41 protein-coding genes and 1 riboswitch are annotated in these 48,487 nt (G+C 69.6%); of the genes, 25 read left to right on the forward strand and 16 right to left on the reverse strand.

All coding sequences use genetic code 11. The features are described from left to right. Positions 1 to 602 precede the first annotated feature (602 nt). Positions 603 to 1,529 (forward strand): aminoglycoside phosphotransferase family protein, encoded by a 927-nt coding sequence (locus tag D0D37_RS26290; protein ID WP_116203275.1) that lies wholly within the window; start codon positions 603 to 605, stop codon positions 1,527 to 1,529. Positions 1,530 to 1,659: 130 nt separating this feature from the next. Continuing rightward, positions 1,660 to 1,914, forward strand: a complete 255-nt coding sequence (locus D0D37_RS26295) for a hypothetical protein (RefSeq protein ID WP_116203276.1) — start codon at positions 1,660 to 1,662, stop codon at positions 1,912 to 1,914. 26 nt (positions 1,915 to 1,940) lie between these two features. Here the strand turns inward: D0D37_RS26295 and D0D37_RS26300 are convergent, their stop codons facing one another. After that, positions 1,941 to 2,567 (reverse strand): YigZ family protein, encoded by a 627-nt coding sequence (locus D0D37_RS26300; protein WP_116203277.1) that lies wholly within the window; start codon positions 2,565 to 2,567, stop codon positions 1,941 to 1,943. 555 nt (positions 2,568 to 3,122) lie between these two features. Between D0D37_RS26300 and gltB the strand changes: the two genes are divergently transcribed. After that, complete coding sequence (gene gltB, locus D0D37_RS26305; RefSeq protein WP_116203278.1) at positions 3,123 to 7,655, forward strand: glutamate synthase large subunit; 4,533 nt, start codon at positions 3,123 to 3,125, stop codon at positions 7,653 to 7,655. 92 nt (positions 7,656 to 7,747) lie between these two features. Then, a complete protein-coding gene (locus D0D37_RS26310; RefSeq protein WP_116203279.1) occupies positions 7,748 to 9,199 on the forward strand; it encodes a glutamate synthase subunit beta in 1,452 nt (483 codons plus the stop codon). 237 nt (positions 9,200 to 9,436) lie between these two features. On the opposite strand, the gene D0D37_RS26315 is transcribed toward D0D37_RS26310, so the two are convergent. Both D0D37_RS26315 and D0D37_RS26320 read right to left on the reverse strand, forming a co-directional pair. Next, entirely contained in the window at positions 9,437 to 11,092 is a 1,656-nt protein-coding gene (locus D0D37_RS26315) for an amidohydrolase (protein WP_244223681.1), read from the reverse strand. Next, positions 11,089 to 12,399, reverse strand: a complete 1,311-nt coding sequence (locus tag D0D37_RS26320; RefSeq protein ID WP_116203280.1) for an MFS transporter — start codon at positions 12,397 to 12,399, stop codon at positions 11,089 to 11,091. Before D0D37_RS26320 ends, D0D37_RS26315 begins: the two co-directional genes overlap by 4 nt. A gap of 99 nt (positions 12,400 to 12,498) precedes the next feature. Here D0D37_RS26320 and D0D37_RS26325 point away from each other — a divergent pair, with 99 nt between their 5' ends. From D0D37_RS26325 to D0D37_RS26335, 3 genes are read left to right on the forward strand one after another with little or no spacing between them, the layout of a single operon-like run. Further along, positions 12,499 to 13,374, forward strand: a complete 876-nt coding sequence (locus tag D0D37_RS26325; RefSeq protein ID WP_116203281.1) for a LysR family transcriptional regulator — start codon at positions 12,499 to 12,501, stop codon at positions 13,372 to 13,374. Between the two features lie 42 nt (positions 13,375 to 13,416). Continuing rightward, a complete protein-coding gene (locus tag D0D37_RS26330) occupies positions 13,417 to 13,623 on the forward strand; it encodes a hypothetical protein (protein ID WP_116203282.1) in 207 nt (68 codons plus the stop codon). A 55-nt stretch (positions 13,624 to 13,678) separates the two neighbouring features. Beyond that, a complete protein-coding gene (locus D0D37_RS26335) occupies positions 13,679 to 14,917 on the forward strand; it encodes a hypothetical protein (RefSeq protein WP_116203283.1) in 1,239 nt (412 codons plus the stop codon). On the opposite strand, the gene D0D37_RS26340 is transcribed toward D0D37_RS26335, so the two are convergent. Beyond that, the gene (locus tag D0D37_RS26340; RefSeq protein ID WP_116203284.1) at positions 14,901 to 15,365 is read right to left on the reverse strand and encodes a phage tail protein; all 465 of its coding nucleotides are present in this window, start codon (positions 15,363 to 15,365) and stop codon (positions 14,901 to 14,903) included. The two genes, D0D37_RS26335 and D0D37_RS26340, sit on opposite strands and share 17 nt — an antisense overlap. Before the next feature lie 182 nt (positions 15,366 to 15,547). On the opposite strand from D0D37_RS26340, the gene D0D37_RS26345 reads away from it, so the two are divergent. The 3 genes from D0D37_RS26345 to D0D37_RS26355 all read left to right on the forward strand — a co-directional run bounded on the left by D0D37_RS26345 (position 15,548) and on the right by D0D37_RS26355 (position 17,917). Beyond that, positions 15,548 to 16,642, forward strand: coding sequence for a sensor histidine kinase (locus D0D37_RS26345; protein WP_162834480.1), 1,095 nt, complete (start codon positions 15,548 to 15,550; stop codon positions 16,640 to 16,642). Between the two features lie 2 nt (positions 16,643 to 16,644). Next, positions 16,645 to 17,277 carry a response regulator gene (locus D0D37_RS26350; RefSeq protein ID WP_425266970.1) on the forward strand — a complete coding sequence of 211 codons (633 nt, stop codon included), beginning with the start codon at positions 16,645 to 16,647 and terminating at the stop codon, positions 17,275 to 17,277. Positions 17,278 to 17,350: 73 nt separating this feature from the next. Further along, positions 17,351 to 17,917 (forward strand): DUF4190 domain-containing protein, encoded by a 567-nt coding sequence (locus D0D37_RS26355; RefSeq protein WP_116203287.1) that lies wholly within the window; start codon positions 17,351 to 17,353, stop codon positions 17,915 to 17,917. A gap of 4 nt (positions 17,918 to 17,921) precedes the next feature. Here D0D37_RS26355 and D0D37_RS26360 read toward each other — a convergent pair whose 3' ends face one another. Next, a complete protein-coding gene (locus D0D37_RS26360) occupies positions 17,922 to 19,400 on the reverse strand; it encodes a cobyric acid synthase (protein ID WP_116203288.1) in 1,479 nt (492 codons plus the stop codon). Then, positions 19,397 to 20,365: a cobalamin biosynthesis protein gene (locus D0D37_RS26365; protein WP_116203289.1), complete on the reverse strand. Its 969-nt coding sequence runs from the start codon at positions 20,363 to 20,365 to the stop codon at positions 19,397 to 19,399. The genes D0D37_RS26360 and D0D37_RS26365 overlap by 4 nt, the downstream gene beginning before the upstream one ends. A 36-nt stretch (positions 20,366 to 20,401) precedes the next feature. Here D0D37_RS26365 and D0D37_RS26370 point away from each other — a divergent pair, with 36 nt between their 5' ends. The 3 genes from D0D37_RS26370 (at position 20,402) to D0D37_RS26380 (ending at position 23,067) form a co-directional block, all read left to right on the forward strand. Beyond that, positions 20,402 to 21,007, forward strand: coding sequence for a bifunctional adenosylcobinamide kinase/adenosylcobinamide-phosphate guanylyltransferase (locus D0D37_RS26370; RefSeq protein ID WP_116203290.1), 606 nt, complete (start codon positions 20,402 to 20,404; stop codon positions 21,005 to 21,007). A 10-nt stretch (positions 21,008 to 21,017) separates the two neighbouring features. Continuing rightward, positions 21,018 to 22,031 (forward strand): nicotinate-nucleotide--dimethylbenzimidazole phosphoribosyltransferase, encoded by a 1,014-nt coding sequence (gene cobT / locus D0D37_RS26375; protein ID WP_162834481.1) that lies wholly within the window; start codon positions 21,018 to 21,020, stop codon positions 22,029 to 22,031. A gap of 280 nt (positions 22,032 to 22,311) precedes the next feature. Beyond that, entirely contained in the window at positions 22,312 to 23,067 is a 756-nt protein-coding gene (locus tag D0D37_RS26380; protein ID WP_208720154.1) for an adenosylcobinamide-GDP ribazoletransferase, read from the forward strand. Between the two features lie 89 nt (positions 23,068 to 23,156). Here the strand turns inward: D0D37_RS26380 and D0D37_RS26385 are convergent, their stop codons facing one another. Both D0D37_RS26385 and D0D37_RS26390 read right to left on the reverse strand, forming a co-directional pair. Beyond that, a complete protein-coding gene (locus tag D0D37_RS26385; protein WP_162834482.1) occupies positions 23,157 to 23,357 on the reverse strand; it encodes a hypothetical protein in 201 nt (66 codons plus the stop codon). Positions 23,358 to 23,381: 24 nt separating this feature from the next. After that, positions 23,382 to 23,792, reverse strand: coding sequence for a DUF7878 domain-containing protein (locus tag D0D37_RS26390; protein WP_116203292.1), 411 nt, complete (start codon positions 23,790 to 23,792; stop codon positions 23,382 to 23,384). 160 nt (positions 23,793 to 23,952) lie between these two features. Between D0D37_RS26390 and D0D37_RS26395 the strand changes: the two genes are divergently transcribed. Then, positions 23,953 to 25,146 (forward strand): hypothetical protein, encoded by a 1,194-nt coding sequence (locus D0D37_RS26395; protein WP_244223682.1) that lies wholly within the window; start codon positions 23,953 to 23,955, stop codon positions 25,144 to 25,146. On the opposite strand, the gene cobC is transcribed toward D0D37_RS26395, so the two are convergent. From cobC to D0D37_RS26415, 4 genes are read right to left on the reverse strand one after another with little or no spacing between them, the layout of a single operon-like run. After that, the gene (gene cobC / locus D0D37_RS26400; RefSeq protein ID WP_116203293.1) at positions 25,124 to 26,149 is read right to left on the reverse strand and encodes an Rv2231c family histidinol phosphate aminotransferase CobC; all 1,026 of its coding nucleotides are present in this window, start codon (positions 26,147 to 26,149) and stop codon (positions 25,124 to 25,126) included. The two genes, D0D37_RS26395 and cobC, sit on opposite strands and share 23 nt — an antisense overlap. Beyond that, positions 26,142 to 27,494, reverse strand: a complete 1,353-nt coding sequence (locus D0D37_RS26405; RefSeq protein ID WP_116203294.1) for a cobyrinic acid a,c-diamide synthase CobB — start codon at positions 27,492 to 27,494, stop codon at positions 26,142 to 26,144. The genes cobC and D0D37_RS26405 overlap by 8 nt, the downstream gene beginning before the upstream one ends. Then, positions 27,488 to 28,102 carry a cob(I)yrinic acid a,c-diamide adenosyltransferase gene (cobO, locus tag D0D37_RS26410; RefSeq protein WP_116203295.1) on the reverse strand — a complete coding sequence of 205 codons (615 nt, stop codon included), beginning with the start codon at positions 28,100 to 28,102 and terminating at the stop codon, positions 27,488 to 27,490. The genes D0D37_RS26405 and cobO overlap by 7 nt, the downstream gene beginning before the upstream one ends. Then, on the reverse strand, positions 28,102 to 30,081 hold the full coding sequence (locus D0D37_RS26415; RefSeq protein WP_116203315.1) for a putative cobaltochelatase: 1,980 nt from the start codon (positions 30,079 to 30,081) through the stop codon (positions 28,102 to 28,104). The genes cobO and D0D37_RS26415 overlap by 1 nt, the downstream gene beginning before the upstream one ends. Positions 30,082 to 30,151: 70 nt before the next feature. Between D0D37_RS26415 and cbiE the strand changes: the two genes are divergently transcribed. The 6 genes from cbiE to D0D37_RS26445 are packed head-to-tail and all read left to right on the forward strand — an operon-like array spanning position 30,152 to position 37,554. Then, a complete protein-coding gene (gene cbiE / locus D0D37_RS26420) occupies positions 30,152 to 31,300 on the forward strand; it encodes a precorrin-6y C5,15-methyltransferase (decarboxylating) subunit CbiE (protein ID WP_116203296.1) in 1,149 nt (382 codons plus the stop codon). Next, a complete protein-coding gene (cobM, locus tag D0D37_RS26425) occupies positions 31,297 to 32,058 on the forward strand; it encodes a precorrin-4 C(11)-methyltransferase (protein WP_116203297.1) in 762 nt (253 codons plus the stop codon). The genes cbiE and cobM overlap by 4 nt, the downstream gene beginning before the upstream one ends. Continuing rightward, the gene (locus D0D37_RS26430) at positions 32,055 to 33,065 is read left to right on the forward strand and encodes a Gfo/Idh/MocA family protein (protein WP_116203298.1); all 1,011 of its coding nucleotides are present in this window, start codon (positions 32,055 to 32,057) and stop codon (positions 33,063 to 33,065) included. Before cobM ends, D0D37_RS26430 begins: the two co-directional genes overlap by 4 nt. After that, positions 33,062 to 33,790 carry a cobalt-precorrin-6A reductase gene (locus tag D0D37_RS26435; protein WP_116203299.1) on the forward strand — a complete coding sequence of 243 codons (729 nt, stop codon included), beginning with the start codon at positions 33,062 to 33,064 and terminating at the stop codon, positions 33,788 to 33,790. The genes D0D37_RS26430 and D0D37_RS26435 overlap by 4 nt, the downstream gene beginning before the upstream one ends. Further along, a complete protein-coding gene (gene bluB / locus D0D37_RS26440; RefSeq protein ID WP_116203300.1) occupies positions 33,787 to 34,446 on the forward strand; it encodes a 5,6-dimethylbenzimidazole synthase in 660 nt (219 codons plus the stop codon). The genes D0D37_RS26435 and bluB overlap by 4 nt, the downstream gene beginning before the upstream one ends. An 18-nt stretch (positions 34,447 to 34,464) precedes the next feature. Then, a complete protein-coding gene (locus D0D37_RS26445; RefSeq protein ID WP_116203301.1) occupies positions 34,465 to 37,554 on the forward strand; it encodes an arabinosyltransferase domain-containing protein in 3,090 nt (1,029 codons plus the stop codon). An 85-nt stretch (positions 37,555 to 37,639) separates the two neighbouring features. Here the strand turns inward: D0D37_RS26445 and D0D37_RS46855 are convergent, their stop codons facing one another. Then, positions 37,640 to 38,131 carry a hypothetical protein gene (locus tag D0D37_RS46855; protein WP_162834483.1) on the reverse strand — a complete coding sequence of 164 codons (492 nt, stop codon included), beginning with the start codon at positions 38,129 to 38,131 and terminating at the stop codon, positions 37,640 to 37,642. Between the two features lie 59 nt (positions 38,132 to 38,190). Between D0D37_RS46855 and D0D37_RS26460 the strand changes: the two genes are divergently transcribed. Then, positions 38,191 to 38,619: a MarR family transcriptional regulator gene (locus D0D37_RS26460; RefSeq protein WP_116203303.1), complete on the forward strand. Its 429-nt coding sequence runs from the start codon at positions 38,191 to 38,193 to the stop codon at positions 38,617 to 38,619. On the opposite strand, the gene D0D37_RS26465 is transcribed toward D0D37_RS26460, so the two are convergent. From D0D37_RS26465 to D0D37_RS26475, 3 genes are read right to left on the reverse strand one after another with little or no spacing between them, the layout of a single operon-like run. After that, positions 38,610 to 40,124 (reverse strand): precorrin-2 C(20)-methyltransferase, encoded by a 1,515-nt coding sequence (locus tag D0D37_RS26465; protein WP_116203304.1) that lies wholly within the window; start codon positions 40,122 to 40,124, stop codon positions 38,610 to 38,612. The two genes, D0D37_RS26460 and D0D37_RS26465, sit on opposite strands and share 10 nt — an antisense overlap. Next, positions 40,121 to 40,744, reverse strand: a complete 624-nt coding sequence (locus D0D37_RS26470; protein ID WP_116203305.1) for a precorrin-8X methylmutase — start codon at positions 40,742 to 40,744, stop codon at positions 40,121 to 40,123. The genes D0D37_RS26465 and D0D37_RS26470 overlap by 4 nt, the downstream gene beginning before the upstream one ends. Next, positions 40,741 to 41,865 (reverse strand): nitrite/sulfite reductase, encoded by a 1,125-nt coding sequence (locus D0D37_RS26475; protein ID WP_116203306.1) that lies wholly within the window; start codon positions 41,863 to 41,865, stop codon positions 40,741 to 40,743. Before D0D37_RS26475 ends, D0D37_RS26470 begins: the two co-directional genes overlap by 4 nt. Before the next feature lie 96 nt (positions 41,866 to 41,961). Here D0D37_RS26475 and D0D37_RS26480 point away from each other — a divergent pair, with 96 nt between their 5' ends. The 4 genes from D0D37_RS26480 to cobN all read left to right on the forward strand — a co-directional run bounded on the left by D0D37_RS26480 (position 41,962) and on the right by cobN (position 47,809). Continuing rightward, positions 41,962 to 42,867: an ABC transporter ATP-binding protein gene (locus D0D37_RS26480; RefSeq protein WP_116203307.1), complete on the forward strand. Its 906-nt coding sequence runs from the start codon at positions 41,962 to 41,964 to the stop codon at positions 42,865 to 42,867. After that, complete coding sequence (locus D0D37_RS26485) at positions 42,864 to 43,718, forward strand: ABC transporter permease (RefSeq protein WP_116203308.1); 855 nt, start codon at positions 42,864 to 42,866, stop codon at positions 43,716 to 43,718. The genes D0D37_RS26480 and D0D37_RS26485 overlap by 4 nt, the downstream gene beginning before the upstream one ends. 6 nt (positions 43,719 to 43,724) lie before the next feature. Beyond that, on the forward strand, positions 43,725 to 43,970 hold the full coding sequence (locus D0D37_RS26490) for a helix-turn-helix transcriptional regulator (protein WP_116203309.1): 246 nt from the start codon (positions 43,725 to 43,727) through the stop codon (positions 43,968 to 43,970). A gap of 105 nt (positions 43,971 to 44,075) precedes the next feature. Further along, positions 44,076 to 44,151, forward strand: a riboswitch (cobalamin riboswitch). Positions 44,152 to 44,203: 52 nt separating this feature from the next. Further along, positions 44,204 to 47,809, forward strand: a complete 3,606-nt coding sequence (cobN, locus tag D0D37_RS26495) for a cobaltochelatase subunit CobN (RefSeq protein WP_116203310.1) — start codon at positions 44,204 to 44,206, stop codon at positions 47,807 to 47,809. The last annotated feature ends 678 nt before the right edge of the window (positions 47,810 to 48,487 follow it).

Genomic DNA, 48,487 nt, shown 5'->3' on the forward strand with positions numbered 1-48,487 from the left:
GTCGCCGCACAACTCAACCGCCGCCCACGCAAAACCCTCGACTGGGACACCCCAGCCGAACGCCTCGCTAAACTCCTGACCGAAACCAAATAACCACCCGCGTTGCAACCACCCCTCGAATCCACCCTGATTCCCTCGGGGTTCCCCTCACGGAGGTGAAGATACGGTCGGCGGGTTGAGCTGACGCAGCTTAAGTTCCTGGCATTGGCGCGGAAGTCCGTGAGGGCCGCCCTGAGGGACTCTGGTTCCAATGCCAGGGACTTAAGCGGCGTGGCCTCACGCCTACCGACCGTCCACAAAGGACGTCACTTCCGCCGAAATGCCCGAACTATGCCCACTTAGCCGCTTCCGCGCGTCCGTGAGGGGAACCCTGAGGGACTCTGAGTCCCTCAGGGTTCCCCTCACGGACAGCAAACCCTGTGCCGGCCTCGCCAACCCCCACCCCCACGACCAGGACAGGCACGCTTCGAACCGCACCCACAGCGCCGCCTTAAGTCCCTGGCATTGGACCCTGAGTCCCTCAGGGTTCCCCTCACGGACCTGCGACAGCGTTGCCACGCAACCCACACCGTCGGTGTCACGGCGCGCGCTACCGTCGCCGCATGTTTCCGCCCGCCGCCACCGCGGCCGAGTCCGGCCAGCTGACCCGCGAGGGCCTCCTGCCCGCGGTACGAGACCTCCTCCGGACGCTCGGCGAACCCGGCGAACTCGTGCCCTTCGACGACGGTTCGCTGCCGGTGTACGCCGTCGGCGACCAGCTCGTCCTGAAGCTCTACCCGCCGGTGTACCTCGACGAGCTGACCACCGAGCGCACCATGCTGGAAGTCGTGCACGGCAAGCTCCCGATCCCGACTCCGGGCGTCGTGCACGCCGGAACGCGCGACGGCTGGGGTTACGTCGTGATGGAACGGCTGCCCGGACGCACGCTCAAGCAGGTCTGGCCGGAACTGTCCACAGCGGACAAACTCGCGCTCGCCCCGAAGATCGGCGAGACGCTGTCCACTTTGCACTCTTTACGCGACCCGGCGTTGTCCGTCCTCGGTCCGCGGGATTGGACCGCGTTCCTTGCCAGGCAGCGCGAAAAGCTGGTCGAACACCATCGCAAGACCACATTGGACGAACACTGGCTCGCCCAGCTGCCGGAGTTCGTCGACGCGGTCGACCTCGGAACGCCGGAAACCGTGCCGTTGCATACCGAGGTCATGCGCGACCATCTGATGGTCACCCGCGAAGGGGACAACTGGCGACTGTCCGGCCTGTTCGATTTCGAACCGGCGATGCGCGGCGCGGCGGAATACGAGTTCGGCGCGGTCGGCTTGTTCGTTTCGAGCGGCGACTCGGCATTTCTGCGGAGTCTTCTGCTCGCTTACGGTTACCGTCCGGCCGACCTCGGCCCGGACTTCTCCCGGCGCTGCCTGGCGTACACGCTTCTGCACGTCTACAGCGACTTCCGCTGGTACCTCGACGTGCTCCCGGCGCCGGCGGAACCTACTTTCGTATCCCTTTCCGAAGCTTGGTGGGGCGTATGAGGGGTACCCGGGGCCACCCCGCGACATACCCCCGTAAAAAGGAGTGAAATACGCGACAATCCGGCAGCCGCGACGGACACTGGAACTGTTCCCGGGGTACACAGGGGCCGGGACAGAAGGAGGGACCGCCGTGACCGCCGAGCTGAACTATCGGGAGCGGGCAACCCTGCGTGCTGTGGCCGAAGGGCACGCGGAAATCAGCTGCAGCTGCGAACCGGACTTGTTCGTCGACGGGCTGAGCTGCTGCGACCAGGGCACCGCCCGCGACCTCGTCCGCAAGGGCCTGATCGAGCCCGCCGAAGACGGAGCGTGCGGCGCGCGGGTACGCGCAGTGCTCACCGAAGCCGGGGCGCGCGCGTTGGACGGAAAGCCCGTCGCGGCTTGATCTTCCGAGCTTGAGTCAGTGCGCGGCTACCCGCGCACCCACTCCTCCCCCAGCTCGACCGCGACCGCCTCGCCGCCGGTGAGGTCGGCCAGCCAGCTGCTGAATCGTTCTTCCTCGCCGGGAGCCAGCCCGACTTCGAAGTGCGCCGCCGCGTCGAAACGCGTCCCGTGCAGCACGTACGGCGAACCGCGAAGATCGTTTTCGAACCTGCCCGCCCGGGTGTAGTCCAGCGTTACGTCGAACAGCCGCAATCGCCGGTACTCCACCAGGCCTACCGCGTCGAGCGCGTCCGACACCGCTTGCCCGTACGCGCGGATCAGCCCGCCCGCACCGAGCAGCACCCCGCCGAAATGCCGCGACACCACGGCGACCGTGTCGGTGACTTCGCGGCGGCGCAACACCTCCAGCATCGGCACGCCAGCAGTCCCGGCGGGCTCGCCGTCGTCGCTCGAGCGCTGAGTCCGGCCGTCGGGGCCGAGGACGAACGCGTGACAGTGGTGCCGGGCCGCCGGTTCGGCCCGTCGGCGCGCCGCGATGGCTTCCCGCGCGGCCGCTTCGTCGGCCGCCGGAGCGAGCGCGCACAGGAACCGTGAACGCCGTATTTCGATCTCGTGCAGCCCGGCCACTGCCACAGACAGGTAACGATCAGCCATCGGCGCTCCCCCTCACGAGCCCCAGTCAACCAGCAGCGAACACCGGGTTGACACCGGGCAGGCAGGCAGGTTTACGCAGGTCAGCGCACTGGCTGACCGCGTGGCGGGAGAGACGGCCCGACATATGGGAGTACCCCGGAGGCCGTCAACGTATGCGTGGCCTTTCCCACGAGAGCGCGATGACGTATGTCGATCACAGCGAATTCACACTATCGTCATAAGACCCGGCGAACCCGGGAGTCACCATCACGCGCCCCGGCCGGCCCCCACCACACAGGCTGACCGACCCCCGGCGCGTGCGCCTGTACAGCGACGTGCAGAACTTTTCCGCCGCCCATCGCCGTGCGGTGACAAACCATCCGGCACCCGGCCCGGTCCTCGACCGGCCGCGGCGAGCCACGCATCGCGACGCAGTGCCGCGCCGCGCGTAGGCGCCGGAAGGTTTCCCTTCTCGACTGACCATCGCGGTTTCGGACCACTTCGTTAACCGGTTCAGTGATGAACCCCCCTTCGGAGTGAAAGAAACCGCGCCAACGCCTTGGGAGGCGGCCAGCCGTGACCCACCGTTCGAGCACCCCGGCCACTGACGGCCTCTACGACCCCGCTTACGAGCACGATGCCTGCGGGGTGGCGTTCGTCGCGGACCTGACCGGTCGCCGAGACCATCAGATCGTGGCGAAAGCCCTTGTCGCGCTGAAGAATCTGGAACATCGCGGCGCACGCGGGGCGGAACCGGACACCGGGGACGGCGCGGGCCTGCTGATCCAGGTGCCCGACGCGTTCTACCGCGAGGTCGCCGGGTTCGAGCTGCCCCCGGAGGGCAGCTACGCCGTCGGCACCGCGTTCCTTCCGCAGGACGAAAAGCGCCGCGGCCGCGCCATGACCACCATCGAGCGGATCGCCGCCGAGGAGGACATGCGCGTGGTGGGCTGGCGCGAGCTGCCGGTCGACACCGCCCACTGCGGTCCGACCGCGGCGCAGACCATGCCGCACTTCACCCAGCTGTTCCTGGCCGGGCGCAAGAACAATCTCGACGGCCTCGCTCTCGAGCGCGCCGCCTTCTGCGTGCGCAAGCGCGCTGAGCACGAGCTGGTCGAGGACGACGTGTACTTCCCGTCGCTCTCTTCGCGCACCATCGTCTACAAGGGAATGCTCACCGAACCGCAGGTCGAGAAGTTCTTTCTTGACCTCAACGACGAGCGCGTGACGAGTGCCATCGGGCTAGTGCACTCCCGCTTCTCCACCAACACTTTCCCGTCGTGGCCGCTCGCGCACCCGTACCGCTACGTGGCGCACAACGGCGAGATCAACACGCTCAAGGGCAACCGCAACTGGATGGACGCCCGCGAGGCGCTGCTGGAGACCGACCTGATCCCGGGCGACCTCAAGCGGATCTACCCGGTCATCACGCGCGGCGCGAGCGACTCGGCGTCCTTCGACGAGGTGCTGGAGCTGCTCCACCTGGGCGGCCGCTCGCTGCCGCATTCGGTGCTGATGATGATCCCGGAGGCCTGGGAGAACCATCAGGAAATGGACCCCGCGCGCCGCGCCTTCTACGAATTCCACTCCACGCTCATGGAGCCGTGGGACGGGCCGGCGCTGGTGGCGTTCACCGACGGCGCGCAGATCGGCGCGGTGCTGGACCGCAACGGCCTGCGCCCCGGCCGCTACTGGGTGACCGACGACGGGCTCGTCGTGCTCGCCAGCGAGGTCGGCGTGCTCGAACTCGACCAGGCGAAGATCGTCCGGAAAGGACGGCTGGAACCGGGCCGGATGTTCCTGGTCGACACCGTCGCCGGGCGGATCGTCGAGGACGAGGAGGTCAAGGGCCAGCTCGCTTCCGAGCACCCGTACGACGAATGGGTCGACGCCGGGCTGCTCCGCCTGGAGGAACTGCCCGAGCGCGACCGCGAGGTCCCGCTGCACGCCGCGCTCGTGCGCCGCCAGCAGGCGTTCGGCTACACCGAGGAAGAGCTGGAAACCATCCTCGAGCCGATGGCCCGCACCGGAGCGGAGCCGATCGGGTCGATGGGCAACGATTCGCCCCTCGCGTCCCTTTCGTCGGGTTCGCGCCCGTTGTTCGACTACTTCATCCAGCTGTTCGCCCAGGTGACCAACCCGCCGCTGGACGCGATCCGCGAGGAGCTGGTGACCGCGCTCGGCACGCAGATCGGCGCGGAGCCGAACCTGCTGGCCGCGGACTCGTCCTCGTGCCGCCGGATCGTGCTGCCGTTCCCGGTGCTGGACAACGACCAGCTCGCGAAACTGGTGCACGTCAACGACGACGGCGACCTGCCGGAGTTCCAGGCGGTCACGGTCATGGGCCGGTACAAGGTGAACGGCGGCGGGGACGCGCTGGTGCAGCGGCTCGACGAGATCCGCTCCGAGGTGTCCGAGGCGATCGAGGACGGCGCGCGGCTGATCGTGCTGTCCGACCGCGGGGTCGACGCCGACCACGCGCCGATCCCGTCGCTGCTGCTCACCGGCGCGGTGCACCACCACCTGGTGCGGGAGAAGACGCGCACGCAGGTCGGCCTCATCGTCGAGGCCGGCGACGCGCGCGAGGTGCACCACATCGCGCTGCTGGTCGGGTACGGCGTGGCCGCGGTGAACCCGTATCTGGCGATGGCGACCGTCGAGGAGATGGCGCACCGGGGCCTCATCCCGGGCGTGACTCCCAAGCAGGCCACCACGAACCTGATCAAGGCGCTCGGCAAGGGTGTCCGCAAGACCATGTCGAAGATGGGCGTTTCGACGGTGGCCTCGTACACCGGCGCGCAGATCTTCGAGGCGGTCGGCCTCGGCGCCGAAGTGATCGACACCTGTTTCACCGGAACCACTTCGCGGCTCGGCGGCGTCGGCTTCGACACCCTCGCCGAGGAGGTTTCACAGCGGCACGTGCGGGCCTTCCCGGCCGACGGCGTCCGGGCGAGCCACCGCGAGCTGGAGACCGGCGCGGACTACCAGTGGCGGCGCGAAGGCGAGCCGCACCTGTTCAACCCGCAGACGGTGTTCAAGCTGCAGCACTCCACGCGGGCCGGGAAGTACGAGGTCTTCAAGGAGTACACGAAGGCGGTCAACGACCAGGCCGAGAAGCTGCTGACGCTGCGCGGGCTGTTCGACTTCAAGTACAGCGACCGGAAGCCGGTGCCGATCGAAGAGGTCGAGCCGATTTCGGAGATCGTGAAGCGGTTCGCCACCGGGGCCATCTCGTACGGCTCGATCTCGATGGAAATGCACCAGACGCTGGCGATCGCGATGAACCGCCTCGGCGGCAAGTCGAACACCGGCGAGGGCGGCGAGGACCCGGAGCGGCTGTACGACCCGGAGCGGCGCAGCGCGGTCAAGCAGGTCGCTTCGGGCCGGTTCGGCGTCACCAGCGAGTACCTGGTGAACGCCGACGACATCCAGATCAAGATGGCGCAGGGCGCGAAGCCCGGCGAGGGCGGACAGCTGCCCGGCGGCAAGGTGTACCCGTGGATCGCGAAGACGCGGCACTCCACGCCGGGCGTCGGGCTGATTTCCCCGCCGCCGCACCACGACATCTACTCCATCGAGGACCTGGCGCAGCTGATCCACGACCTCAAGAACGCCAACCCGGACGCGCGGATCCACGTGAAGCTCGTGTCCGAGGTGGGCGTCGGCACGGTCGCGGCGGGCGTGTCCAAGGCGCACGCGGACGTCGTGCTGATCTCCGGCCACGACGGCGGAACCGGTGCGTCGCCGCTGTCCTCGATCAAGCACGCGGGCGGGCCGTGGGAGCTGGGACTGGCCGAAACGCAGCAGACGCTGCTGGCCAACCGGCTGCGCGACCGGATCGTGGTGCAGACCGACGGCCAGCTCAAGACCGGCCGCGACGTCATGATCGCGATGCTGCTCGGCGCCGAGGAGTTCGGTTTCGCGACCGCGCCGCTCGTCGTGTCGGGCTGCATCATGATGCGCGTCTGCCATCTCGACACCTGTCCGGTCGGCGTCGCGACGCAGAACCCGAAGCTGCGCGAGAAGTTCAGCGGCAAGGCGGAGTACGTGGTGAACTTCTTCGAGTTCATCGCCCAGGAGGTCCGGGAATACCTGGCGGAGCTGGGATTCCGGTCGGTCGAGGAGGCTGTGGGCCACGCCGAGCTGCTCGACAAGCGCAAGGCGGTCGACCACTGGAAGGCTGCCGGGCTCGACCTGTCGCCGATCTTCCACGTGCCCGAGCTGCCGCCGCGCGCGGTGCGGCACCAGACCGTCAAGCAGGACCACGGGCTGGACAAGGCACTGGACATCACGCTGATCCAGCTCGCCGAGGGCGCGCTGGCGGCGGGCGACAAGGTGCGGCTGGAACTGCCGGTGCGCAACGTGAACCGGACCGTCGGCACCATGCTCGGTTCGGAGCTGACGAAGAAGTGGGGCGGCGAAGGGCTTCCCGACGACACCATCGACGTCACCTTCACCGGCACCGCGGGCCAGTCCTTCGGCGCGTTCGTACCGAAGGGCATCACGCTGCGGCTCTACGGCGACGGCAACGACTACGTCGGCAAGGGCCTGTCCGGCGGGCGGATCGTCGTGCGGCCGCCGAAGGAATCGCCGATCGTCGCGGAAGACCACATCATCGCGGGCAACGTGATCGCGTACGGGGCCACGAGCGGCGAGATCTTCATCCGCGGCCAGGTCGGCGAACGGTTCTGCGTGCGCAACTCCGGCGCGCTGGCGGTCGTCGAGGGCGTGGGCGACCACGGCGGCGAGTACATGACCGGCGGCCGGATGGTCGTGCTGGGCCGGGTCGGCCGCAACTTCGCGGCGGGCATGTCCGGCGGCGTCGCGTACGTGCTGGACCTGCCCGCGCACCGGGTCAACCCGGAGATGGTCGACATCGACCCGCTCGACACCGCGGACGTCGACTTCCTCCGCGAAACCGTCGAAAAGCATTACAACGAAACTGAATCCGCCGTCGCGCGGGCCTTGCTGGCGGACTGGGACAGTGCGGTCGACCGGTTCGGCAAGGTCATGCCGAAGGACTACAAGCGCGTGCTCGCGGCTCAGGTCGCGGCCGAACGCGACGGGCGGGACGTGAACGAGGCGATCATGGAGGCAGCTCATGGCTGATAATCGCGAAGCCAGCTATGAGTGCCGACTGGGTGCTGGGCCCGGGTGCGGGTGCCCCGCAAAGACACTGTCGCAGAACACGGAGGCCGCACATGGCTGACCCCAAGGGCTTTCTGACCACCACGCGCGAGGAACCGAAGCGGCGTCCGGTGGACCTGCGGCTGATGGACTGGCGAGAGGTCTACGAGGACTTCGCGTCGACCAAGCTGGAGAAGCAGGCCGGACGCTGCATGGACTGCGGGATCCCGTTCTGTCACCAGGGCTGTCCGCTCGGGAACCTGATCCCGGAGTGGAACACGCTGGTGTGGCGGGAGGACTGGCAGCAGGCCGCGGACCGGCTGCACGCCACGAACAACTTCCCGGAGTTCACCGGCACGCTGTGCCCGGCGCCGTGCGAAACCGCGTGCGTGCTCGGCATCAACGACGACCCGGTGTCCATCAAGCGGGTCGAGATCTCGATCATCGACCGGGCCTTCGAGGAAGGCTGGGTCACGCCGCAGGTTCCGGTCGCGAAGACCGGCAAGAAGGTCGCGGTGGTCGGGTCCGGTCCGTCCGGGCTGGCCGCGGCGCAGCAGCTGACGCGCGCGGGCCACACCGTCGTGGTCTACGAGCGGGCCGACAAGATCGGCGGGCTGCTGCGGTACGGCATTCCCGAGTTCAAGATGGAGAAGTTCCGCCTCGACCGCCGTCTCGACCAGATGCGGGCCGAGGGCACGGAATTCCGGACGTCGGTGAATGTCGGCGTGGACGTCACGGTCGAGCAGCTTCAGTCGGACCACGACGCGGTGGTCCTCGCGGGCGGCGCGACGGCGTGGCGTGATCTGCCGATCGAGGGCCGTTCGGCCGAGGGCATCTACCAGGCGATGGAGTTCCTGCCGCCGGCCAACCGGGTCGCGGCGGGCGAACTGGCGGAGTCGCCGTATTCGGCCAAGGGCCTCGACGTCGTGGTCATCGGCGGCGGCGACACCGGCGCGGACTGCGTCGGCACATCGCACCGGCAGGGCGCGAAGTCGGTGACCCAGCTGGAGATCATGCCGAAGCCGCCGGAGTCGCGTTCGGACGCGCACCCGTGGCCGACGTACCCGATGATCTACCGGGTCACGTCCGCTCATGAGGAGGGCGGCGAGCGGCTGTACTCGGTCAACACCCAGGAGTTCCTGTCCGATGAGGACGGACGGGTGCGCGCGCTGAAACTGGTGGAGGTGCGCAACGAGGGCGGAAAGTTCGTGCCGGTCGAAGGCACCGAGACCGAGCTGCCCGCGCAACTGGTGCTGCTGGCGATGGGCTTCCTCGGCCCGCAGCGGGAAGGCCTGCTGACCGACCTGGGCGTGGACCTGGACCAGCGCGGCAACGTCGTGCGGGACAAGAACTTCCAGACCACTGTGGACAATGTGTTCGTGGCGGGCGACATGGGCCGCGGGCAGTCGCTGATCGTGTGGGCGATCGCGGAAGGCCGCTCGTGCGCGGCCGGCGTGGACGCCTTCCTGACCGGCCGGGGCGTGCTCCCGGCCCCGATCGCGCCGACGGACCGGCCGATCTCCTGATGGCTCGGAGCAGGGGCGTCAACGTCGCCGCGCCTGCTCCGTTCAGTCTCGGGGCCAAGCGCGTCACTGCCGCCGCGCTTCGCTCCGTTCAGTTTCGGGACCCGCGCGTCACTGCCGCCGCGCTGGTCCCGGCTGCCGGGCGGGTGTGACAACGGCGTCGCACCCGCCCTTCTTACGTGAAGGTCCGTGAGGGGAACCCTGAGGGACTCTGATTCCCTCAGGGTTCCCCTCACGGACTTAACACGCGGCGCCGTCGTTGTGGGCGACCTCGCCGCCTACAACAGTCGCGCCGACGCTGAGTTCGCCGATCCGCGCGGGGTCGACTGCCAGCAGATCGTCGCTCAACACCGTGAAGTCGGCCAACTTCCCTCGGCTCAACGTGCCCTTGACGGTTTCCTCGTGCACCGCATACGCCGAACCAATCGTGTACGCGCGCAAAGCTTCCAACGGAGTCACCGCCTCCTCCGGAGCGATCGGCAGCCCCGCCGCGGTCCGGCGGTTGACCATGTCGTGGATGCTCAGCAACGGCGACGCCGCGACGACCGGAGCGTCCGTGCTCCCCGGCAGCACCACCCCAGCGTCGAGGAAGCTCCGCATCCGGTACGCCAGTCGGCTGCGTTCCGGACCAAGCGCGGCAAGCAGTCCATCACCGATCTCCGACAGGAATCGCCCCTGTGGCACCGGAATCACGCCAAGCTGAGCGATCCGAGCCACCGCGGCATCGTCGGCGACCGCGCAGTGTTCGATGCGGTGCCGGACGTCCTCGCGCGGATACTTCTGCTGAGCCTCCTCGTAAGCGTCGAGCACCGCTCCGAGGGCCGCGTCGCCGATCGCGTGCGTGGCGATCTGCCAGTGGCACCGGTGGGCTTCGAGGATGTAGCGGCGCAGTTCGTCCGGTTCGAACAGCATCAGCCCCTGGTTGCCGGGCGTGTCCTCGTACTCGCAGCACATCGCGGCGGACCGGCCGATCAGCGAACCGTCGGAAAGGATCTTGACCGGGCCGATGCGCAGCCGGTCGTCGCCGACGCCGGTGCGCACGCCGAGGTCCAGCCCGAACCATTCGCCGCCCGGTTCGAACGGGCCGCAGTCGCGCAGCGCGGTGATGTAGGGCATCACCGTCATCCGCACGCCCAGCTCGCCGCGTTCCCGGGTGCGCTGGAAGGAATCGAGGTCGGCGCGGCCGTGGCCGATGCCGTCGACGGTGCCGATGCCGGGTTCGGTGACGCTGGTCAGGCCGTCGGCTAGGGCGGCGTGCGCGCCGGCGGCGATGTTGGCGATGACCTCTTCGGTCGCCTCGGGGCGCAGCAGGTGGTCCACGAGGACGGTCGCGCGTTCCTGCAACAATCCGGTGGCGCGGCCGTCTTCGTCGCGCACCACCGTGCCGCCGGGAACATCCGGCACGCCCAGGCGATCCGGATATCCCGCCAGGGCGAAGGCTTCGGTGCTCGCCACGGCCATGTGCCGTGACGTGTGCGTGAGCCAGACCGGCCGTCCTTCGGCAGCGCGATGCAAGGCTTCGGCGGTGGGGTGTGCGCCGATTTTGTTCTGGTCGTAGCCCGCGCCGGTGACCCAGGCGTCGGCGGGCAGGTTCGCGGCCCGCGCCGCCACGGCACGGTAGAGCGCGTCGAGCGTCGGAGCGGCCTCGGCGGAGACGTCCAGTTCTCGGATTCGCTTGCCGCGCATGCTCAAGTGGTGGTGCGCGTCGTTGAGACCGGGTACGACGGGCGCGCCGCCGAGGTCGACCACCACGTCCGCGGAGAGGCCGCGGACCTCGTCGTCGAATCCGACGATCCGGCCGCCGATCACGCCCAGCGCGGTCGCTTGTGGACGGTCTCCGTCCAGCGTGGTGAAGCGTCCATTGTGGAATAAAGCATCGAGACGCACGTAGTTCATCCTTGTCGGGTCAGGGTTTTCTCGGAATCAGCGACGGCCGCGGTTCGACGGGCCAGCGCCAGTACGCAGGTGAGGGTCAGCGCGAGCAGCACGACGTGGTAGATGACGACCGGCCAGATCGCGCCGTGCGTCGAGTTGAGCAGGGCCTGCGCGATGAACGGTGTGGTGCCACCGAAGATCGTGCTGCACAGCTGGTAGGACAGCGAGATTCCGGTGTAGCGCAGGTGGATCGGGAACCCGCGGGTGAGGAATCCGGCGAGCACCGCGTAGTAGCCGGAGCCGCAGACGGTCGCGACCGCGATGCCGACGAACGCCAGCCCCGGATTGCCGGACGCGATCAGCAGGTACATCGGCACGGTCACCACGATGTTGCCGGCCAGCGAGAAGGCCATGAACCGGGTTTCGCCGACGCGTTCGGCCAGCCGCGCCGCGACCGGCTGCCAGCAGAACTGCACCACGGACGCGCCGAGCAGCACGTACAGCATCGTCTGGCGGCCGATGCCGAGTTCGTTCGTGGACCACGCGAGGACGAAAGTGTTGCTGAAGTATGCGGCGGCGATGCCCATGATGCTCGCGCCGATGCCGAGCAGCACGGTCCGCCAAGCAGTCCGCAGGACTTCGAGCAGCGGCACCTTCGCGACGGCCGCGGTTGCCTTGGCGCGCAAGAATTCCGCCGGTTCCTCGACCTTCAGCCGGATCACCAAGCCCAGCGCGACCAGCACGCCGGACAGCAGGAACGGCACCCGCCAGCCCCAGGTCAGGAACTGCTCGTCCGGCAACGCGCCCACGGCCAGAAAGACCACTGTGGACAGAATCGCCCCGGCGGGCGAACCCTGCTGAGCGAACATGGCGAAGTACGAACCCCGCCCGGCAGGCGCGTTCTCCGCGGCGAGCACGACCGCGCCGCCCCACTCCCCGCCGACCGCGACGCCTTGCACCGCACGGAGCGCGACGAGCAGCAACGGCGCGGCGATGCCGATCTTGGCGTAGGTGGGCAGCAATCCGACCGCGAAGGTCGCGAAGCCCATCAGCAGCAACGTGACGACCAGCGTGTTCTTGCGCCCGACCCGGTCGCCGAGATGCCCGAACACGATCCCGCCCAGCGGCCGGGCAAGGAAGCCGACCCAGAACGTCCCGAACGCGGCGAGCACACCGGTCGCCGGATTCAGCTCCGGGAAGAACAGCTTGCCGAAGACCAGTGCGGATGCCGTTCCGTAGAGGTAAAAGTCGTACCACTCGATGGCCGTCCCGGCGAAGGAGGCGAGCGCGGCCCGGCGCCCGGCGGTCGGTGCGGCGGCGTGATTCATGGGCTACTCCCTGGCGGCGGTGTTCCCCAGAGTCTTCGTCCCGGGACCTATGCTGTCCAATACCTGTCCGGACCCATTCCGATACCTCGGAGGCATAGGGTGGAACTGCGCGTAGTGCGTTATTTCCTGGCCGTCGTGCGAGAAGGCTCGGTCACCGCCGCGGCCGGCACGGTCCGGGTCGCGCAGCCGTCGCTGTCGCGGCAGCTGCGGGCGCTGGAAGCCGAACTCGGCGTGGCGCTGTTCTCGCGATCGCCGGGTTCGCTGACGCTCAGCGCGGCGGGCACCCGGTTCGTGCCGATCGCCCAAGACCTGGTGCGTCGCGCCGAAGAAGCGGGCGCGGTGATGGCCGCGATCGGTCGCACTGAGGACACTCCGCTCACGCTCGTCGCCCCGCCGAGCACAGTGGACAGTCTGCTGGCGCCGTTCATGGCCACCGGCAAGGCCGGACCGGTGCTGCGCGACGCTTTTCCGGTCGAGCCCGACCAGGTTTTCGACCGGCTCCTGCACAGCAGCGCCGACCTCGGCATCTCGACGTCCCCGCCGCCCGCGCAGCTGGAAACCGCCGCGCTGGGCCGGGTTCTGGTTTCGGCGCAGGTTCGGCCGGACCACCGCTGGTACGACGCGGAGTCGATCCCGCTGGCCGAGCTGGCCACCGAACCGCTGCTGGTGATGAACCGCAGCAACGCGGCGCGCTTGGTCGTGGACGAGGCGTTCCACCGCGCCGGGCTCGTGCCGTCGGAGCTGAACGAAACCGGCTCCCCCAGCGTCGCCCAAGCCCGCGCCGCCGGCCGCGGCGAAGTATGCCTGGTGACCGACCTGGTCCGGTTCGGTCTGCGCTCCGTCCCGATCGAAACCGCCGACGGGCCGCTGACCGTGCCGCTGTACGCGGGCTGGCGGCCGGACCACTACGCCCGGCCGTCGATTCTGGCGTTGATCGAGGGGTTGCGGGAGTTTCGTGGCGCGTTGGGCGAATAGGCGCTACCGCGGGAGGTCGCGCTCCTCGACGAAGGCGAGGCCGTGGTGATGTCGCTGGCCGATTCCTTTCGCGACGCACTGGCCACCGCCGACGACGCCGCTCGCCAAGACGCTGCCGCCGCCTTTGCCGGGCAGAACGAGGAAGACGTCGAGGCTGAGCACATCGTCACGTTCCTGAAGGAACTCGCCACCCTGGCCGCAGGCGCCGCCGCTCAAGGCCACCACCTCTACTGCACGATCTCGCTGTAACCAACTCACTCGTTCCGGTCACCCGGTGCCTCGATCCGTGCTAAACAGTGCGGCGATGGGAAAACTGACCCGCCGGGCCCGGGCCACGGCCGACTATCTCTTCTTCGTCGGTGCCGGGGAATGGCCGGTCGCCGTGTCCGCGCTGGGGGTCGTGCTCGGAGCGGTCACGATTTTGCCGAGCGCGTTCGGCGTCGCGGTCTCGATCGTCGCGCTCCTGCTCGGCCTGCTGACGCTCGTCCGAGACATCCGCCTGCTGCGGAAACGGTGGGCCGGTTACGAATTCACCGCGATCGCCGCGCCGTTCCCGATCGCGGACACGCCGCCGCCGCGCGCCTATCCGGACGCGCAGTACCTGGCGATTCCCGCCCGTGGCACGGCATTGGTCAGCGACGCCATCGACGCAGCACTCGCCGAGAGCACCTTCAGCATCACCGTCGCCGAGGATCCGTACCGGCTGCCCGCGAAGCTGAAGGCGACCGCACCGCACGTGCTGCCGTTGCGGGCGCGCGGCCGGTTGCTGTTCAACGGCCCGATCGTCGGCATGCGCGGCGAACCGCTGCCGGTCACCGGAGCGCGTCCGGCACCGATCGTCCTGCATCGCGCCCGGTTCTTCGATGCGGTCTGCACCAACGAACTGGCGTCCCTGCGCATCACGAACTCCGCCGACGGCCGAGAATACGACCTGCGCCACGAGGAGCTGACCGACTCGTCCGGTGCCCTCCGCACCCTCGCCGCGAGCACGCTCGCCGACCTCGTCGGAGTGTCCACAATCGCGTTCACTTCGGACGGTCTGCTCGTAGTCGTCCGCCAATCGGCCCGGAATTCGGCCAGCGGTTTGCTGCTCGCCCCGTCGGGAAGCGGCAGTCTCGAACCGCGAGATCTCCTTACCGCACAAGGAGGAACCCGCCGGACCCTGCACACCGCGGTGTGCGCGGGAATGGAACGCGAACTCTGCGAGGAGGCGGCCGTCCGGCCCGGCGAAGTCTCCTCGACGCGGCTGACCGGCTTCGCCCGCTGGCTCGAACGCGGTGCGAAACCGGAGTTCTTCGGCGTCACACAGCTGTCCGTCGACAGCACCGAACTCACGAGCCGCCGAGCGAAGGGCGCGGAACGGCTCTACAGCGCCGGAGTCACCGTCCTGGAAATCGATCTAGCTGCGCTAGGCCGAGAACTGACCGACGGCATACCGCTGAGCGAAGCGAACGCACTGCCGCCCCGGCTGCGCGACGACAGTTCGCTCCCGCTGCTGTTGTGCCTGCGCAGCGCCGCGCTGCGGGTCAGTGCTCGTTCTTGATGACGAAGTAGGACCCGCGGATCGTCCCGGCGAGCTTCGACTTCTGCCGCGCGAACTTGAACTTGTCGGCGAGTTCCGCGGGCACGTCCATCCCGTCGGAAAGCTTGAACCCGACCGCGCGCTTGCCGCCCTCTTCGAGGGTGTACATGACGTTGATCGACAGGCCGCTTTCGTAGAAGACGTAAGACATCCGGATGCCGTCGACCTCGAATTCGGTCGCCTCCAGCGGCCGCGAGGAAATGACGATATCGCGTTCGTCCTTGAGAATCCCGTGCACCCAGTCGATGATCTCCGGGACGTCGGCCGCGGGCTCGACGGTGAAGACGTGGTCGTACTTGTTCTTGAAGTAACGAGCCTCGTTGGCCCGCAGCCCGGCGAGCGCGTCCGCGACCGGAGAAGACTCCAGGCCGACAGTCGACACGGTGGTGAAATCGACGGCGTAGGACATGATCCGCACTCCCGGGCTGGGTCCGTTGGCTGGGTCCGATGGCACTGTCCGGAGACTACCTCGGGCCCGGAACGGTGCGCGACCGCGCGACCCCCTCCGGAGGGTCCATGCCGGGTCTACCAGGACAAACGCCCCGGAGACCACTAAGTGGGGGAATTTCGTGCAGGGCCTACGGTGGCTTGGTGCGCAACCACCTGATCGACCTGGCCGTGGCGCTCGGCGTACTCGGCCTGACGCTGGCCGGCGAGCTGCCGGACGCGGATCACCCGTGGTTCTGGCCGATCGCGGTCGCCGTGACGTTCGTGGCGGTATTGCTGCGCCGCCGGTTCCCGTTGAGCGCGATGCTGGTGTCGGTCGGGGTCGCGCTGGCGACACCACCCTTGTGGGGTACCTGCATCACCCTCTACACGGTCGCGTCGTTGCGCGGACTCCGCTGGCCGACCGCGGTCGCCGTGCTGGCGGAAATCGGGTTGATGGTGTCGTTTTCCCGGCCGTCGAGTCTGCCGGACTGGAAGTCGTTCGGGCTCGCGCTCGTCCTGATGGTTGTGGTCCCGGCGCTGGCCGGGCTGTGGATGCATCAGCGCGCGGCCTTGCTCGCCGCCTTGCGCGACCGTGCGGAGCAGGCCGAACGCGAGCGTGACCTGCTCGGCGAGCGAGCCGTGACAGCGGAGCGGCGGCGGATCGCGCGCGAGATGCACGACGTCGTCGCGCACCGGGTCAGCATTGTCGCGCTGCAGGCGGGTGCGCTTTCCGTACGAGCCAAGGATGACGAGACTGTGCAGCTCGCCGAGATCATCCGCGAATCGAGTTCCGCCGCGCTCAACGAATTGCGCGACATCCTGCGGGTGCTCCGCGACGACGGTCCAGAGCCGCGCTCGCTGCCGGATCCGACGCTCGGCGGGGTCCGCCAGCTCGCCGACGACCTCGCCGCCGCCGGTTCGCAGGTGCGCGCCGACATGCCGGATCCGATGCCGGACGTGCCCGATCCGATCGGGCGCGCGGCGTACCGGATCGTCCAGGAAGCGCTCACCAATGCCGCGAAACACGCGCCTGGAACGGCAATCGACGTGCGACTGTCCACTTCCGACGAAGACCTCGTGGTCGAAGTGGCCAACCCGCTCGCCGACTCGGCCGGGCTGCCCGGCGCGGGCTACGGCGTGCTCGGCATGCGCGAGCGCGTCACGCTGACCGGCGGGACGCTCCGCGCCGGTCCGGACGGAGCGGGCAGCTACCGGGTGCGGGCCGCGTTCCCGCTGCGAGCGGAGGAAACGTGCTGAAAATCCTGCTGATCGACGACGAAGTGCTCGTCCGCAGCGGCATCCGGATGATCCTGGAGTCCGATCCGGGGATCGAGGTCGTCGCGGAAGCCGGCGACGGTCGCGGGGTGCTCGCACTCGTCCGGGAGCACCGGCCGGACCTCGTGCTGACCGACGTGCAGATGCCCGAGGTCGACGGGCTAGAGGTGACCCGCCTCGTGACCGCCGAGCCGGACGCGCCCGCGGTGGTCGTGCTGACCACGTTCGACCTGGACGAGTACGTCCACAAAGCACTTCGCCACGGTGCCACGGGTTTCCTGCTCAAGGACACGCCGCCGCGCGAGCTGGTCAAAGCGATGCACGTCGTGGGCAGCGGCGAGGCGATGCTGTCGCCGTCGATCACCCGGCGCCTGCTGACGCACTTCGCCACCACCGCGGCCCCGGCGTCGGCCCGCGCCCGGCTCGAACCGCTGACGCCGCGGGAACGCGAGGTCGCGGTGGCCGTCGCGCAGGGTTCGAGCAACGCCGAGATCGGCCGCGGGCTCGGGCTCAGCGAGGCGACTGTGAAGGTCCATTTGGGACGCATCATGGCCAAGACCGAGGCCGCGAACCGCACCCAGGTCGCCATTCTGGTGCACGACGCCGGGCTCGCCTGAATCGTTACCCCGCAACGGGTTGCCAGGTTCTATGCTCGACGCCGGGTCGGGGGGCCGTTTCCGAGGGGACCCCATGCTGCCGCCGAAACCGACCGGACCGAGCTACGAAGACGCGCCACCGCCGCCGAGGCAACCGCGCGGCACCAACGGCTTCGCGATCGCGTCGCTGGTCCTCGCCGTCCCGGCGTTCAGCCTGCCGCTGAGCATCGCGTTCGGGATCATCGCGCTCCGCCAGATCCGCGTGTTCGGCAACCCGGGCCGCGGGCTCGCGATCGCCGGGCTGTCGATCAGCGGCGCGTGGCTGGCGGTGCTCCTGATCGGGCTCGCGGCGTCCGGTCCTTCAGCGGACCCGCTCTTCCAGGCCAGCCCCGGCGACTGCTTCCGCTCGGGCACCAAGGCCAGCCCTGTCTCCTGCGAGGACGCGCACGACATCGAGGTGTTCCACCTGCTGCCCGGCGGCGACGCCGATTCGCTCCGCAGCGCCTGTGGGGCCGAAGCCAAGCAGTACTTCGCCAGCAGCGTCCCGCCGGACTACATCCACCTGGGCGCACGGCAGCCGTCCACATCGGACTCACCAGATCAACATGCGGTGTGCACTCTGGAGACTGATTTCCCCACCACCGGCCGGGTCGTGCACTGACCGGTCAGGGCGCGCCCGGCGGCACGAACGGCAGCCCTCCCGGAGCGCCCGCCTCCGCCAGCGCCATCAGCATTCCGGTGTCCACTTCGGACTGGATCGCGTCGGCCAGCCGGTCCAGCATGTCCTCCCGCAGGCCCGCGAACCCCGGCGCACCCTCGGCGGCCTGCCATTCGATGCCCGCCTGCGCCGCCGCTTCGGCAAGCCACGCACGGCGAAAACCGTCGTTCTCCAACGCGCCATGCCACGTCGTCCCCCACACCGAACCGACGCGGTAACCGTCCAAAAACGACTCCGCGTCCGCCGGTCCCGCACTGCCGTGGTGGATCTCGTACGCGTCGACCCGATGTCCGCGCCATTCGCCGGTCGGACGGCCGAGCACCTTCTCCCCCGCGAACGTCACGCGGGTCGGCAACAGCCCCAACCCTTCGACGAGACCGGCACCCGATTCGACTTCGTCCTCAATGGACTCCGCGAGCATCTGGTACCCGCCGCAGATCCCCAGCACCGGACGCCCCGCCTTGGCCCGTGCGGTCACCGCATCCGCCAAACCTCGCGTACGCAACCACTTCAGATCGTCCACAGTGGCCCGAGAGCCCGGCAGCACGACCAGATCCGCCGCGGCGACGGTGTCCGGATCGGCGGTCAGGCTCACCGTCACGCCGGGCTCCGCCGCAAGCGCGTCCACGTCGGTGGCGTTCGATGCCCTCGGGAACCGGACCACCGCCACCTGCAACCCGCGTTGCGCAGCTTCGTGCCGCCATCCGGCGGCAGCGAGGGCGTCCTCGGAGTCGATCCACACGCGGTCCAGCCACGGCAACACGCCCAGCACGGGCCGTCCGGTGACCTTCTCCAGGCTGTTCAAACCCGGCTGCAGCAACCCGACGTCACCGCGGAATTTGTTGACCAGCCACCCCGCGACCAACGCCTGGTCCTCGGCCGACAGCAACGCGAGCGTCCCGAACATCGCGGCCAGCACCCCGCCGCGGTCGATGTCGCCGACTACCAGCACCGGCAGGGAGAACTTCCGTGCCAAGCCCATGTTGACGTAGTCGCCGGAGCGCAGGTTGATCTCCGCCGGACTGCCCGCTCCCTCGCAGATGACGAGGTCGAACCGTTGCTGCAGCTCAGCAAACGCGTCGAAGGCGATCTCGGCGAGCCCAGCCCGTCCGGTGGCGTATTCCCCGGCTTCGAGGGTTCCGTACGGTTTGCCGAGCGCGATGACGTGACTGCGCCGGTCGCTGCCCGGCTTGAGCAGCACGGGATTCATCGCCGCTTCCGGCTCTACCCGCGCGGCCCGCGCCTGCAGCCACTGCGCGCGGCCGATCTCCGCGCCGTCCGCGCAAACCATAGAGTTGTTCGACATGTTCTGCGCCTTGAACGGGGCGGCCCGCACGCCGCGCCGCGCGAACCACCGGCAGATTCCGGCGGTGACCAGGCTTTTCCCGGCATCGGAGGTGGTCCCGGCGATCAACAGCCCGCTCATCTCACCACCGTAATCCTTGCGCGCCGCAACCCGCTCACCGCGATCCCGGCCGAGACCGCCAATGCCGCCGCCCCGACCAGCCGCGACAACCGCACCGCCCGGCGCAAATCGCGCGCGCCCGGCGGACGACCGTCACCCAGCGTGCCCCGGCTCTCGACCTCGCCGTGATACGTATTCGTGCCGCCGAGCCGGATGTCCAGCGCCCCGGCGAACGCGGCCTCGACCTGCCCCGCGTTCGGGCTCGGATGCGCGCTCCCGTCGCGTCGCCAGGCACGCCAAGCCGACCGCGCGTGCCCCCCGGCCAACGGGGCGGTCACCGCCGTCAGCACCGCACCGACGCGCGCGGGCACCAGATTGACCCAGTCGTCGGTGCGCGCGGCGAACCAGCCGAAGTTGCGGTGCCGCGGCGAGCGGTAGCCGATCATCGCGTCGAGCGTGTTCACCGCGCGGTACCCGAGCAAGCCCGGCACGCCCGCGACTGCGCCCCACAGCAGCGGCGCGACGACCGCGTCCGAGGTGTTCTCGGCGATCGATTCGGTGGCCGCGCGGGTCAGCTCGGCGGCGTCGAGACCGGTGGCGTCGCGCGCGCAGAGGTGGCTGAGCCGCTGCCGGGCGGCGGGCAATTCACCCGATTCGAGTAATCGCGCCATTTCGTGGCCCTCCGCGGCGAGCCCGCGGCCGCCGAGGACGACCCACGTCGCCGCCGCGATCAGGACGAATCGGGCGCCCGGCCGGTGCCGCACGGCTCGCTCGGCAAGAAATCCCAGCCCGGCGACCGACCCCGCGCAGACCGCCGCACAGCCCGCCCCGCGCGGCTTGGAATCGGCCCACCACCAGCGTTCCAGCTGGCCAGCGGCGGTGCCGAACAGCGCGACCGGATGTCCCCGGCGCGGGTCGCCGAACCACGCGTCGGCGGCGTATCCGGCGATCAGCCCGGCCGCGGTGACGGATTGTCGGAGTGGCACGTGGCGAACCGTAGCGCTAGGGAGAGAATGCCGGGTATGACCAAGCTGACGCACCGGCTCGCCGGGTCTCTCGAAACCCTGGCGCAGGCCCTCCGCCGGTACGGACGCGACGACGGCAAGGTGCTCGTTCTCGGCGGGGTTCGCTCGGGCAAGTCGAGGCACGCGGAGCGGCTCGTCGCGCACCACCCTCACCTCGTGTACGTCGCTCCCGGACTGCCCCCGTCTGCGGAGGACCCGGAATGGGCCGCCCGCGTCGAGGCGCACCGGGCCCGCCGCCCGCGCCACTGGACGACGATCGAGACCACCGATCTGGCGACCGTGCTGCGCAACGCGACGAGCCCGTTGCTGATCGACTGTCTCGGCACCTGGCTGTCGCGGGTGCTCGACGAGGTCGGCGCGTGGACGGGCAAATCGGGCTGGGAGCGCAGACTGGACGAGCGGCTCGAGGATTTCCTCGCCGCGTGGAGCCAGGCGCGGGTGCCGATCGTCGCGGTCAGCAACGAGGTCGGCAGCGGTGTGGTGCCCGCAACGGTGTCCGGGCGGCTGTTCCGTGATGTGCTGGGCGCACTCAACAACCGGGTGTCCGCCGACAGCGACCGCGTTTCGCTCATCGTCGCCGGGCGGGCGCTCGACCTTCCGTGAGGAGCTAGCCGTGCCGCGTTTCGCCATCCCCGTCCCGGACGCCGCCGCCCGCGCCACCGCCCTGGAGCGGCTGGACGGCCTGGTCAAACCGGTCGGCTCGCTCGGCCGGCTCGAAGAACTCGCGGCCTGGCTGAGCGCGGCGCACGGCGTGGTCCCGCCCCGCCCGCTGGACGACGTCCGCGTGGTCGTCTTCGCCGGCGACCACGGGGTGTCCGCGCAGTCGGCGTACCCGCGCGAGGTGACGGCGGCGATGGTGCGCGTGTTCCTGGCCGGGCGGAGCGGAGTGACCGTGCTCGCGGCGCAGGTCGGAGCGCAGGTACGGGTGGCCGACATCGCGGTGGACTGGGACGCCTCGGATGTCCCCGAGGAAGTCACCGCCTACAAGATCCGCCGCGGTTCGGGGGCCATCGACGTCGAGGACGCGTTGGCCTCCGGCGAGGCTCTCGCGGCCTTCGAGGCGGGTCGTGCCATCGCTGCTTCGGAGTCCGCTGCGGACGTTCTCATTCCCGGCGACATGGGCATCGGCAACACGACCGTCTGTGCTGCTGTGGTGGCTTCGGCTTTGGGCCTGCCCGCCAGCGAGGTCGTCGGCACCGGAACCGGCGTCTCCGGGGAGGCTTTGGAACGCAAGACCTCTGTCGTCGCCGCTGCTCTTTCGCGCCGCGCGGTTACCGACCCGTTCGACCGTCTGACGGCCTTGGGCAGCGCCTGCCTCGCCGCGACGGCCGGGTTCCTGGTGGAAGCGGCGGTCCGGGGAATCCCGGTGCTGCTGGACGGAATCTTCTCCGCGACGGCGGCCTTGGCGGCCCGGGACATCGCGCCCGGTGCGGAGCAGTGGTGGCTGGCCGGGCACCGTTCGACGGAGCCCGCGCAAGCGTTTGCTTTGAAGGCTTTGGGGTTGACGCCGATCCTGGATCTGGGCTTGCGGCTCGGCGAGGGCAGCGGGGCGGTGCAGGCGGTGCCGACTTTGCGGGCGGCGCGTGCGGTGATCGCGGAGATGGGCCTGCTGGCGGACCTCGGGTGACGGGTTTGTTCGGGGAGCGGCGTTTGCCTGGATTGAGCGCGGTTCGGCGCGGCGGTTGGGCCGGGGCTCGGGCTCGGTTGGCGGATCTACCCGGGGTTCGAGCCGACGTCCGGCACGGGGCTCGCGTGGTGGATCGGCCCGGAGTTCGCTTCGCGCGGGAGCGCCCCCATGTGGCGTTGGGTGCATCCCGCGCACCCAATGCCAAATTCGATGCACCCCACGCAGCCAATGTGGCGTTCGATGCACCCCACGCACCCAATGTGGCATTGGGGCGCAGCCGATGATCCCGCTGAGCGGCGGCATCCGCCTGGCCGTCGGCACCCTGACGACCGTCCCTATCCCCGCCCCGCGCACGATCGATCGGCGCGTGGCGGGGCTCGCGATGACGCTCGGCCCGCTGGCCGCGCTCCCGCTCGCGGCGGTGGCAGGACTGATCGTGGCCGGTGGAGTCGCGATCGGACTCCCCGCGCTGGCCGTCGCCGCACTGGCGCTCGGGACAGTCGCCCTGGGCAGCCGCGGACTGCATCTCGACGGACTCGCCGACACCGCCGACGGACTCGGCGCCTCCTACGACCGCACGAAAGCCCTCGACGTCATGCGCCGCGGCGACTCGGGGCCGACCGGGGTCGCGACGCTGCTCTTCGTGCTGCTCGTCCAAACCGGCGCGCTGACCGGCGCGATCGCGCACGGACACGGGATCGCCGCCGCGGTGCTGTCCGTCCTGTGTGGACGGTGTGTGCTCTCGCTGTGCTGCGCGCGAGGAATCCCCTCGGCCCGGCCGGAGGGATTGGGCGCGACGGTCGCCGGGTCGGTCCCGGTCCTCGTGGCCGCGGCGGTGTTCGTGCTCGCGGCGGGGTGTGCCGCGTTGACGCCGGGATTGCCGTGGTGGCGAGGGGTGCTCGCGGTAGCGCTCGGTTACGCGGCCGCGGCAGTGTTGCTGGCCCGGTGCGTCCAGCGGATCGGCGGAGTGACCGGCGATGTCCTCGGGGGTTGCGTCGAGGTCGCGGTGGCCGCGGCGTTGCTGGCGTCCGCCTGACTCAACTCAGCGGCCAAGCGAAGTCCCCGTTGCTCCGGAAAGGAAGTCTCCGCCGAGTCCGGCAGAGAGGTCGGGGGTTCGTCGAGGTACTAGGCGTATTCCAAACCGGACAGTACGCCCTGAGCCATCCGCCCGAGGATCTCCCTGACGCCCTCCACCAAAGCCCGCCGGGGAAACACGCCGTACGGGATCGCGTCGGGCACCGTGAGATCGACGCTCACCGAACCCGGCGACCAGTTCGCGACGACCTCTGCCCGGTCCACTTGCGCGAGCAGCACGCAGTACCGCACGCTCGTCCGGGTTCAGCGGCCGCGTCATACGAAGAACTCCTCAATCCACGAACCCACCGTACGCACGGATTCCGCACGCACCTTCCGCGCGAAGTCGTCGATCGCTGCATCGATTTCCGCGGCCGGGCGCACGGCAACGCGCACGACCTGGACCGCATCGTCGATCGCCTGCCAGCCGCCGGGCGCGCGACAGATCCGCAGCGACCATCGTCCTTCCAGCGAAAGGGAAAGAAACTCGAAGTCAGGCCGGTCCGTCTCCGGGCGGGCCTTCCACTTCCGCAGCGCGACAGCAAGCTCCGCCACGGGAAACGACTTCCAGCTGCAGAGAACAACTCCGCCGTCCACGACCTCCAGGTCGGCTTCCACGTGGACGAAGACCTCGCTCCGATCGCGCAGATCCGAGGTATCGAAACGGGCGCACGCGAACTTCACCATCACTTCTCCCGCCAGATCTCCCCACCATCATCCTCCCGGAAAAGCCCGCGCGGCAACCGATTTGTCTGGTACGTCCGGCAGACCGAGCCGCCCGGGCTGCGGCAGAAGCCAGCCTCGTGTTACCAAGGAACAGTCCGCGACGACTGACCGAGAGGACCTCGTGGCATCTGCGCACCTCAACCGGCGTCGGCTGTTTCAACTGGCCGCCGGTCTTTCGGTTTTCGGCACCGCCGCGTGCAGCGCAACTCCGGACCGCCCAGCCCCCAACACCGCGGTGCCCAAGCCGGACGGAGCGCTCGGCGCGAACTTCAACGCCGACCCGGACACCATGGGCTGGGACGAGCTTCAGCGGTGCGGCGCGAAGTGGGTCCGCGGGTTCACCGCGATGCCCGATCTGGACAAGCACGACGCCACCGAGAACCCGACGATCAAAACTCTCCTGCAAGCGGTCGACCGCAAGTACGGGACCATTCTCTCCCTCAAGTTTCCCTACTTTCCCGATTCTCACAAGCAGATTCCGCGTCCGGGCACTCCGGCGATGCAGGCCGACCTCGCCCGGGTCGACAAGGTGCTGCCCGCGGTCATGGACAAGGTCGACATCCTCGTGATCGGCAACGAGCCGTTCATCGAATGCCCGCAGTCCGACTGGAACAACGGCGCTCTCAACGACTTCTACGAAACCGTCACCGACCACGTGCTCAAATATCGCGCACAGCACCAGGGAAAGACCGTCCTCTACATGGGCGCGCTCAATAATCTCGAAGATCCGAAGTGGACTGGCGCGGGCACCGAACGCTGGATGAAGTACGTCCGCGAGACGCCGGAGATCGAGGGCACCGACCTCCATCCGCACGTCGGTGCGCCGGACCAGGTCCAGGCTTTTCTCGATTACGTCCTGCCCAAGCTGGGCGGCAAGAAGTTCCTCGTCACCGAGTTCTCCCTGGTCCAGCTTTGGAAGAAGCATCTCTCCGACCGGATCTCGCCCGAGTACGCGGCCAAGTACCACGTTCCCCAGGACACCAAGGTCTGGCAGGTCATCCGCAACGCATTGCGCCAGCCGTTCCCGAAACCGCGGTGGGACGACTTCCTCCGCACCAGTCCGTGGTTCGAGAACAACAAGAACTTCCTGACTGACCAGACGACGAAGTTCCGCGCGACCGGCAAGCTCGCCGTCGCGACGTATGGCATCGACCAGGGCATTTCCGCGTTCAAGGGAGCGGACTTCGGGCCGGACACCCCGCCGTGGTTGCTGAACAGCGTGTTCGCGCGGGCGACCGTCCAGAAGAATCCCGACGGCACCGCAGCGCCGAACTACGCCTGGCTGGAGGAATTCACCGCACTCCAGAAGCGTTAGCCAGCGCGGCGAGGAAAGCGTCCGTCGTCGCGCGGTCGCGGACTGCGATGCGCAAGTGATCCGGCCCCAGACCGGGGAAGGTGTCGCCGCGGCGGACTGCGTAACCTGCTTCGCGCAGCCGCAATCGGACGTCCGCGCCGCCGGGGACGCGGATCAGCACGAACGGGCCGCGCGGGGTGCCGAGTACAGGGATTCCCAGTGCGGACAAGCCGGATTCCAGGTAGTCGCGGTCGGCTTCCGCAGTGGCGGCCAGCTTTTCGGCTTCTTCCAGGGCTGCGGGGCGACAGCAGGCGACGGTCGCGACGGCGGCCAAAGTGGACACTGACCAAGGTGGCTGCACGGAGCGAAGACGCGCGATCAGCGACGGTTCGCCGAGGACGTATCCGGCTCGCAAGCCCGCCAGGCCCCACGTTTTGGTGAGGCTTCGCACCACCACGACACCCGGGATGCGTTCTCCGGCAAGGCTTTCGACCTCTCCGGGGACGGCATCGAGGAAAGCTTCGTCCACCACGAGCACCCGGCCGGGGCGCGCCAACGCTCGGATGGAATCGGCTGGGTGCAGGACCGAGGTCGGGTTGGTCGGGTTGCCGATGAAGACCAGATCGGCGGATTCGGGGACCACTGCCGGATCCAGCCGGTAACCGTCCACTTCAGACAGGATGACTCGGTCGACCGCGTGTCCGGCGGCGCGCAGAGCGGCTTCCGGTTCGGTGAATTGCGGGTGGACCACCACCGCGTGCTTCGCCGGAAGCGAAGCCAGCAACGTGAACGCTTCCGCGGCACCGGCGGTCACCAGGACGTCGTCGAAATTCCGGCCATGCCGGGCGGCAACGGCTTCCGCGGCACGAGTGGGATCGGGATAGGCAGCCAGGTCGTCCAATGCGGCAGCGAGTTCCGCGCGCAGCCAGGCAGGCGGAACTGGGAGCCGGACGTTCACGGCGAGATCGACGAGACCGTCGCCGACCTCGCGATCGCCGTGGTGCTGGAGGTCGTAATCAGCCACGGACTGCCGCCAGGGAATGGGCGCGCACCCGGGAGGCGAAACGGTCCGCCAGTTCGGGATGTCCGGCCCAGTGGACGTGCAAGTACGACGCGTGCAACGACTCCGAAGCGAATCCGTCCAGGCCGCGATCCCAGCCCCACGCGGCGGTTTCACCGTGTGCGGGAGCGATTTCGGTGCGGTGGAATTCGTGTCCGGTGACGCGTTGTCCAGCTGCGGCAAGCACATTGTCCGCCACCGAAACCGCCCGGCGGTAACCGAGCTTCCCCCGCGAAGTCATGGTCGCGTCCGCGGCGACGGCACCGACCATCGGCAAGCCGTCCAGAGACCGGCACAGGTACAGCAAACCCGCGCATTCCGCGCTCACCGGCATACCCGCGTCGATCGCCGCACCGACGGCCGTCCGGAGTTCCACATTGGACGAAAGCTCGGCGGCATGCACTTCCGGGAAACCGCCGCCGAAGTACAGACCAGCGCAACCGGGCGGCAATGCCTTGTCCTTCAACGGGTCGATGTCGACCACGTCAATTCCGCGAGCAGCCAGCAGTTCGATGTTCTCGGCGTAGCGGAAGGTGAAAGCCGGACCGCCCGCAGCGGCGAGAGTCGCAGGTGAACCCTCGAAAGACGGGCCCGGATTCCAGGAAGGACCAGTCAGCGCGGGAGCGCTCCGAGCCACCCGAACGACGGCTTCGACATCGACTCCGGCGGCGACCCAGTCCGCCAACTCCGGCAGCAACCGCTGCGACTCAGCGGCGCGTTCGGCGGCTGGAACCAGTCCGAGGTGCCGACTCGGCGCGTGCACGTTTTCGTTGCGCCGCAACGCACCCAGCAACGGGACGCCCGTCGCCTCCAGAGCGGTGACGATCTCGTCCTCGTGTCGTTGCGAGCCCAGTTTGTTCAGGATCACCCCGGCGAGCCGGACGCGCGTGTCGTACTGCGCGAACCCCAGCACGGTCGCCGCGACGCTGCGCGAGGCGGCCGAGGCGTCGACCACCAGCACCACCGGTGCGTTGAGCAGCCGCGCGACATGGGCGGTCGACGCGTAACCTTCGGTGCCCAAAGCGCCGTCGAAAAGGCCCATCACGCCTTCGATGACGGCGATGTCCGCGCCCGCGGAACCGTGTCGCAACAACGGAACCAGCGTGTCTTCGCCCTGCAGGAACGGGTCGAGGTTCCGCGCGGGGCGACCGGTGGCGAGCGAGTGGTAGCTGGGATCGATGAAGTCCGGGCCGACCTTGTGCCCGGACACGGTGTGCCCGGCGGCGCGCAACGCGGCCATGAGCCCGGCCGCGATGGTGGTTTTGCCGTGCCCGGAACCGGGCGCGGCGATGACGACCCGTGCTACCACTCGATCCCCCGCTGGCCCTTCTGCCCGGCGTCCATCGGGTGCTTCACCTTCGTCATCTCGGTGACCAGATCGGCGGCTTCGATCAATTCCGGCGGCGCGTACCGGCCGGTGATCACGACATGCTGATGCCCGGGCCGAGAGGCCAAAGTGGACACAACGTCCTCGACCTCGAGCCAGCCCCATTTGAGCAGGTAGCTGAATTCGTCCAGGACATAGAAATCGTGCGTTTCGGCGGCGAGCCGGCGCTTGATTTCCGCCCAGCCCTCCTGGGCGTTGGCGGCATGGTCCTCTTCGGACCCCTGCTTGCGCGACCAGCTCCAGCCCTCGCCCATTTTGTGCCACTCGACCGGACCGCCCTGCCCGGTGTCGTCGTGCAGCTTCCCGAGCGCCTTGAACGCGGCTTCCTCGCCGACGCGCCATTTCGCCGACTTCACGAACTGAAACACGCCGATCGACCAGCCCTGGTTCCACGCGCGCAACGCCATCCCGAACGCCGCGGTGGATTTCCCTTTCATCTCACCGGTGTGCACGGCGAGCAGCGGACGGTTGCGGCGCTGCCGCGTGGTGAGCCCGTCCTTCGGCACGACGGCCGGTTTTCCCTGCGGCATCAGGCAGCCCTTCCCGTCCGTTCGCGCACTGCCGAAGCCAGCGATTCAGCGGCCACATCGGACAGTGGCACGTGCTCTGCTCCCAAGTGTCCAGCCAATTCCGCGGCCAGGCCGAGGCGCATCCGGCCGGTCTCGCAGTCCATCACGATCGTCGTCACATCGGTGAGCAACCCCGCGGCAGCCTTCGCTCGCGCGACCGCGTCGGAGCCGCTCGTGGCACGGCCGTCGGTGACGAGCACCAGCAACGGCCGACGCCGCGGGTCCCGGATCGCCTCGACCCGCAGTACCCGTGCGGCTTCCAGCAACCCCTCGGCGAGCGGGGTGCGTCCGCCGGTGGGCAAGCCGTCCAACCGGGCCGCAGCGGCTTCGACGCTGATCGTCGGCGGAAGCGCCAGCTCAGCTTCCGCACCACGGAACGTGACCAGACCGACCTTGTCCCGCCGTTGGTAAGCGTCCAGCAGCAGGGAAAGCACCGCGGTCTTCACTTCCCGCATCCGCGCGCGTGCGCCCATCGAGCCCGAAGCGTCCACACAGAACAGCACCAGATTGCCTTCGCGGCCCTCGCGCAGTGCGAACCGCAGGTCCGGCGACCGCACCTCCAGACCCGGACCAGACCGGCCGCGCGCCTGCTGATGCGGTGCGGCAGCACGGATCGTCGCGACCAGGTGCGGACGTCCGTCCCGCACGCTGGGCGGCTGCACGCCGATCGTCCGGCCGGTGTCGGTGATCGCGCGCGACCGACGGCCACGCTCGCCCTCACCGGTGCCCTTCACCCGAAATACCCGTGCGCGAAACGTGTCCCCGGCACCGACCGTCTTCTGCGGCGAGGACCCATTGCCCGAAGGAGCTTCCCCCGAAGACTCGGAAGACGGAGCGCCCTCGGACGGGCCGCCGTCCGGAATCGGCCCACCGTCATCCGGGCCAGGGCCGCCCTCGCCGGGGCCGTCGTCGTCCGGCCCCTCGGGAGGCGGCTGCGCATCCTCCAGCGCCTGTTCCAGCTGTTCCTCGGAAATCCCGGGCGCGTCAAAGGGATTCCGCCGCCGCCGGTGCGGCAACGCGAGCCGCGCCGCGACCCGGATGTCCTCCGTGGTGACCTCGTCACGCCCGGCCCACGCCGCGTGCGCGACCGCGGTCCGCGCCGTGACGATGTCCGCGCGCATGCCGTCGACCTCGAACGACGCGCACACCTCGGCGATCTGCCGCAGCGCCTCGTCCGGCAGCTTCACCGACGGCAAAAGCCGTTGCGCAGCCTCGATCTCCGCCGCCAACGCCGAATCCGCCGCCGCGTAGCCGTCCGCGAAACCGTCCGGATCCGCTTCGTAGGCAAGGCGTCGCCGGACCACCTCGACGCGCTGCTCCGGATCCCGGCTCGACGCGACCTCGACGGTCAGCCCGAACCGGTCGAGCAGCTGCGGCCGCAGCTCGCCTTCCTCCGGGTTCATCGTCCCGATCAGCACGAACCGCGCCGCGTGCGAGACGGAAACTCCCTCGCGCTCGACCGTCGCCCGGCCCATCGCCGCCGCGTCGAGCAGCGTGTCCACCAGGTGGTCGTGCAGCAGGTTGACCTCGTCGACGTACAGCAGCCCGCGGTGCGCGGCGGCCAGCAGGCCGGGCTGGTAGTCGGTGACGCCCTCGGCCAGCGCCTTCTCCAGGTTCAGCGAGCCGACGACCCGGTCCTCGGCCGCGCCGACCGGCAGTTCCACCAGCCGCGCCGGCCGCCGGTGCGCGGGAACGCCCGCCGCGTGCGGGCCGTCCGGGCACCCCGGGTCCGGACTGACCGGGTCGCAGGAGAACCGGCAGTGCTCCACCACGTCGACAGCCGGCAGCAGCCCGGCGAGTGCGCGCACCATGGTCGACTTCGCGGTGCCCTTCTCGCCCCGCACCAGGACCCCGCCGACCGCGGGCGAGATCGAGGACAGGACGAGCGCCAGACGCAGGTCCGGCATCCCGACGACAGCGGTGAACGGATAGGGCTTCAAGAGCACTCCCTCGTGGGTCGGCGTCCGGCCGATCATCGCACAGCGAAGCCTTCGCTTAGGGTGGGAAATCGTGCGCGAAGAATCACGCCTGACGGTGGTCGGGATCGGGGCCGACGGGTGGGCCGGGCTCACCCCCGCGGCCCGCGACGCCGTGCGGCAGGCGGACGTCGTGCTCGGCGCGGAACGGCAACTGGCGACCCTGCCGGAAGACCTCCGGACCCGGCCTTGGCCCAGCCCGCTGCTGCCCGCGCTCGACGAGATCCTGGCCGAGCAGACCGGGCGGGTTTGCGTGCTGGCCAGCGGCGACCCGTTCCTGTCCGGCATCGCCACCACCCTCCGTGACTGCGGCTACGCGCTCGACGTCCACCCAGCGGTCTCCTCGGCGACGCTGGCCCGCGCGCGGCTCAGCTGGTCGTTCGAGGAAACCGAGGTCGTGACGATCGTCGGCCGCGCCGTCCACCGCGTCGCGCGAGCACTGGCACCCCACCGGAAACTGCTGGTCCTGGGCGGCACCGCGGCGGAACTGCGCGAGCTGCTCAAAGCCCGCGGCTACGGCGATTCCGCCCTTACCGCCTTGGAAAACCTCGGCTCGGACGACGAGCGGATCACCGACGGCTGGACCCGCGACCCCGGCCCGCTCACCGTGTTCGCCGTGCTCTGCGACGGCCCCGGCCTCCCGCTCGTCGGTCTCCCCGACGACGCCTTCGACCACGACGGCCAGCTCACCAAACGCGACCTCCGCGCGTCCGCTCTCGCCCGCCTCGCGCCAAACCCCGGCGAACTCCTGTGGGACGTCGGCGCGGGCGCAGGCAGCATCGGTATCGAGTGGTCCCGCGCGCACCCGCTGAACCGCGCCATCGCGATCGAACGCGATCCGGCCCGCGCCGAACGCGTCCAGCGCAACGCCAATGCCCTTGGCGTACCGGAATTACAGGTGGTCACCGGCCCGGCCCCCGACGCGCTGGCCGGTCTCCCCCGCCCGGACGCGGTCTTCATCGGCGGCGGCCTGACCGTCCCCGGCGTCCTCGACCAGTGTGTCGAAACCGACGCCCGCATCGTCGCGCACGGTGTCACCCTCGAAGCCGAGCAGATCCTTGCCGCCGCGTACGCCCGGCACGGCGGGGAACTGCAACGGATCTCCGTGGAGCACGCGAAACCGCTCGGCGGGTTCACCGGATGGACGCCGTCCCGAGCAGTCACGCAGTGGAGCTGGAAATGACCGTTTACTTCATCGGCGCGGGACCGGGCGCGGCCGACCTGATCACCGTGCGCGGTCGCGACCTGCTCGCGCGCTGCCAGGTGTGCCTGTACCCGGGCAGCATGACGCCGACTGACCTGCTCGCCTACTGCGCGCCGGACGCCGAACGCGTCGACACCGCGAACCTCAGCCTCGACCAGATCACCGCGAAGCTGATCGACGCGCATCGAGCTGGCCACGACGTCGCACGGCTGTGTTCGGGAGATCCGTCGTTGTACAGCGCAGTCGCCGAACAGGTCCGGCGGCTGGAACCGGAAGACGTGCCTTACGAGATGGTGCCTGGGGTTCCGGCTTTCGCCGCGTCCGCCGCCGTGCTCGGCCGCGAACTGACCGTCCCGGGCATCGGGCAGAGCCTCGTGATCACGCGCGCGCAGGCGAGGTCCACCGCGATGCCGGACACCGAAACGCTGGAGAACTTCGCCCGCACCGGCACGACTCTCGCGCTGCACCTGGCGATCAACCACATCGAGCGCGTCACCGAAGAACTCGCCGCGCACTACGGCGAGGACTGTCCCGCCGCCGTCGTCGCCTTGGCCAGCCAGCCAGGGGAAACCGTGGTGCGCGGCACCCTCGCCGACATCGCCGGTCAAGCGCGGGCCGCCGGAATGACCCGCGCGGCCACGATTTTCGTCGGCCGGGTCCTCGCCGCGGGCGGATTCCCGGACAGTTTCCTGTATTCGAGCACCCGCGATCGGGCGAGCCAACCGGAGTCGTTGTGACCGAACTGCGCTGGGGCCTGCTGGCCACCGGGACCATCGCCGCCGAATTCGCCGCGGGCGTCGAGCAAAGCCGCCACGGCGTGCTGGCCGCGGTGGCCTCGCGCACCGCCGAGCGAGCACGAGATTTCGCGACCAGGTACGAAATCCCGAAGGCGTACGGCAGCTACGAGGAACTCCTCGCCGACCCTGATGTCGACGCCGTCTACGTCGCGACTCCCCACGCGCAGCACGAGGAGTGGGCGATCCGCGCCATCGAAGCGGGCAAGCACGTGCTGTGCGAGAAGCCGCTCACGCTCACCGCGGCTGACGCGGAGAAGGTCATCGAAGCCGCACGGAACAACGACGTTTTCCTCATGGAAGCGTTCATGTACCGGCTGCATCCGCAGACCCGACGCCTGATCGAGCTGATCGAATCCGGTGCGATCGGCGAAGTCCGCGCGGTGGACGTCACGTTCAGCTTCGATTCCGACGAGAACGACGCGGCCCGCCTCGGCGACCCCGCGCTCGGCGGCGGCGGAATCCTCGACGTCGGCTGCTACTGCACCTCGCTGGCCAGGCTGGTTTCGCAGGCCGCGACCGGAATTCCGGCCGTGGAGCCGACGCGCGTCACCGGCATGGCGCGGCTCACCGAAAGCGGCGTCGACGAGTTCGCGATGGGTCTGCTGCGACTGCCCGGCGACATCATCGCCCAGCTGTCCTGCGGCTACCTGCTCACGCAGGACGACCACATCCGGATCTACGGCACCACCGGCCAGCTGTACGTGCCGAAGCCCGCGTGGATCCACGAACTGCGCACGCCGGGCGTGTCGACGATCGTGCTGACCCCGTCGGACGGCGAGCCGGAAGTCATCGAAATCGAGGCCACGCAAGGGGTTTATGCCCGGGAAGCGGATTACGTCGCCGCCCACGTCGCGGACCGGCAAGGCCCGGAACTGACCTGGGCGGAAACGCTCGCCAACATGCGCACCCTCGACCGCTGGCGCACGGCCGTCGGATACGGGCGATGACCGTCCTGATCCTGGGCGGCACCGCGGAAGCCCGCGACCTCGCCGCCCAACTGGACGAACGCGCCGTCCCAGTGGTCTCATCGCTGGCCGGACGCGTCACGCGACCGCGCCTGCCGGTCGGCGAAGTGCGGATCGGCGGCTTCGGCGGCGTCGAAGGCCTCACTGCCTGGCTGCGTGAAAACGGTGTGCGGGCGGTGGTCGACGCCACCCATCCCTTCGCGGAACGCATCGGCGCCAACGCTTTCCACGCCACCCAAGCTGCGGGAGTTCCCCTCCTGCGGCTCGCCCGCCCGGGCTGGCAGCCGACCGACGGCGACCGCTGGCATTGGGCCGCCGACCTCGAAGAGGCCGCCGCACTCCTGCCCGGCCTCGGCACCCGCGTGTTCCTCACCAGCGGCCGTCAGGGCTTGGCCGCGTTCGCCGACCTCGACCCGCTGTGGTTCCTGATCCGCTGCGTCGACCCGCCCGGCCAGCCGCTGCCGCGCCGGCACGAAGTGGTGCTCGACCGCGGCCCGTACCGCCTCGACGGCGAGCGCGCGCTGATGACCGAGCACGACATCGACGTGCTGGTCACCAAGGACAGCGGCGGCGCGATGACCGCCGCGAAGCTGACCGCCGCGCGGGAACTGGGCCTGCCGGTGGTCGTCGTGCGCCGTCCGCCCCGACCGTCCACTACGGAAACCGCGGACGTAGCCGCCGCTGTCGAATGGGTGCTCAACCAATGAACGAGTTGTTTTACGACGTCCTGCATCGCCGCCGCGACGTCCGCGCCGAGTTCACCGGCGAGCCGGTCGACGACGCCGTCCTCACCCGGGTGCTCGAAGCCGCGCACGCCGCGCCGAGCGTCGGGATGAGCCAGCCGTGGGACTTCGTGCTGGTCCGCGACCCCGCCACCCGCGAGGAATTCGCCCGCCACGTGCACGAGGAACGCGACGTGTTCGCCGCGTCCCTGGACGGCGAGCGCGCGGACACCTTCGCCAAGATCAAGGTCGAGGGCATCCGCGAATCGAGCCTCGGCATCGTCGTCACCTACGACGAGCAGCGCGGCGCCCCGGCCGTGCTCGGCAGGCACGCGATCGCCGACGCCGGGCTGTACTCGGTGTGCCTGGCGATCCAGAACCTGTGGCTCGCCGCGACCGCGGAAGGCCTCGGCGTCGGGTGGGTGAGTTTCTACCGCGAACCCGCGCTCGCGGAACTGCTCGGCATTCCCCCCGGAATCCGGCCGGTGGCCTGGCTTTGTGTAGGACCGGTAACGAATATGGCCGAGGTTCCCGACCTCGAACGGCACGGGTGGCGCAGCCGCGCGCCGCTGGCCAGCGCGTTACACCACGAGCGGTTCACGCCGCGCGACGAGGGGCCCGCGCAAGAGCGTCAACCATGACCCAATAGATTTCCTCTAATGCGTCCGATTGCCGTAGTGCTGGGGTTGCTTTCGGCGCTGTGCGCCCTGGCCTATCCCTTCCTGCCGGTAGTGCAGGACACCGCGGAAGTCGTCTGGCCCACCGCCTCCGACACGCGTTCCGTCAACGCGCCCTTGACCGGGTACTGGGCACAGAACCTGAAGGCCGAACTGCCCTGCGACACGATCCGGTCGCTCGACGCGCGCACGAACGGCCCCGCGCTGCTGTTCTCGACCGTCCCGGACGGGCGCACCGGCAAGCACGCGGCCAACGGCGTCGGCCTGCAGCTGCGCGTCGACAACGGCGTGCTGCTCGCGTCCAGCCAGGGCCAGCAGATCTCGCAGCAGCCGCTCCCGCAGACCGGCTGCGCGGTCACGCTCGACTCGGACGCGACCCAGATGACGCTCTCGGTCGGCAAGACCCCGATCTTCCACACCACCGGCGACGTCCGGCCGCGGGTGCTCGGCATCTACTCGTCCATCACCTCCGCGCGCGACCCGATCGCCGGGCTGCACGTGTCGGTCGTCCCGGACACCCGCTACCAGACCTCGCCGACCGCGCTGAAGATCGTCGTCGGCATCCTCGCCGCGCTGTCGTTCCTCGGCTGCCTGATCGCGGTCTGGCGGATGGACTCCGGGTTCGCCCGCCGCGCGCCGCGCTGGGCCCCGGTCGGCTGGTGGCGGCTCACCGGCCGCGACGCGACCGTGTTCGGCGTGCTCGGCGCGTGGGTCTTCATCGGGCCGGTGACCTCGGACGACGGCTACATCCTCACCATGGCCCGGGTCACCGAGGCCACCGGGTACCTGACGAACTACCACCGCTGGTTCGGCGTCGCGGAGGCCCCGTTCGGCTGGTTCTACCACCTGTACGAGCTGATGACGCACGTCAGCACGGTGCCGCCGTGGATCCGGCTGCCCTCGTACCTGCTCGGCGTGATCAGCTGGCTGCTGATCAGCCGCGAGGTGATGCCGCGGCTCGGCACGCAGGTCCGGCGCAGCCGCGCGGCGGGCTGGGCCGCCGCGGCGGTGTTCCTGGTCTGGTGGATGCCCTACAACAACGGCGTCCGGCCGGAACCAGTCGCCGCGCTCGGGTCGCTGCTGGCGATCTGCGCGGTCGAACGCGCGCTGGTCACCCGCCGGCTGCTGCCGCTGTGCCTCGGCCTGACCGCGGCCGCGTTCACCCTCGCCGCGACGCCGACCGGGCTGATCGCGGTGGCCCCGTTCCTGGTCGCCGGGAAACCGCTGTTCAAGCTGGTCCGGCAGCGGTCGACGAGCGGCTGGCTGCCGATGCTCGCGCCGATCCTCGCGTCCGGCTTCCTGGTGCTCGTGGTGATGTTCGCCGACCAGACGTTCGCGACGGTCGAGGAGGCCACCCGGATCCGCACCGCGGTCGGCCCGAACCTGTCGTGGTTCCAGGAACTCGCGCGGTACCAGCTGCTGTTCGAGAACCTGCCGGACGGCTCCGCGCCGCGCCGGTTCCCGGTGCTGCTCGTGCTGCTGTGCACGGTCACCTGCCTGGTGGTGCTGCTGCGCCGCGGCCGGATCCCCGGTGCGGCGCTGGGGCCGAGTCGGCGGCTGATCGGCACCACGGCGTTGTTCTTCCTGCTGCTCGCGCTGACCCCGACGAAATGGACGCACCACTTCGGCGCGTTCGCCGCGGTCGGCGCGTCGATGGCGGCGCTCACCGCATTGGCGACCAGTTCCACCGTGCTGCGCTCCAACCGCAACCGCGCGGCGTTCCTGGCGGTGCTGCTGGTAGTCGGCGCGCTCGCCGCGACCGGGCCGAACGCGTACTGGTTCGTCTCGAAGATCGGCGTGCCGTGGACGAACGGGGCGCCCTCGATCGGCGGCGTCTCGCTGTCGACCATCCTGCTCGGGGCCGCCGCGGTCGCCGGGATCTACGCGTTCGTGGAGAACATCCGGGCGCACCGGCCGGGACCGGCGCCGCAGGAAGGCCGGAGCCGGTCGCTGCGGCTCGGTTCGCTGTCGCTGGTCGTGGTCTGCGGCCTGGTCGCGGCGGGCGAGATCTACACGATGGGCGCGGCGATCTACTTCCAGCGCGACAGCTACAGCCTCGGCGCGGCCAACATCGGGCACCTGTTCGGCAAGAGCTGCAACCTGTCCGACCACGTGATGGTCGAGCGCGACGCGGCGAAGAGCATCCTGCGCCCGCAGCCCGACCAGCGGACCGTGCCGGAGAAGCCGGTGACGCAGAACCCGCCGAACCCGCTGCCGAGCCCGGACCAGGACAACGGCCGCGTCCAGACCGGCTTCCACACCAGCCCGGTCGACGACAAGGACCCGCTGGCCGAGCCGCCGCACGGGTTCAAGCAGGACCAGGTGCCGATGTGGAGCAGCTACCTCGACACCCAGACCCGCGCCGGACGGCTGCGCAGCGACTGGTACGCGCTCACCGACCGGACCGAGAACGGCCAGATCGTGGTCGCCACCGCGAGCCAGCCCCGGCGGCCCACGTCGGTGAGCCTGGAGTACGGCGTCAACACTCCGGAAGGCGTGCGCGTGCTGCGCGGCCAGTTCGCGCTCCCGCCCGGCGCGGGCACCGGCGGCTGGAACGACACCCGGATCAACCTGCGCGACCTGCCGCCGCAAACCACGTCGGTGCGGATCGTCATGGTGGACAACGACCTCACCGAGGACGGCTGGATCGCCGCGTCCGCGCCGCGCGTGCCGACCTTCACCACGCTCACCGACAAGCTCGCGGGCAAATCGGTGTACATCGACTGGCCCGCGTCGTTCGTGTACCCGTGCGCGAACCCGGTCACCTCGCACGACGGCATCTCCGCGATGCCGGACTACCGGATCACCGCCGGCCAGCTCGCCGACGAGGCGAAATGGGCGTCCAGCACCAACGGCGGCCCGAACGGCTGGCTGGAGGAGATCGCGGACGAGCCGGAGGTGCCGAGCTATCTGAACGGGCAGCCGTACCAGTCGTGGGGACAGCTGCTGCAGATCGAGCCGTATACGACCGGGGTGGCGCCGACGGTGCGGCACGGGGAGAAGACGGTGTGGGGCTGGTGGTCGCCTGGGCCCGGGCCTTCGCAGCCCAACGGCAAGGACCCGACGCGCTAAGGCCTCGTGAGTGGCAATCGCGGTTCTAACCGGGATTGCCACTCACGACGGCCCCCGTTGTGCGGATTCGCTACGACCAGCGCGTTTATCGACGTGTTCCGCCGTTCCCTTGGTCATACGCCGGGCTTTTATCTCCACAGTGGACAGTCCGGTGACGCACCACGAGACTCGCCGCGAGCCGGTTGACACCGAACGAGACGAGGATCAGGCCCGTCGCGTCGAGCAGGTGCGCGCCGAGGACACCGGCCAGCGCGAACGACCCGATGCGGATCGCGAGAAAGACCGCCCACAGCCCGATTCCCGCGCCGGTGAGCCGGTACTGCAGCCCGTCGGCCTGCCGGAACCGCGTCACGTAGCCCATCGCGGTGCCGGTGCCCGCGACCAGGACGAGTTCGCCGACCAGCAGCCAGTCCGCCGGCTGGAGCCCGCCGCCCAGCTCGAATCCGAGGCAGACCAGTCCGATCACGATCAGGAGGATCGGCATCAGCAGCATCCGCCGGGGTTCGGCGGAGCGCCACTGGAACTGCCGCACGATCAGGATCCCGACCGCGACCGCGATCAGCACGTCGTCGACCATCGCCAACTCCATCACTAGTGATACTTCCTCGAATGTATCACCAGTGATTGAATAGGGCCATGCGCGCCGCCGACCTGCACCGACTCGCCCGCACCCTGCGCGAGATCGCCCTGACCAGCACCGGAAACACCGGCGCGGATCAGGTCAACGCGGGAGAACTGGCGGTGGTCGAAGACGTCTCGCGCCACCCGGGCGCGACGATCAGCGACGTAACCCGCCGGACCGGGCTGGCGCAGAGCCTCGTCTCCCGGATCACGCACCAGATGGCGGATGCGGGCGTCATGCGCGTGCGGCCCGACGAGAAAGACCGGCGCAAATCGCGGCTGGAGATCGAACCGTCCGCACGCGCGATGTTCGGCACCCGCGCCGACGGTTCGATCTCCTCAGCCCTCGCCGCGCACGCACCGAACCTCAATGCCGCGCAACGGAAAGAACTCACCCACCACCTAGCCGAGGCGGAACGGCTGCTGCGAGAAGGTCAGGAGTAACTCCGCGGCGTCCACACGATCGACCGCCCGTCCGGCCCTTCCTCCACCACCGTGCGCGACGAGCCCACGATCAGCAGGCACCGCATGTCCACTGTAGACGGATCAAGCTCGCCCAGCGTAGTAACTCGAACGTCTTCCTCCGGCCCGCCGACGTCGCGCGCGACCACCACCGGCGTCCCCGGATCCCGGTGCCGCAGCAGGACTTCCCGCGCGTTCTCCAGCTGCGTCACGCGAGTCCGCGAAGCCGGGTTGTACAGCGCCAGCACCAAATCCGCCGCCCCAGCCGCGTCCAGCCGACGTTCGATGATCTCCCACGGCTTCAACCGGTCCGAAAGGGACAGCACGCAATAGTCGTGCCCCAACGGCGCACCGACCCGCGACGCGGCCGCCTGCGCAGCCGTCACCCCGGGGACGATCCGCACTCGCGCGCCAGCACCGTTCCCGGCCGAAACCTGTTCCAGCACCGCCGAAGCCATCGCGAACACGCCCGGATCCCCGGACGACACCACGGCCACCCGCGCACCGGTCGCGGCCAGCTGCAACGCCTCGACCGCCCGGTCCGCCTCGACCCGGTTCCCCGACGCGTGCCGCTGCTGCCCCGCCCGCTGCGGAACCCGCGCGACGTATGGCCCATAGCCGACAATGTGGTCCGCCGCGGCCAGTTCCGCCGACGCTTCCGGCGTCAGCCACTCCGGCCCCGCCGGACCGAGCCCGACGACAACCACCTCGCCGCCTTCCGCGGGCGCCGACGCGGCCGACACGGCAGGCTCACCGTCCACACGCGACTTGTAAGCCGGACTTGGCAGCAACGCCAAGGAGAAATACGGCACCGACTCCGGATCGACGTCCGCGAACGGCTCCACCCGCTGCTGTCCCCAAGTAGCCCGCTCGACGTACCAAGCGTCGTCGAGCTTGCCCGCCTCCGCGAGCGCTTCCCGGACAGAACCGAAGGTACGGCCCAATTTCAGCACCGCCGCCGCTTCGGTGTCCGCCAGCCGCCGCGCCAATTCGGGCGCTGGCAACGTTCCCGGCAACACGGTGAGCACTTCGTCGCGCTGCACCAACGGACGGCCGAGCACCGACGACGCCGCGCTCACCGACGTCACGCCCGGCACCACCTCGGCCTCGAACCGTCCGGCGAGCCGCTCGTGCATGTACATGTAGGAGCCGTAGAAGAACGGATCGCCCTCGCACAACAGCACGACGTCGCGTCCGGCGTCGAGGTGCTCAGCGAGTTTTTTCGCGCTCAGCTCGTAGAAATCGGCGATCGCGCCCTCGTAACCGCCGGGATGGTCGGTCGTCTCGGTGGTCACCGGGTAGACCAGCCGTTCTTCCAGCTGGCCCTCGCGCAGATACGGCTCAGCCACCGACCGCGCGATGCTCCGCCCGTGCCGCGCGCTGTGGTAGGCGATGACGTCCGCCTCGCCGATCAGCCGCGCCGCCTTGACCGTCATCAATTCCGGATCGCCGGGACCAAGCCCGACGCCGTACAACCGCCCCGTCATTCGACCGTGCTCGCAATCGCATTCACAGCGCCGACGGCCATCGCACTGCCGCCACGACGGCCGTGCACGACGAGATACGGCGCGGGCGCTTGCTTCGCCAGTTCCACTTTGGACTCAGCCGCGCCGACGAACCCGACCGGCACACCAATGATCGCGGCCGGCGCTCCGACGCCCTCGTCCAGCAGCTCCAGCAACCGGAACAACGCAGTCGGCGCATTGCCGATAGCCACCACGGAACCGGGCAGCCGGTCGCGCCACAGTTCCAGCGCGGCCGCCGACCGCGTGGTGCCCAGCCGTTCGGCCAGGCCGGGCACGCTCGGGTCGTCCAGAGTGCACACGACGTCGTTCGCGGCGGGCAGCCGTTTGCGCGTGATGCCGCTGGCGATCATCTTCGCGTCGCACAGGATCGGCGCGCCCGCCTCCAGCGCGGCGCGGCCCGCCTCGACCACGTCGAGCGAGTAGCGGAGGTCGTCGACCAGGTCGACCATGCCGCAGGAGTGGATCATCCGGACCGCGACGCCCGCGACGTCGTCGGGCAGGATCGCCAGGTCCGCCTCTTCGCGGATCGTGGCGAACGAGTGCCGGTAGATCTCGGCCCCGTCCCGCAGGTAGTCGATCACGAAGGTCCCTTTCTCGCCAACGCATCCGCCAATTCGGACGCCGGGGTCCAGCGTCCGTCGACACGGTAGCCGCCGGGTTCGGCGACGACGTCGCGGTGGGCCCCGGACGGCCGTCCGCACCGCCGTGCGCAGCCCGAGACGTGCACCAGTTCCCCGTCCGCGACCAGTGTCGCCGCGTCCGCGCGGACGTCGGCGAGAGACTTCGCACACCCCGGCGCGCCGATGCAGGCGCTAAGCTCCGCCGTCGCCGGATCCGTCGAAAGCCCCGCCGCGTGCAGTCGTTCGACGTCCGCGCCGCCGGGCAGCAGCACCGAACGCCACGGCGTGACCACTGCGTCGCCGAAGTCGGCGAGCGTACGCAACTGAGCGGCAGTCAACTGGCCAAACCGCGGTGCAACCCCCACCGCCTCGCCACCGTCGTCGCGCCGGATGCGCCCGACCGTCGGGTCAATCCGCGTCGGCAGCAACTGCGGAGCTTCCCGCGGACCGTCCGGCAGCAGCTTCGAAGGATCGGCCAGTTCCCCGATCCGCCACGCCGAACCCCGCGTGCGCGCAAACGTTTCCGCCACCGTGAGCAGCGCAGACACCGCGTCGTCGCGCGACACCAGCCAGCCGGAATCAGCTCCGGCCAACAGCACCACACCGGTCGTCGGACCGATCGCGCGCCAGCAAACGTCCGTGCCCGCGACGTCGCCGCGCCCGTCGTCGAAGCCGAACAGGAACCGTCCCGGCAGCTCCGCGAGTTCCGGCCGCGCGCACAGCGCCCGATCCAGCGCCGCGGAAAGCCCCCGGACGTCCGCGAGCCCACCGCGCACGCCGCTCAACGGCGAGGCCAGCACGTTCCGCACGCGCTCGTGACTGGGCGACGGCAGCAACCCGGCTTCGATCAGCCGTCCCGCCAACCCGGGCCGGCGGACTCCGCGCAACTGGACGTTCGCCCGCGAGGTCAGGTGCACGTCGCCGTCACCGAGGTCCTCTGCGCAGGAAGCCAACGCGCGCAACCGATCCGCGGTCACCCCGCCGCCGGGAAGCCGGACCCTGGCGAGCGGTCCGTCCGCCGCGTCGTGCGTCGCGAAGACTCCCGGACAGGCGTCGGCGCGCACGCGGGCAGGACTGGACATGGCGCTCACTGTAACCCGCGGCTGATTCAACAGGCTTGCGATCATCTGTAGTACATCTGCTACATTCGATCGCATAGGCAGGATGGGGGTCATCCGATGAGAGATCAAGCGGACACCGTGCTCCGCGTCGAAGGCTTACGCATGCGCTACGGCGCGAACGACGTGCTGCACGGCACGTCGTTCACCGCGCACCGCGGCGAGGTGCTGTGCCTGCTCGGCCCGAACGGGGCGGGCAAGACCACGACGATCGAAATCCTCGAGGGGTTCCGCATGCGATCCGCGGGCGAGGTGTCCGTGCTGGGCACCGACCCTGCACGCGGCGGCGAGGACTGGAGGGCGCGGCTGGGGGTCGTCCTGCAGTCCTGGCGCGACCACGGCAAATGGCGTGTGCGCGAGCTGCTCGACCTGCTCGGGTCGTTCTACGCGCCGTACTCCACCGACCGGATCCGCCGCCCGTGGGACACTGACGAGCTGATCGAGGCGGTCGGGCTTACCGAGCACGCGGGCAAGAAGATCCGGATGCTGTCCGGAGGGCAGCGGCGCAGGCTGGACGTGGCGATCGGCATCGTCGGCCGTCCCGAACTGCTGTTCCTCGACGAGCCGACCGCGGGGTTCGATCCGCAGGCCCGGCGCGATTTCCACGAACTCGTGCACCGGCTCGCCGACGACGACACCACCATCCTGCTCACCACGCACGACCTCGACGAGGCCGAGAAGCTCGCCGACCGGATCTTGATCCTGAGCGGCGGCCACATCGTCGCCGACGGGTCGCCGGATCAGCTGAGCAGGCAGATCGCCGGCGAGGCCGAGGTGCGCTGGACGGTCGGCGGACAGCGGTTCGTGCACTCGACCACGGAGGCGACGAAGTACGTGTACGAGTTGTTCAAACAGCACGGCGAGACGGTCGCCGACCTGGAGGTCCGGCGCGCGTCGCTGGAGGACACGTACCTGACGCTCGTGCAGCGCGCGGAGTCCGGACTGACCTCGGCAGGTGCGCGATGACGGCGTCGGCGCAGCGGACCGCGGCGCAGGCAGGACTCCGCCGCGGGTTCATCGAATTCCGCCAGCAGTGGACGAACCGGGACGACCTGATCGGCCAGCTCGTGTTCCTGGCGATGATCTTCGGCACGCTCTTGTTCATGCGCGGCGCACAGCTGCCGGGCACCTCGTTCTCGCTGGGCGCGGCGACGGTGCCGAGCGTGATCGGCGCGGGCATCGTGTTCAACGGCCTGTCCGGCGTCGCCGGATCGCTCGTCATCGACCGCGAGGACGGCACGCTGCTGCGCGCGAAGGCGACGCCGAACGGGATGTTCGGCTACCTGATCGGCAAGGTCACGACGTTCTCGATGGTGCAGGTCGCGAGCATCGTCGTGATGCTGGTGCCGTCGCTGTTCCTGTTCGACGGGCTGGCCCCGGACGGGTTCTTCTCGATCCTGAACCTGGTGTGGGTGCTCGCCGCCGGCCTGGTCGCGACCCTGCCGATCGGCGCGGCGATCGGCTCGCTGATCCAAGACTCGCGGATGCTGGCCCTGGTCATGCTGCCGATGCTCGGGCTCGGCGCGATCTCCGGGATCTTCTACCCGATCACCGCGCTGCCGGTCTGGCTGCAGGACGTCGGGCAGGTGTTCCCGATGTACTGGCTGGGCCTCGGCATGCGCTCGGCTCTGCTGCCGGACCAGGCGGTCGTCGTCGAAATCGGGCAGTCGTGGCGGCCGTGGGCGACCCTGGGGGTGCTGCTCGCGTGGGCCGTGATCGGATTGGTGCTGGCCCCGATCCTGCTGAAGCGGATGGCCCGGCGCGAATCGGGGTCGTCGGTGGCGGCGCGACGGGAAAGGGCACTTCAGCGTGTGTGAGGCGCGGTGAGCGAGAACGTCTACAACCGCATCGCGGTGCTGCGCGCCGAACGCGGCATCTCGCGGCGGCAGCTCGCGGACGCGCTCGGCGTGCACTACCAGACCATCGGGTACCTGGAGCGCGGCGAGTACAGCCCGAGCCTTTACCTGGCGTTGCGGATCGCGGAGTTCTTCGAGGTCGCGGTGGAGGTGCTGTTCTCCACCGCGCCTTTCCCGCGGATCGGGGACGAGGGCCGGACGCAGGTCTCGTGAGTGGCAATCCCGGTTAGAACCGGCATTGCCACTCACGAGTCCCTGCTCACCTTGACGGCACCGGTGCGCCCGGCGAGAGTAAGAGCGCACACGCGTCGGCACGCGGAGGAACCCGGTGGAAATCCGGGGCGGTCCCGCCACTGTGACCGGCGGCCCCGCGGCCGCCGGCAGCCAGGAACTCCCGCCGGCGCGCCCGACGACCCGGGGCGCGGACACCCCGAGTGAGGAACGCCGTGATCCTGCTGCTGTCCACTTCGGACACCGACCTGCTCAGCGCCCGGGCTAGCGGCGCGGACTACCGGCTCGGCAACCCGTCCCGGCTCCCGCTCGGCGACCTGCCCGGGCTGCTCGACGGCGCGTCGATCGTCGTCGTCCGGATCCTCGGCACGCCGCGGACCTGGCAGGAAGGCCTGGACACGCTGCGGGCGTCCGGTGCGCACGTGATCGTGCTGGGCGGCGAGCAGACGCCGGACGCGGAGCTGATGAAGCTCTCCACGACTCCGGCCGGGATCGCCGCGCAAGCGCATCTGTACCTCGCGCAAGGCGGTCCGGAGAACCTCACGCAACTGCACCGGTTCCTGTCCGACACCCTGCTGCTCACCGGCGAAGGCTTCGAGCCGCCCGCCGAATTGCCGACGTGGGGCGTGCTTTCGCGGCCGGCTCCGGCGGGTGACGGCCCGGTCATCGGGATCCTCTACTACCGCGCGCACCACCTGTCCGGAAACACCGGTTTCGTGCACGCCTTGGCCGACGCGGTCGAGTCCGCGGGCGGCCGCGCGTTGCCAATCCACACCGCGTCCCTGCGCACGCGCGCGCCGGAGATGATGGCTGAGCTGGGCAAGGTCGACGCGCTGCTGGTCACCGTGCTGGCGGCGGGCGGCACCCGTCCGTCGGAAGCCGGAGCAGGCGGTGACGACGAATCGTGGGACGTCGCGGAAATGGCCGCGCTGGACGTGCCGGTGCTGCAGGCGTTGTGTCTGACCAGCGACCGCGAAACCTGGTCCGCCAGCGACGACGGCCTCTCGCCGCTCGACGCGGGCAACCAGATGGCGGTACCGGAATTCGACGGCCGGATCATCACCGTTCCGTTCTCCTTCAAGGAATTCGACGACGACGGTCTCCCCCGCTACATCGCCGACCCCGAGCGAGCCTCCCGCGTCGCCCGCATCGCTCTCGCGCACGCGCGACTCCGCCACACGCCGCCCGCTTCTCGCCGGATCGCGTTGATGTTGTCCGCGTACCCCACGAAGCACTCGCGCGTCGGCAACGCAGTCGGCCTGGACACTCCAGCTTCGGCGATCAAACTCCTGCGCCTCATGCGCGACCGCGGCTACGACCTCGGCGAGGAGGCTTTCCCCGGCGTCAACCCGACCGGCACCGACCAGCCGGACGGCGACGCCTTGATCCACGCCCTGATCGCCGCGGGCGGCCAGGACCCCGAGTGGCTCACCGAAGAACAACTGTCCGGCAATCCGATCCGCGTCCCCGCCGCCCGCTATCGCTCGTGGTTCGCCTCCTTGCCGGTCGAATTGCAAGAAGCGATGGAAGAACACTGGGGCCCCGCACCGGGTTCGCTGTATGTCGACACGTCGGCAAACCCCGAGGGCGACATCGTCCTGGCGTCGCTGCAGTCCGGCAACGTCGTGCTGGTGATCCAGCCGCCGCGCGGTTTCGGCGAGAATCCGGTCGCGATCTACCACAACCCGGACCTGCCGCCGAGCCACCACTACCTCGCCGCCTACCGCTGGCTGGAAGAGGAATTCGGCGCGCACGCCGTCGTCCACCTCGGCAAACACGGCTCGCTGGAATGGCTGCCCGGCAAGACCGCGGGCCTCTCCGCCTCCTGCGCCCCCGACGCCGTGCTGGGCAACTTGCCGTTGGTGTACCCGTTCCTGATCAACGACCCCGGCGAAGGCGCGCAAGCGAAACGCCGCGCGCACGCGACCATCGTGGACCACCTGGTCCCGCCCATGGCCCGCGCGGAATCGTACGGCGACCTGGCCCGCCTGGAGCAATTGCTGGACGAGCACGCCAACATCGCCGCGATGGACCCGGCGAAACTCCCGGCGATCCGCGCCCAGATCTGGACCCTCATCCAGGCCGCGAAACTCGACCACGACCTGGGCATCGACGAACGCCCGCACGACGCGGAGTTCGACGACTTCCTGCTGCACATCGACGGCTGGCTGTGCGAGGTCAAGGACGCCCAGATCCGCGACGGCCTGCACATCCTGGGCGAGGCCCCGGTCGGCGAGGCCCGCGTCAACCTGGTCCTCGCGATGCTCCGAGCCCAGCAAATGTGGGGCGGCAAGCAAGGAGCCGTCCCCGGTCTGCGCTCCGCCCTCGGCCTGAAGGAAAACTCGGACGCGCCACTGTCCGAAGTGGACGCCATCGAGGCAACCGCCCACACGCTGGTTTCTCTGATGGAGCACCACTCGTGGTCCCCCGCTTCGGTTCCCTCAGTCGTCACCGAGGTCCTGGGTGCTTTCGACGCCGAAGTCGCCTGCGTCCTGACCTTCGCCGCCACCGAAATCGTCCCCCGCCTGGCAGGCACTTCGTCCGAAGTGGACGCAGTCCTGCATGCCCTGGACGGCGGCTACATCCCCGCAGGCCCCAGCGGTTCCCCCTTGCGCGGCTTGGTGAACGTCCTGCCGACCGGCCGAAACTTCTACACCGTGGACCCGAAGGCCATCCCCAGCCGCCTGGCGTGGGAAACCGGCCAAGCCCTGGCCGACTCCCTGCTCCGCCGCTACCGCGAAGACACCGGCGACTGGCCCCGGTCCGTCGGCCTGTCGGTCTGGGGCACCTCCGCCATGCGCACCTCCGGCGACGACGCCGCGGAAGTCCTGGCATTGCTCGGAATCCAGCCAGTCTGGGACGAAGCCTCCCGCCGCGTGACCGGCATCGAACCCATCCCGCTGGCCGAACTGGGCCGCCCGAGGATCGACGTGACAGTCCGCATCAGCGGCTTCTTCCGCGACGCTTTCCCGCACGTCATCACCCTGATAGACGACGCCGTCCGCCTAGCCGCCTCCCTGGACGAACCGGAATCCTCCAACTACGTCCGCGCCCACGTCGCCGCGGACCTGGCCGACCACGGAGACGACCGCCGAGCCACCACCCGGATCTTCGGCTCGAAACCAGGCGCCTACGGAGCCGGCCTGCTCCCGTTGATGGACTCCGGAAACTGGCGCGACGACAAGGACCTGGCCGAGGTCTACGCAGTCTGGGGCGGCTTCGCCTACGGCAGGGACCTGGACGGCCGCCCGGCTCGGGAAGACATGGAATCGTCGTACAAACGCATTGTGGTCGCCGCGAAGAATACGGATACCCGCGAACACGACATCGCCGACTCGGACGACTATTTCCAGTACCACGGCGGAATGATCGCGACCGTCCGCGCCCTGACCGGCTCCGCGCCCGCTTCCTACGTCGGCGACTCCACCACTCCCGACGCAGTCCGCACCCGCACGCTGGGCGAAGAAACGGCCCGCGTCTTCCGCGCCCGAGTGGTCAACCCGCGGTGGCTGTCCGCCATGCGCCGCCACGGTTACAAGGGTGCCTTCGAACTCGCCGCAACCGTGGACTACCTCTTCGGCTTCGACGCCACCGCTGGCGTGGTCGGCGACTGGATGTACGAGAAGTTATCGCAGTCTTATGTTCTGGACGAGGAAAACCAGCAGTTCATGCGGGACGCGAACCCGTGGGCTTTGCGAGGAATCATCGAGCGGTTGACGGAAGCCGCTGATCGAGGACTGTGGGAAGAGCCGGATCCGGAGTTGCTGGCTCAGCTGCGCGAGGTGTACCTGACACTGGAAGGCGATCTGGAGAACGACTGAGCGGCGGTCTCTTTTTCGAGGGTTGCCTTGGCTGGTTTGAACTTCGCCAGCCAAGACAACGTCTCGGTTCGCTGTTCTCCTCGCACTTCGCGTTTCATCCCAGCTTCGCGTTTCGCGCTTCTCCCCGGCCTCACCACTGATGCCTTGCGCGACCACAGGCCACCGCGCTCGATTCCGGCGAGTCCACAGCCGTGCAACGCACCGAACTGACGCACAAGCGAGCCCACGCCAACCAGCCGGTGCTGAACACACTCCGCGCCTGTCTCGACAGCGGTCCGCGCTGCACCTATCTCCTGAGCCTTCTCTGCTCGACTGCACTGCCGCACCCCACCAGCACCCGCACTGTGCCTAGCCGCCGTGCGCCCGTTCAGCCCAACGACGCCGCTGCCTCACCTCGCCAACGTCCGCCGTGCCCGGGCCTACCGCTATGCCCTGCTAGCCCAACGACGTCGTCTCACTCAACGTCCGCGCTGCGCGCACCTACTCCCGCCTGCCCTGGCCCAACCTGCCGCCCGCCAGCGCCCGCGCACCTCCCACGCCACCCAAGCTGCGGGCGTTCCCCTCCTGCGCCTCGCCCGCCCTGCCTGGCATCCGACCGACGGCGACCCCTTCCCTTGGGCCCCCGCACCCGAAGAGGCTCCGCCCCACCCGACCAAAACCCACCCCGCGCCCCCACTC

Source organism: Amycolatopsis circi, assembly GCF_003385235.1.
Taxonomy (GTDB): domain Bacteria; phylum Actinomycetota; class Actinomycetes; order Mycobacteriales; family Pseudonocardiaceae; genus Amycolatopsis; species Amycolatopsis circi.

Coding starts and splice junctions, on each gene's coding strand:
- D0D37_RS26340 (WP_116203284.1), bottom strand. CDS start 15,365: ATGTCCTACGCCGTCGATTTCACCACCGTGTCGACTGTCGGCCTGGAG.
- D0D37_RS26320 (WP_116203280.1), bottom strand. CDS start 12,399: ATGAATCACGCCGCCGCACCGACCGCCGGGCGCCGGGCCGCGCTCGCC.
- D0D37_RS26445 (WP_116203301.1), top strand. CDS start 34,465: ATGCGTCCGATTGCCGTAGTGCTGGGGTTGCTTTCGGCGCTGTGCGCC.
- D0D37_RS26390 (WP_116203292.1), bottom strand. CDS start 23,792: ATGGTGAAGTTCGCGTGCGCCCGTTTCGATACCTCGGATCTGCGCGAT.
- D0D37_RS26335 (WP_116203283.1), top strand. CDS start 13,679: ATGGGAAAACTGACCCGCCGGGCCCGGGCCACGGCCGACTATCTCTTC.
- cobO (WP_116203295.1), bottom strand. CDS start 28,102: ATGCCGCAGGGAAAACCGGCCGTCGTGCCGAAGGACGGGCTCACCACG.
- D0D37_RS26355 (WP_116203287.1), top strand. CDS start 17,351: ATGCTGCCGCCGAAACCGACCGGACCGAGCTACGAAGACGCGCCACCG.
- D0D37_RS26460 (WP_116203303.1), top strand. CDS start 38,191: ATGCGCGCCGCCGACCTGCACCGACTCGCCCGCACCCTGCGCGAGATC.
- D0D37_RS26480 (WP_116203307.1), top strand. CDS start 41,962: ATGAGAGATCAAGCGGACACCGTGCTCCGCGTCGAAGGCTTACGCATG.
- D0D37_RS26485 (WP_116203308.1), top strand. CDS start 42,864: ATGACGGCGTCGGCGCAGCGGACCGCGGCGCAGGCAGGACTCCGCCGC.
- cobM (WP_116203297.1), top strand. CDS start 31,297: ATGACCGTTTACTTCATCGGCGCGGGACCGGGCGCGGCCGACCTGATC.
- D0D37_RS26465 (WP_116203304.1), bottom strand. CDS start 40,124: ATGACGGGGCGGTTGTACGGCGTCGGGCTTGGTCCCGGCGATCCGGAA.
- D0D37_RS26360 (WP_116203288.1), bottom strand. CDS start 19,400: ATGAGCGGGCTGTTGATCGCCGGGACCACCTCCGATGCCGGGAAAAGC.
- D0D37_RS26380 (WP_208720154.1), top strand. CDS start 22,312: ATGATCCCGCTGAGCGGCGGCATCCGCCTGGCCGTCGGCACCCTGACG.
- bluB (WP_116203300.1), top strand. CDS start 33,787: ATGAACGAGTTGTTTTACGACGTCCTGCATCGCCGCCGCGACGTCCGC.
- D0D37_RS26370 (WP_116203290.1), top strand. CDS start 20,402: ATGACCAAGCTGACGCACCGGCTCGCCGGGTCTCTCGAAACCCTGGCG.
- D0D37_RS26475 (WP_116203306.1), bottom strand. CDS start 41,865: ATGTCCAGTCCTGCCCGCGTGCGCGCCGACGCCTGTCCGGGAGTCTTC.
- D0D37_RS46855 (WP_162834483.1), bottom strand. CDS start 38,131: ATGGTCGACGACGTGCTGATCGCGGTCGCGGTCGGGATCCTGATCGTG.
- D0D37_RS26300 (WP_116203277.1), bottom strand. CDS start 2,567: ATGGCTGATCGTTACCTGTCTGTGGCAGTGGCCGGGCTGCACGAGATC.
- D0D37_RS26310 (WP_116203279.1), top strand. CDS start 7,748: ATGGCTGACCCCAAGGGCTTTCTGACCACCACGCGCGAGGAACCGAAG.
- D0D37_RS26290 (WP_116203275.1), top strand. CDS start 603: ATGTTTCCGCCCGCCGCCACCGCGGCCGAGTCCGGCCAGCTGACCCGC.
- D0D37_RS26315 (WP_244223681.1), bottom strand. CDS start 11,092: ATGAACTACGTGCGTCTCGATGCTTTATTCCACAATGGACGCTTCACC.
- D0D37_RS26435 (WP_116203299.1), top strand. CDS start 33,062: ATGACCGTCCTGATCCTGGGCGGCACCGCGGAAGCCCGCGACCTCGCC.